This is a genomic window from Vibrio sp. 10N.222.54.A3, from assembly GCF_041474095.1.
Classification (GTDB): Bacteria; Pseudomonadota; Gammaproteobacteria; order Enterobacterales; family Vibrionaceae; genus Vibrio; species Vibrio crassostreae_C.
In genome coordinates, this window is the sequence record NZ_JBFRTN010000123.1 from 1 (window position 1) to 41,446 (window position 41,446).

At 44.8% G+C, this 41,446-nt stretch carries 35 protein-coding genes and 2 tRNA genes; 28 read left to right on the forward strand and 9 right to left on the reverse strand.

All coding sequences use genetic code 11. From position 1 onward, the window contains the following. Nucleotides 1–300: 300 nt before the first annotated feature. Together AB4507_RS20760 and AB4507_RS20765 are read left to right on the forward strand one after the other, a co-directional pair. The gene (locus AB4507_RS20760; protein WP_017059405.1) at nt 301–1,425 is read left to right on the forward strand and encodes an efflux RND transporter periplasmic adaptor subunit; all 1,125 of its coding nucleotides are present in this window, start codon (nt 301–303) and stop codon (nt 1,423–1,425) included. Nucleotides 1,426–1,435: 10 nt separating this feature from the next. Continuing rightward, nucleotides 1,436–4,528, forward strand: a complete 3,093-nt coding sequence (locus tag AB4507_RS20765) for an efflux RND transporter permease subunit (RefSeq protein WP_017063268.1) — start codon at nt 1,436–1,438, stop codon at nt 4,526–4,528. Between the two features lie 84 nt (nt 4,529–4,612). Here the strand turns inward: AB4507_RS20765 and AB4507_RS20770 are convergent, their stop codons facing one another. Then, entirely contained in the window at nt 4,613–5,902 is a 1,290-nt protein-coding gene (locus tag AB4507_RS20770) for a peptidoglycan DD-metalloendopeptidase family protein (RefSeq protein ID WP_065584911.1), read from the reverse strand. A gap of 129 nt (nt 5,903–6,031) precedes the next feature. Between AB4507_RS20770 and tyrS the strand changes: the two genes are divergently transcribed. Together tyrS and AB4507_RS20780 are read left to right on the forward strand one after the other, a co-directional pair. After that, nucleotides 6,032–7,219 carry a tyrosine--tRNA ligase gene (tyrS, locus tag AB4507_RS20775; protein ID WP_017059402.1) on the forward strand — a complete coding sequence of 396 codons (1,188 nt, stop codon included), beginning with the start codon at nt 6,032–6,034 and terminating at the stop codon, nt 7,217–7,219. Between the two features lie 399 nt (nt 7,220–7,618). Further along, a complete protein-coding gene (locus AB4507_RS20780) occupies nt 7,619–8,464 on the forward strand; it encodes a magnesium transporter (protein ID WP_017068902.1) in 846 nt (281 codons plus the stop codon). 125 nt (nt 8,465–8,589) lie between these two features. Here AB4507_RS20780 and dacB read toward each other — a convergent pair whose 3' ends face one another. Further along, a complete protein-coding gene (gene dacB / locus AB4507_RS20785; protein WP_372072884.1) occupies nt 8,590–10,023 on the reverse strand; it encodes a serine-type D-Ala-D-Ala carboxypeptidase in 1,434 nt (477 codons plus the stop codon). 111 nt (nt 10,024–10,134) lie between these two features. Beyond that, nucleotides 10,135–11,160: a porin gene (locus AB4507_RS20790; RefSeq protein WP_372074589.1), complete on the reverse strand. Its 1,026-nt coding sequence runs from the start codon at nt 11,158–11,160 to the stop codon at nt 10,135–10,137. A 511-nt stretch (nt 11,161–11,671) separates the two neighbouring features. On the opposite strand from AB4507_RS20790, the gene greA reads away from it, so the two are divergent. Then, on the forward strand, nt 11,672–12,145 hold the full coding sequence (greA, locus tag AB4507_RS20795) for a transcription elongation factor GreA (RefSeq protein ID WP_017059397.1): 474 nt from the start codon (nt 11,672–11,674) through the stop codon (nt 12,143–12,145). 125 nt (nt 12,146–12,270) lie between these two features. Here greA and yhbY read toward each other — a convergent pair whose 3' ends face one another. After that, the gene (gene yhbY / locus AB4507_RS20800; protein ID WP_004738252.1) at nt 12,271–12,567 is read right to left on the reverse strand and encodes a ribosome assembly RNA-binding protein YhbY; all 297 of its coding nucleotides are present in this window, start codon (nt 12,565–12,567) and stop codon (nt 12,271–12,273) included. 114 nt (nt 12,568–12,681) lie between these two features. Here yhbY and rlmE point away from each other — a divergent pair, with 114 nt between their 5' ends. From rlmE to AB4507_RS20885, 17 genes are all read left to right on the forward strand, one after another. After that, nucleotides 12,682–13,311: a 23S rRNA (uridine(2552)-2'-O)-methyltransferase RlmE gene (gene rlmE / locus AB4507_RS20805; protein WP_017059396.1), complete on the forward strand. Its 630-nt coding sequence runs from the start codon at nt 12,682–12,684 to the stop codon at nt 13,309–13,311. A gap of 107 nt (nt 13,312–13,418) precedes the next feature. After that, nucleotides 13,419–15,386: an ATP-dependent zinc metalloprotease FtsH gene (gene ftsH, locus AB4507_RS20810; RefSeq protein ID WP_017068905.1), complete on the forward strand. Its 1,968-nt coding sequence runs from the start codon at nt 13,419–13,421 to the stop codon at nt 15,384–15,386. A gap of 88 nt (nt 15,387–15,474) precedes the next feature. Beyond that, nucleotides 15,475–16,305 (forward strand): dihydropteroate synthase, encoded by an 831-nt coding sequence (folP, locus tag AB4507_RS20815; RefSeq protein WP_017063276.1) that lies wholly within the window; start codon nt 15,475–15,477, stop codon nt 16,303–16,305. Between the two features lie 21 nt (nt 16,306–16,326). Next, complete coding sequence (gene glmM, locus AB4507_RS20820) at nt 16,327–17,667, forward strand: phosphoglucosamine mutase (RefSeq protein WP_017059393.1); 1,341 nt, start codon at nt 16,327–16,329, stop codon at nt 17,665–17,667. Between the two features lie 294 nt (nt 17,668–17,961). Next, nucleotides 17,962–18,294: a preprotein translocase subunit SecG gene (secG, locus tag AB4507_RS20825; protein ID WP_017059392.1), complete on the forward strand. Its 333-nt coding sequence runs from the start codon at nt 17,962–17,964 to the stop codon at nt 18,292–18,294. Between the two features lie 16 nt (nt 18,295–18,310). Further along, nucleotides 18,311–18,395: transfer RNA gene (locus AB4507_RS20830), tRNA-Leu, on the forward strand. Between the two features lie 53 nt (nt 18,396–18,448). Further along, nucleotides 18,449–18,525: transfer RNA gene (locus AB4507_RS20835), tRNA-Met, on the forward strand. Nucleotides 18,526–18,759: 234 nt separating this feature from the next. Beyond that, complete coding sequence (rimP, locus tag AB4507_RS20840; protein ID WP_004738265.1) at nt 18,760–19,215, forward strand: ribosome maturation factor RimP; 456 nt, start codon at nt 18,760–18,762, stop codon at nt 19,213–19,215. A 35-nt stretch (nt 19,216–19,250) separates the two neighbouring features. After that, nucleotides 19,251–20,738, forward strand: coding sequence for a transcription termination factor NusA (gene nusA / locus AB4507_RS20845; RefSeq protein WP_017059230.1), 1,488 nt, complete (start codon nt 19,251–19,253; stop codon nt 20,736–20,738). Nucleotides 20,739–20,760: 22 nt separating this feature from the next. Next, nucleotides 20,761–23,451 carry a translation initiation factor IF-2 gene (infB, locus tag AB4507_RS20850; RefSeq protein WP_372183249.1) on the forward strand — a complete coding sequence of 897 codons (2,691 nt, stop codon included), beginning with the start codon at nt 20,761–20,763 and terminating at the stop codon, nt 23,449–23,451. A 134-nt stretch (nt 23,452–23,585) separates the two neighbouring features. Continuing rightward, nucleotides 23,586–23,999 (forward strand): 30S ribosome-binding factor RbfA, encoded by a 414-nt coding sequence (gene rbfA, locus AB4507_RS20855; RefSeq protein WP_017059232.1) that lies wholly within the window; start codon nt 23,586–23,588, stop codon nt 23,997–23,999. Then, nucleotides 23,999–24,952: a tRNA pseudouridine(55) synthase TruB gene (gene truB, locus AB4507_RS20860; protein WP_017059233.1), complete on the forward strand. Its 954-nt coding sequence runs from the start codon at nt 23,999–24,001 to the stop codon at nt 24,950–24,952. Before rbfA ends, truB begins: the two co-directional genes overlap by 1 nt. A 213-nt stretch (nt 24,953–25,165) precedes the next feature. Next, complete coding sequence (rpsO, locus tag AB4507_RS20865; RefSeq protein ID WP_010436144.1) at nt 25,166–25,435, forward strand: 30S ribosomal protein S15; 270 nt, start codon at nt 25,166–25,168, stop codon at nt 25,433–25,435. A 378-nt stretch (nt 25,436–25,813) separates the two neighbouring features. Then, nucleotides 25,814–27,934 carry a polyribonucleotide nucleotidyltransferase gene (gene pnp, locus AB4507_RS20870; RefSeq protein ID WP_372183251.1) on the forward strand — a complete coding sequence of 707 codons (2,121 nt, stop codon included), beginning with the start codon at nt 25,814–25,816 and terminating at the stop codon, nt 27,932–27,934. A 124-nt stretch (nt 27,935–28,058) separates the two neighbouring features. Then, nucleotides 28,059–28,982, forward strand: coding sequence for a lipoprotein NlpI (gene nlpI / locus AB4507_RS20875; protein WP_372183253.1), 924 nt, complete (start codon nt 28,059–28,061; stop codon nt 28,980–28,982). Between the two features lie 153 nt (nt 28,983–29,135). After that, nucleotides 29,136–29,543, forward strand: a complete 408-nt coding sequence (locus tag AB4507_RS20880; RefSeq protein ID WP_017056675.1) for a MarR family winged helix-turn-helix transcriptional regulator — start codon at nt 29,136–29,138, stop codon at nt 29,541–29,543. A gap of 89 nt (nt 29,544–29,632) precedes the next feature. After that, on the forward strand, nt 29,633–30,970 hold the full coding sequence (locus tag AB4507_RS20885) for an MATE family efflux transporter (RefSeq protein WP_050633591.1): 1,338 nt from the start codon (nt 29,633–29,635) through the stop codon (nt 30,968–30,970). Nucleotides 30,971–31,054: 84 nt separating this feature from the next. Here the strand turns inward: AB4507_RS20885 and AB4507_RS20890 are convergent, their stop codons facing one another. The 3 genes from AB4507_RS20890 to AB4507_RS20905 all read right to left on the reverse strand — a co-directional run bounded on the left by AB4507_RS20890 (nt 31,055) and on the right by AB4507_RS20905 (nt 35,173). Continuing rightward, nucleotides 31,055–31,933 (reverse strand): U32 family peptidase, encoded by an 879-nt coding sequence (locus AB4507_RS20890; protein ID WP_017059237.1) that lies wholly within the window; start codon nt 31,931–31,933, stop codon nt 31,055–31,057. 18 nt (nt 31,934–31,951) lie between these two features. Further along, nucleotides 31,952–32,965 (reverse strand): peptidase U32 family protein, encoded by a 1,014-nt coding sequence (locus tag AB4507_RS20895; protein WP_017059238.1) that lies wholly within the window; start codon nt 32,963–32,965, stop codon nt 31,952–31,954. A gap of 168 nt (nt 32,966–33,133) precedes the next feature. Then, nucleotides 33,134–35,173 carry a bifunctional diguanylate cyclase/phosphodiesterase gene (locus AB4507_RS20905; protein ID WP_017059239.1) on the reverse strand — a complete coding sequence of 680 codons (2,040 nt, stop codon included), beginning with the start codon at nt 35,171–35,173 and terminating at the stop codon, nt 33,134–33,136. Nucleotides 35,174–35,431: 258 nt separating this feature from the next. Between AB4507_RS20905 and AB4507_RS20910 the strand changes: the two genes are divergently transcribed. From AB4507_RS20910 to AB4507_RS20935, 6 genes are all read left to right on the forward strand, one after another. After that, complete coding sequence (locus AB4507_RS20910) at nt 35,432–35,959, forward strand: SCP2 domain-containing protein (RefSeq protein WP_029235120.1); 528 nt, start codon at nt 35,432–35,434, stop codon at nt 35,957–35,959. Then, nucleotides 35,943–36,446, forward strand: a complete 504-nt coding sequence (locus AB4507_RS20915) for a GNAT family N-acetyltransferase (protein ID WP_017063279.1) — start codon at nt 35,943–35,945, stop codon at nt 36,444–36,446. The genes AB4507_RS20910 and AB4507_RS20915 overlap by 17 nt, the downstream gene beginning before the upstream one ends. 181 nt (nt 36,447–36,627) lie before the next feature. Then, the gene (locus AB4507_RS20920; RefSeq protein WP_017063280.1) at nt 36,628–37,026 is read left to right on the forward strand and encodes a DNA polymerase III subunit psi; all 399 of its coding nucleotides are present in this window, start codon (nt 36,628–36,630) and stop codon (nt 37,024–37,026) included. Beyond that, the gene (rimI, locus tag AB4507_RS20925) at nt 37,019–37,474 is read left to right on the forward strand and encodes a ribosomal protein S18-alanine N-acetyltransferase (protein ID WP_017063281.1); all 456 of its coding nucleotides are present in this window, start codon (nt 37,019–37,021) and stop codon (nt 37,472–37,474) included. Before AB4507_RS20920 ends, rimI begins: the two co-directional genes overlap by 8 nt. A 172-nt stretch (nt 37,475–37,646) precedes the next feature. Beyond that, nucleotides 37,647–39,227, forward strand: coding sequence for a peptide chain release factor 3 (prfC, locus tag AB4507_RS20930; RefSeq protein WP_017063282.1), 1,581 nt, complete (start codon nt 37,647–37,649; stop codon nt 39,225–39,227). A gap of 106 nt (nt 39,228–39,333) precedes the next feature. Then, a complete protein-coding gene (locus AB4507_RS20935) occupies nt 39,334–40,164 on the forward strand; it encodes a LysR family transcriptional regulator (RefSeq protein WP_372183255.1) in 831 nt (276 codons plus the stop codon). On the opposite strand, the gene AB4507_RS20940 is transcribed toward AB4507_RS20935, so the two are convergent. Next, entirely contained in the window at nt 40,161–40,874 is a 714-nt protein-coding gene (locus tag AB4507_RS20940; RefSeq protein WP_372111984.1) for a hypothetical protein, read from the reverse strand. The two genes, AB4507_RS20935 and AB4507_RS20940, sit on opposite strands and share 4 nt — an antisense overlap. Before the next feature lie 97 nt (nt 40,875–40,971). Continuing rightward, nucleotides 40,972–41,446, reverse strand: a 475-nt coding sequence (locus AB4507_RS20945) for a hypothetical protein (protein ID WP_372174756.1), incomplete at its 5' end; no start/stop codon positions are given.

Genomic DNA, 41,446 nt, shown 5'->3' on the forward strand with positions numbered 1-41,446 from the left:
CCTCCTCCTACTCGATTTATATCCCCAAATTTCTCTTCATAACAAAGCTCCTTTCTTAGCAAGGCTCTTGTTTGTCACGCAGCCTCAAAATTGCTAAGACATATTAAGTTATTGCTTTTAAAATCATTCCAACCTTCTATTTTGTCATTTTTAGTACACGGCATATTTTTTAAACTGTCGATAGCGTCCAACTTCGTTGAGGATTGGTCTGTTAAGGTTACCTTTGTGCATAAGGAAGTTGCACATCACGCTATTAAGCCAACTAGCGCGCCTGAATGACATCGGACAAAAGGATTTGTTATGCCCACTCTATTTTCTAACTCACCACTTTTTCAGAAATTGAAGCAGCCGTGGCTGGTTTCTCTGACTCTAGTCGTGTTGTTGTCGATCTGGCTTGGTTTAGGCGTAGGGCAAGCAGAAGAGTCACCTGAAAAAAAGGCAACAGAAATTCCGCTGGCTAAGGTTTCCTTTCAAACCTTCACCTCATCACCGACCTTTAAAACGATTGATCTCTATGGAAGAACGGCGCCCGATAGGCATGCTCGTCTAGGTGCAGAAGTCGCGGGTAAGATTGTCAGATTGAATGTTGTTAAGGGGGGGATGGTTAAAGCAGGACAAGCCATTGCCCAGATAGATAAGGGTGATTTAGAGATTCAACTAGAGCGAGCATCTGCGTTATATCGCTTGAAGCAGAAAGAGTTCAAAGCGGCGCAGTCACTGAAGAAAAGAGGACTGCAAGGTGAAATCGCCTACACCACAGCTGAGGCTTCATTAACAGAAGCAAAAGCCATGATGCGCAATGCGGAGTTGGCTTTAAAGAATACTGTGATTACTTCGCCTTTTTCGGGTGTGGTTCAAGATTTGATGGTGGAGCTCGGTGATTTCGTTAGTGTTGGCGATCCTGTTGCTGGCGTGATTGACCTCGATCCTTTGGTTATTGAGGCGGATGTCAGTGAGCGTCATATCCAACATTTGCTAGTCAATCAATCTGCTTTGGTTCGTTTGTTAGGGCGAGAAGAAGCGGAAGGCCGTTTACGCTATGTTTCTCGTATCTCTTCTGTTGCTACTAATACCTTCCCAATCGAGATAGAAATCGATAACTCTAAAGGCCTATTACCAGCAGGTGTCAGTGCCGAAGTTAAACTCAACCTAGAAACAAGAGATGCAATAAAGATAACACCGGCGATGCTAGCATTGGATGAGGCGGGTAACCTAGGGGTCAAAACCTTGGTTTCAGTCGATGACTCACCAACGGTGAAGTTTGTAGGCATTCAGCTAGTAAAGGCCGAACAAGATGGAGTGTGGCTCACGGGGCTAGGTCAACGCGTCGATATCATCACAGTAGGCCAAGGGTTTGTGCGTGATGGTGATTCGGTGATTGCTGTTGAGCAAGTCGCTGAACTCTCTAACGTAACCGCAGAGTAGGAGATAACCGATGTATTCAATTATTGATGCAGCCTTGTCTCGTGCTCGAACAATGCTCTCCCTTTTAGCGTTAATCCTTGTAGCCGGTGTCGTCACCTATATCACGATACCTAAGGAATCGAGCCCAGACATTACCATCCCAATTATCTATGTTTCGGTCGGGCACCAAGGGATCTCGCCAACGGATGCAGAACGTTTATTGGTTCGACCTATTGAGCAAGAGCTGAGGTCGATTGAAGGCGTAAAAGAGATGACAGCAACCGCAGCAGAAGGGCATGCCTCTGTTGTGTTGGAGTTTAATGTTGGCGTCGATCTCACCAAAGCAATGGCCGATGTGCGTGACGCGGTTGATCTGGCTAAACCAAAACTACCAGAAGACAGTGACGAACCGACCGTAAATGAGGTGACGCTGGCTTCTGAGCAACCTGTTTTGTCTGTTGTGCTATTCGGTACCGTTCCTGAGCGCACCATAGTGCAAATTGCCCGAGAGCTTGGAGACAAATTAGAAAGCTATCGCCAAATCCTTGAAGTCGATATTGCGGGCGATCGCGCTGACATCGTCGAGATCATTGTCGATCCGTTATTGATGGAGAGCTACAGCTTAGATCAAGCGGATATCTATAATCTGATCGCTCTGAACAATCGAGTGGTGGCCGCAGGTTTTGTTGATACTGGCTACGGACGTTTTTCTGTCAAAGTCCCTTCGGTATTTAACTCCTTAAAAGACGTGCTTGAGTTGCCTATTAAAGTGGATGGCAAGCAGGTGGTCACTTTTGGCGATGTCGCTACGGTTCGTCGAGCGTTTCGAGATCCTGAAAGTTTTGCTCGTTTAGATGGCAAATCTGCGGTGGTGTTGGATATCAAGAAGCGTGCAGGTGAGAACATCATCGAAACCGTTGAGCTAGTCAAAGCGGTAATGGCTGGTGCTCAGCAGCAAGCGGAATGGCCAAATAACCTGTTGGTCAAATACACCTGGGATGAATCTAAAGATGTGAAGATCATGCTTAATGATCTGCAAAACAATATCTTATCCGCCATTATTCTGGTGGTGATCGTTATCATCGCGATTCTTGGTGTGCGTACCGCTTTGTTAGTGGGTATTTCCATTCCAGGCTCATTCCTAACCGGGTTATTGGTTCTTTCGGTGTTTGGCTTAACCGTCAACATCGTAGTGCTGTTCTCTCTGATTATGGCGGTGGGGATGCTAGTAGACGGTGCGATTGTGGTGACCGAATTTGCAGACAGGCGAATGCAAGAGGGTGAAGGGCGCAAAGCCGCTTACCGAGATGCAGCGAAACGGATGGCGTGGCCGATAACCGCATCGACTGCCACAACCTTAGCCGCATTTGCTCCGTTACTGTTTTGGCCTGATGTGACGGGCGAATTTATGAAGTTCTTACCACTAACTCTGATCGCGACTTTAACTGCATCATTGATCATGGCGTTGTTGTTTGTGCCCGTGCTGGGCGGTTTGATTGGCAAACCTCAATACGTATCGTCTAAAAGCCAAGCTCGAATGGTCGCACTGCATAATGGTGACTTTTCACAGGCTACTGGTTTAACCAAGGCTTACTACCACACGCTTTCTTTAGCGATTAAACACCCCTTTAAGATTTTGTTCAGTGCGGCACTGCTCGCGGTTGCAGTTGGTTTTACTTATTCAAAAGCGGGTCTAGGTGCAGAGTTCTTCCCAGAAGTTGATCCGCCATTCTTTAATGTCAAAGTTCGCTCGCATGGGGATCTGTCTATCCAAGAAAAGGATGACATCATGCGTGATATTGAACTGATGATGCTCAATCATGATGAGTTCGATACCGTTTACACGCGTACTGGTGGTGACGACCAGATTGGTTTGATCTCAATTACGCCTGTTGACTGGCAATATCGACGCAGCGTTAAGGCGATTATTGATGAGTTGAAGGTACAAACCGATCAATACGCTGGTGTTGAGATTGAATATAAGTTCCCTGATGCTGGGCCTCCGGTTGAAAATGACTTAGTGATTGAGCTGTCGGCAAGAACTCCAGAGCAGCTCAATCAGGCTGCAAAAATTGTGAGAGGTTGGGCTGATGGAAATAAAGCACTGACCAATATCAGCGATACTGCGAGTAAAGATGGCATCGATTGGAAGGTGGATATTCGCCGCGACGATGCTGCGCGCTTTGCAGCTGATGCGACCTTAGTGGGTAATACCGTTCAATTCGTGACTAATGGTCTCAAGATTGGTGATTATCTGCCCGATGACTCTTCAGAAGAGGTCGATATCTTGGTGCGCTACCCTAATGATAAGCGTGATATCGGGCGCTTCGACCAGCTTAGGGTGAAAACGCCAGCAGGTTTAGTACCTATTACTAATTTCGCTCAGATCGTTCCCGACCATAAGCAAGACACCATTAAACGCCTTGATGGCAAGCGTGTGGTGAACATCATGGCGGATATGGAAGAAGGGTATAACCTTGCTCTCGAACTACCAAAGATCGAACAAGCATTGAGTGAGCTAGGGCTGCCGAGTAGCGTGGAATTTCGCATCCGTGGTCAAAACGAAGAACAAGAAAACTCGTCAGCCTTTTTACAAAGTGCTTTCTTGGTTGCTTTGGCGGTAATGGCTTTGATTCTGATTACTCAGTTCAATAGCTTCTATCAAGCGTTTTTGATTCTGAGTGCTGTATTGTTTTCGACCGTTGGCGTGTTCGTTGGCTTACTGATCTTCCAACGTCCGTTTGGCATTGTGATGTCGGGAATTGGGGTAATAGCGCTCGCCGGCATAGTCGTGAACAACAACATCGTGTTGATTGATACTTATAATCAGCTCATCAAAAGAGGCTTGGACAAGCGAGATGCGATTCTAAGAACCGGTGTTCAGCGTTTAAGGCCAGTAATGCTCACGACGGTTACGACTATCTTAGGTTTAATGCCGATGGTGTTAGAGATGAACATCGACCTGATTAATCAAAAGATAGAGTTTGGCGCGCCAAGTACACAATGGTGGTCACAGCTTGCGACCGCTATTGCTGGTGGTTTGGCGTTTGCCACGGTGCTGACTTTAGTATTAACCCCTTGTTTGTTAATGCTTGGACGGAACAACAAACCTGAAAAACAGTAGCTAGTTGTGGTATGTGAGCATAAAAAAGAGCGCCTTGATGGGCGCTCTTTGCATTTTTCTATTTTGCAGTGAAGCTACAAACGCCTAGTTAGTCGCTAGTAACTGACCGTATCGCTCAAGGTTTCTTAATCGAATCTCTGAGTTGGCAATAAAGGTTGCTTTTGCTTTACCAGTTAACGACTTGGATTGAGGCAATTTCACGGTACGCGCATTTTTATGTACGCCATTAACCAAGAATTCATAATGTAAGTGCGGGCCAGTCACACGGCCTGTACCGCCCAAAGTACCAATGGTTTGGCCTTGTTTTACGCGCTGACCGGTTTTCACCATACGTCGCTTCATGTGCAGGTACTTGGTGATGTAGGTGTTGCTGTGGCGGATGAACACGTAGTTACCATTGAATTGGTTGTAACCTGACTTCTGAACAATACCGTCACCGGCTGCCCAGATAGGCGTGCCAACAGGGGCTGCGTAGTCAGTACCGCGGTGAGCTCGAATCTTACCGGTTACTGGGTGTCTCCTGGTAGGGTTAAAGTTCGATGTTACGCGACGAAAATCAATTGGTGAGCGCAAGAACGCCTTCTTCATCGCACGACCATTTTCATCGAAGTAGTTGCCGCTTTTATCATCCAATACCGCGGTAAATGAATCGCCTTGGTTTTTGAATACGGCTGCCATGATCTTACCGCGACCAACTACTTCACCTTCAACCACTTTCTCTTGGTATAAGATTTTGAAGCTGTCGTTCTTACGAATATCTAACGCAAAGTCGATATCCCAACCGAAGATGCCGGCCAGTTCCATAATTTGGTTTGCGGTTAAACCTGCGCTGACGCCAGCGTTCCAGAAGTTAGAGGTGATGTTGGCTTCGGCATAATTGTATTGGTATACCACTTCTTTTTTGTCGAAACTTGATGAGAAAGAATCGCCAGATTTAGTGATCTTGAAGCTTTCAAACGCACTAAGTTGTCGTTTTAACTGAATAAGGTCGTTGTTTTCATCAAAGCCGAACTGCAAGACATCACCAGGTCTTAGGTTAGACAGCTGCTTCTTAATATCATTATTGGTATTGAGTAGCGTGATCAGCAGACGGTATGAGAGGCCAATACGTTCAAATAAAACAGAGGTGCTTTCGCCAGAGCGAACGGTGTATTTCTCCCAATTGAGCACTGCCGTCGGTGGAGCGTCACTTGAGCTAATAAGTGCAGAGGCATTGATAGTCAGTGGGTAATGTTTTCCCACAACTAAAGCGCCCGAATCGTCACGCAAACTGTTGACGTCGGGGAGTAAGAAAATCGCGACGAAAATTATGGCACTAAAAAATGCGATAAAAGCCCGGTGCAAAATAGGAAGGCGTGCAAAAATAGACAACATGTTCCGGTTCGTTCTGTAAATATTATGAAAATCGACGACGGAATAGTGTAACTGGTTTCAAAATACATCGCTATTCAAGTAAGATGTCTAATTAATGTATTTTTGCCAAATCTGTGGGAGTGAACAAGAATGGCGAGTATTGAAGCTGCACTAGCCGAGATCAAACGTGGCGTAGAAGAACTGATTCCAGAAGACGAACTGATTGCAAAACTAAAAGAAGGTCGTCCTTTACGCATTAAGCTGGGTGCCGATCCAACAGCTCCAGATATCCACCTAGGCCATACGGTTATCTTTAACAAGCTTCGTGCTTTCCAAGAGCTTGGTCATGAAGTGACATTCCTTATCGGTGATTTCACTGCAATGGTTGGTGACCCATCAGGTAAAAACTCAACACGTCCACCGCTAAGCCGCGAAGACGTATTGAAGAATGCTGAAACTTACAAAGAGCAAGTATTCAAGATTCTAGATCCTGCGAAGACGCAAATTCGTTTCAACTCTGAATGGCTATCTGAGCTTGGCGCTGAAGGCATGATTCGTCTTGCTTCTAACCAAACTGTTGCTCGTATGCTTGAGCGTGATGACTTCAAAAAGCGTTACGCTGGTGGTCAACCGATCGCAATCCACGAATTCATGTACCCACTTCTACAAGGTCACGACTCTGTTGCACTAGAGAGCGACGTTGAGCTTGGCGGTACTGACCAGAAGTTTAACCTTCTAATGGGTCGTGAACTGCAAAAAGCAGCAGGTCAAAAACCACAAGCGGTACTAATGATGCCACTACTTGTTGGTCTAGACGGTGTTAAGAAGATGTCTAAGTCTGCGCATAACTACATCGGTATTAGCGAAGCACCAAGCGAGATGTTTGGTAAGATCATGTCTATCTCTGACGATCTAATGTGGAGCTACTACGAGCTGCTGTCTTTCCGTCCTCTTGAAGAAGTTGCGGAACTGAAAGCTGGCGTTGATGCAGGTAAGAACCCGCGTGACGTTAAAGTGCTTCTTGCTAAAGAGATCATCGCTCGTTTCCACAGTGAAGCAGATGCTGAAGCCGCTGAGCAAGAGTTCGTTAACCGTTTTGCTAAGAACCAAGTTCCTGATGAAATGCCGGAGTTTGAATTCGAAGCAGGCCTGCCAATTGCGAACGTTCTAAAAGAAGCGGGTCTTGTAAACTCGACTTCTGATGCGATGCGTATGATCAAGCAAGGCGCGGCTAAGCTTGAAGGCGAGAAGATTGAAGACAGCAAATTCGTACCTGAAGCAGGTACTGCAGTTTACCAAGTAGGTAAGCGTAAATTTGCTCGTATTACTATCAAGTAATATTAAATCTCAATGATTTAACGAAAAGGCATCTACGGATGCCTTTTTTATTGACCCCTATTTATTGACAGGAATTTGACGAAGTTTTTGAACGGCTATTGCTACACTATGCGCGCTGTCATATTGACAGTAATTCTGGAGATTTTTATGAACAATACCGACCATCCTCCTAGTTTGAATGGAGAAGAATAACCCGTCTCGGTATTGATCTATTGTCCTGCCGTTCGGGTAGGGTATCTTTGTTTTTCCCCCTCATTCTTTTCCACACACTAGATTCTAACAAGTAGACACACCAGTAGCTTTCAGCTCTTGGTGCGCATAAATCTATAAATCTATAAATCTATAAACTTATGCTATTTGTTTTGATGGTCGTTACCTTTGCCAATCGGGAGATTCGCCATGACGGTAATGAACAACACTTTTTTATCTATTGAAGCTCTGTACTCAGAGCAAGACATCCAAGCTGTATCGAATGCATTTCAACAGTACGGACGTGAACAACAAATTAATCTTTTGAACCGAATGCCACTCGAAGATGCGGTGTTAGTGCTGGGACAATGCTCTTTGAGTACGATTCAGACTTTACTTAGTGAGTTAGAAGAGCAGGGCTTTGAGAAGCGCTCTCGACATCTAGCTCACCAACTAGGGCTGATTTACTCAGAGGTGGAGCCTCAACAGGGCTACCTTTCTACTGGCGTCATGAGCCACGTAAGGCAGCGTATCGGTTGGATTATTGCGCTAGCACTATTGGGAATTGTCTCAGGGCTTATAATTGCTCAGTATGAAGACATTCTCAGTCAGTTGGTTCTTTTGGCTATCTACATGCCGGTAATTGCTGCTGCTGGTGGTAATACCGGAACACAAGCCGCGACTTTGGTTATCAGAGCCTTAGCCACAGGTGAGTTAAAAAAACGCCAATGGGCTAATGTTCTGTGGAAAGAGTTTAGAGTTGCTATTTGTCTAGCTCTAGCGATTGCTGTAGTGATGATTGGACGTATTCTGCTATTTAGCGAAAACCAATCGACAGGTGGCTATGACATCAACATGATTGCGTTAGCGATTGCGGTAGCGCTGTTTATTCAGGTGACCATATCAACCGTGCTGGGTGGCGGATTGCCGATAGTTGCTAGGCTATTTAAGCTTGATCCAGCGGTGTTAGTGAGCCCAGTGCTTGCTTCCATAGTTGATATCTCAGGAATGTGGATCTACTTCACTGTGGTTAACTCATTCCTCGGTATCGCTTAGCTCCTATAAAAATAGGCACCTATAAAAATAGCTAAATACATCTGAGAAACAAAAATGGCGCTGCAGATTGAAGGTCTTCAGCGCCATTTTTATTGTTTGAGTAGAAGTTTACACAGAGCCAAACATTACTTCGATTTGCTTTGTGTTTGACTGAACTCAACTACATCTTTGTAGAAAGCACGCTCAAACTGGGTGATTGGAGCCTCTACCGGTCTGTCTGGATCTTGTTCTTCAGGGAAGTAATCACGGACAAATTGTACAAACAGAGAGTTTGGTTTTCCCGCTTTATCTAATCCGTATCCCGCCATGTTGTAACTGCCGTATAGAGAACCACTCTTGGCGATAATGTTGCCTTGAATCGGTGCTTTTCTCATGCTCTGACGGTATTTGAGCGTTCCATCAGTGCCAGATGTAGGCATAGCCTCAATCAGGCTGAGCTGTTGATCGTTTTCCCAGATATAACGAAGCACTTGAGCCATGGTCTGTGACCTCATTCGGTTATTTCTGGATAACCCTGAACCATCGACGAGCTGCGCTTTACTGAGGTCAATATTAGCCTTGGTCAGCAGTATCTGTTTTATTGCTTCAGTGCCGTTATTGAAGCTGCCCGGTTGAACATAAAATGTTGCTCCTAGCGTTTTAGTTAGATTATCTGCGATAAGGTTATCTGACTTCTTGAGCATGATATCGAGCAGTTCAGGAAGCTTTTCTGAGTTGTGACTAGCGACTAACGTGGTTTTGTCTGCTTGCGCTTTTTTACCAATAATCACATCACCTTTTACTTCTATTTTCAGTTCTTTGAGAAGCGATGTAACGACTTGATATGTGTAAAGTTCTGGATTTTGAATCGCGAACTTGAGTGGCAGTGGCTTTTTACGCTCAACCAAGCAACCAGAGAGCTTGTAAGCGTTATCTGGTGTGGTGATGAGCTCCAAGTCGCATTGTGTTGCCTTCTGCCCAGAGCGAGTTACCGTGGCAGCGGTGGTCGTCACGTCTATCGGATAGTGAGCGGGAATATAAACCCGAGTGCTGCCATTATCTTTTGTATAAATAGAGGCTTGTGCACAGTTGCTGTCTAAGGTCATTGCACTCGAAGGCGCACTGTAACAAACGCCTAGAATGTCCCAAGGCCACCCCACCGCTCGCTGATAGCCCGTAAAAGTCGAGTTATCGAGGTATAAGTTGCCTTTGATGGTTCTTGATTGAGACTTAGCGTATTGAGCCAAAAGGCTTTTAAGCTGTTCTCGTTGCAGCGTTGGGTCGCCACTAAATGAAATGATAGAGTCATTACCAGAACGAACAATGCTGGTCGTGTAGTGAAAGTCATCCCCTAACTCCAACTTAGCCGCCAAAGCTGTCACCAGCTTCAAAGTACTGGCGGGTGGGTAGAAGCCATCACTATTGGAATTCAGTTTGTTTGAATCGCCTTTCAGGGATTCCAAAATTACACTGGTGCTACTGCCATCAGGCAGTTTATCTAGAGGGGGGTAAGCGAAAGCGTTAACTGAGAAAGCGCTAATGGAAAAACTACATACCAGTAGTGTGGATAGAAGGCGCATAGAAGATTTCTTGGATGGCTGATGTTTTCAGTATACAGATATAAAAAACGCCCGCTAGATAGCGGGCGTTTTGATTCTCAATTAACTAATTAATCAATTAGATAATCAGAATTAGAAGTCGTAACGTAGACCTAGAGCTAGCTCGTCTTCAGCGTCTGCTTTAGATGCAGTACCGTTACCCAAACCTACAGTACCAATTGTGTCATTTTCACTGATTAGGTTGAAGTTGTACGAGATGTACGTACGGAAGTTCGGCTTGAAGTAGTAAGTCGCATCGATTGCAACGTTGTCAGCTGAAGTTTCACCGTCAGTTTCTGCGTTGTTGTACGTTAGTGTGAATGCAGTTTTTTCTAGTGTGTATGCTGCTGCGAATTCGTAACCAGTGTAATCACCGTTATCTTTCGCTAGCTCACCGTCTGTGAACGTACCAGCAAAGTATAGAGCTTCAGTGCGGTAAGAAGCCGCTAGCATGTATTCGTTTTGCTCGTCTTGATCAGCGTAACCAGCACCTAGCTTAAAGCCAGAGTCGCCGATTGAGTAGATACCAGATAGAGAGTAGCCATCTTCGTTGTTGTCAGTGAAGTCGCCTGCTGCAGTTTCAGAACGGTCAGCGAAACGGTAGCTTGCTTTAACTGCTAGGTCTTGGAATTCACCTTTGTAAGAAAGCATGTTGTCTGTACGGTCAGCCGCTGCAATTTTGTATGCCGCTGAGTTACCGTGGTAAGACATGATATCGGTAAAGTCTGTGATAACGCCTAGCGCACCGTCGTTTTTACCGTAAGTTACTTCACCGAATGTACCGCCGATACCAGCGTATGTGTAACGGTGATCGATAGAATCAGCATCGCCTTCGTAGTCGTTTGCGTTGTATTCTGCTTCGTAGAAACCAACGCCGTATAGGCCGTCTTGGATTTCAACTTTACCTAGGAAGTTAAGACGTACACGAGTGTTGTCTTGTGCTTTGCCATCTTTTAGAGATAGACGAGCTTCAGCACGACCACCGATTTCTAGAGAAGTGCCGTTTGAGCTGTATACAGAAGTACCGGCAATATCACCAGCTTGTTTACCGTCGGCTGCCACTGCGTTAGTAGCAAGAGCTGCAGCAGATACAGCAAGCGCGATCATAGTCTTGTTCATGTTATTATTTCCTAATTACTGTCCATAGAAGTTTTATTAAGGATTTGAACCCTTTTGTGTATTGCCTGTATTAATCAGGCTTCATAATCATGATTAGAACAGAAGTCTGAAAATGCCAGTGCAATCCATGGGTTACTTTTTACCTCTAAAGTTCCATGGTCAGTTAGTAAAATGATATAAAACTAAAAAATGAACACTGTTTTATTATATCTTTTTTGTTTAAGTGGTTGTTTTTGAGTGTATTTTATAAAAGTGTGATCTGTGTTTATTTTGTTTGTTTTTTGTTTTTTTAGGTATTTAGCTCTCCACTTATTGATGGGGAGGTTATTATTCATTTTTGTGATGTCTGTAATTTAGACCTAGATAAAGCTTTTATAACGCAAAGTGGAATAAAGGTGATTTAGCCATAAAGTTTGTTTACACTAAGCCAAATCGTTTTGTTTCTATCACCCAATAAATACGTTGGGTGTATTTATGTTGGCCAAAGAAAGCTTTGGCATAGAGGTAAAAAATGGAAAAGGTTCCAATGACAGTACGTGGCGCTCAGCAGCTACGTGACGAATTAGATCGCCTACTTAAGCTACGCCCTGTTATCTCAGCAGCTATTGGTGAAGCACGTGAACTAGGTGACCTGAAAGAGAATGCTGAATACCACGCCGCTCGTGAAGAGCAGGGTATTTGTGAAGCTCAGATCCGTGATATTGAATATAAGCTATCACTGGCTCAGATCATCGATGTAACGCAAATGGATAATACGGGCAAGATTATCTTTGGTACGACAGTGACACTGATTGATGTGGATACCGATGATGAGTTCCGCTACCAAATCGTTTCAGAAGACGAAGCAGACATCAAAACGGGTCGCATTTCTGTGAAATCGCCAATTGCTCGCGGTCTTATCGGTAAAATGGAAGGCGACGAAGTCATGATCTCTACCCCTGGTGGTGACAAAGACTTCGAAATCGACAAAGTAGAATATATCTAATTGAATTTTCTTTGTTTCTGATAAGTAAAAAGGTCGCTAAATGCGACCTTTTTCGTTTCTCACGCTACACTAAAAGATAAGCGCTGTGGCTTCCTATTAGTGAAGTTAGCTTATATCAAACTCGCTTATTTACGTGGAATCTCGATTTTACGTGCTTCTGACTGGCGGAACAGTACTAGAACTTTACCGATAGTCTGTACTTTCTCAGCTTTAGTTTCACGTACAATTGCATCGATAATCAGTTGCTTAGTCTCACGGTCTTCTGATGCAACTTTAATCTTGATCAGTTCGTGGTGGTCTAGAGCTAATTCGATTTCCGCTAGAACAGCTTCAGTAAGTCCATTTGCGCCCATTAGCACAACAGGTTTTAAACTGTGAGCTAGGCCCTTTAGATGCTGCTTTTGTTTGGTACTTAGGTTCATTACGCGGCCAATTTTCTTTACTATTAGGGTTGAAAAAACCTATTTTAACGCCATCTAAAGCTGAAGACTATAATTTATTCAGCAATTAGTACTTTCCTCCAATTTAGGTATCCAATGAGCAAACAGAAACACTCGGCCAGTTCAGGCCGTTGGTTGAAGGAACACTTCGACGACAAGTACGCAAATGAAGCAAGAAAGAAAGGCTATCGTTCACGTGCTTATTTCAAAATGGAAGAGATTCAAACGAAAGATAAATTGCTGTCTCCTGGGATGACCATTGTGGATTTGGGTGCAGCACCTGGCGGTTGGTCTCAATATGCTGCTAAGATTGTTGGAGACAACGGACAAATCATTGCGTGTGACTTGTTACCAATGGATCCGATTGCTGGTGTTAGCTTTTTACAAGGCGATTTCCGCGAAGAAGCTGTGCTAGATGCCTTGTTGGAACGTATACAACCAAACATGGTTGATGTCGTGATGTCAGATATGGCACCTAATATAGCAGGCAACAATTCTGTGGATCAGCCAAGAGCTATGTATTTAGTTGAATTAGCTTTGGATATGTGTCGACAAGTTCTAGCTACCAATGGTAGTTTTGTTGTAAAAGTATTCCAAGGCGAAGGGTTTGACCAATACGTTAAGGACGTCCGCGAGATGTTTAAAACAGTAAAAGTTAGAAAACCCGACTCTTCTCGAGCTCGATCTCGTGAAGTGTTTATCGTAGCCACTGGTTACAAAGGTTAACGATTCTCTTCCAAGAGTGAGAGTTAACAACATGGCTACAGGTTACAAACTGTAGTACCCTACCTTTAATTACAATTAGTTATCGAGAGGCTTACACCTTGAGTGACATGGCAAAAAATTTAATTCTGTGGCTTGTTATCGCGGTAGTGTTGATGTCGGTATTCCAGAGCTTCGGCCCTGGGGAAAGTAACGGCAGAGCAGTAGATTACACCACGTTTGTACAGGAAGTTGGCCAAGGCCAGATTCAAGACGCACAGTTCAATAACAGCGAAATCACTTTCACACGTCGTGGTGGTGGTTCTAAGTATGTAACTTACATGCCTGTTTATGATCAAAAGCTACTTGATGACTTAATTAATCAAAACGTAAAAGTTCAGGGTACACCACCTGAAGAGCAGAGCCTGCTTGGCACTATCTTCATCTCATGGTTCCCAATGATCTTACTGATTGGTGTATGGATTTTCTTCATGCGTCAAATGCAAGGCGGCGGCGGCGGTAAAGGCGCGATGTCTTTCGGTAAGAGTAAAGCTCGAATGATGAGCGAAGAACAAATCAAAACCATGTTTGCTGATGTTGCTGGTTGTGACGAAGCAAAAGAAGACGTGAAAGAGCTTGTGGACTACCTTCGTGACCCAAGCCGCTTCCAAAAGCTAGGTGGTAAGATCCCGACAGGTATCCTGTTGGTTGGTCCTCCTGGTACGGGTAAAACATTGCTTGCAAAAGCGATTGCCGGTGAAGCGAAAGTACCGTTCTTTACTATCTCTGGTTCTGACTTCGTTGAAATGTTTGTTGGTGTTGGTGCATCTCGTGTGCGTGACATGTTCGAACAAGCGAAGAAAGCGGCACCTTGTATCATCTTTATCGATGAAATTGATGCTGTAGGTCGTCAACGTGGCGCTGGTGTTGGTGGTGGTCACGATGAACGTGAACAAACACTGAACCAAATGTTGGTTGAGATGGATGGTTTCGAAGGTAACGAAGGTATTATCGTTATCGCTGCGACTAACCGTCCAGACGTACTAGACCCTGCATTACTTCGTCCTGGTCGTTTTGACCGTCAAGTTGTGGTTGGTCTACCGGATGTACGTGGTCGTGAACAGATTCTTAAAGTACACATGCGTAAAGTGCCACTATCAGGTGATGTTGAACCGTCGCTGATCGCTCGTGGTACTCCAGGCTTCTCTGGTGCAGATCTTGCGAACCTTGTGAACGAAGCGGCGCTATTTGCTGCTCGTGGTAACAAGCGCAATGTATCTATGGTTGAGTTTGAACTTGCGAAAGACAAAATTATGATGGGTGCAGAGCGCCGTTCAATGGTTATGTCTGAAGAAGTGAAAGAGTCAACGGCTTACCACGAAGCGGGTCACGCAATTGTTGGTCGTTTGGTACCTGAACACGATCCAGTGTACAAGGTGTCAATCATTCCACGTGGTCGTGCGCTTGGTGTAACCATGTACTTGCCAGAGCAAGATCGTGTGAGCATGTCTCGCCAACATCTAGAGTCTATGATTTCTAGCCTGTACGGTGGTCGTCTTGCTGAAGAACTTATTTACGGTAAAGACAAAGTGTCAACTGGTGCGTCTAACGATATCGAACGTGCAACTGATATTGCTCGTAAGATGGTTACGCAGTGGGGCTTCTCTGAGAAATTGGGTCCTCTTCTTTACGCAGAAGAAGAAGGTGAAGTTTTCCTAGGTCGCGGCATGAGCCAAGCTAAGCACGTTTCTGATGACACGACTAAGCTTATCGATGAAGAGATTCGTATCCTTATCGACCGTAACTACGATAGAGCTAAGAAGATTCTTGAAGATAACATGGATATCATGCATTCGATGAAAGACGCTCTAATGAAGTTCGAAACGATCGATGCAGGTCAAATTGATGACTTGATGGAGCGTAAGCAAGAGATTCGTGATCCAGCTGGTTGGGGTGATCAGGTAAAAGCTGAACCTACAAAGGAAGAAGCAAAACCTGAAGCTAAGGCAGAAGAAGCTAAAGCGGAACCAAAAGCTGAAGAGTCGAAAGTTGAAGAAGTTAAATCTGAAACAGATGATGCTCAAAACAAAGATTCTTAATCACTAAGTTATAAATTAAAACCCTGAGTACGCTCAGGGTTTTTCTGTTTATAGCCTATGGTGTTTTTCCCTTTAAGATCGGCCTTCCATGATATTAAAAGCAAAGAATAAAACTCTCGTGTTAGATCGCCCACATGTTATGGGCATCCTCAATGTCACCCCTGACTCTTTCTCTGACGGTGGGAAATTTAACTCACTTGATAATGCCTTACAGCAAGCTGAACGCATGGTTCAAGCGGGCGTTAGCATTATCGATATTGGTGGTGAGTCAACTCGACCTGGCGCTCCTGATGTTTCGTTAGAAGAGGAGCTTGCCCGTGTCATTCCTGCTATTAAAGCCATTCGTGCCAAGTTTGATGTGTGGATCTCGATAGATACCAGTAAAGCGGAAGTGATGCGCCAAGCTGTTGAAGCGGGCGCTGATTTGATCAATGATGTGCGCGCTTTGCAAGAGCCTGGAGCATTACAAGTCGCCGCTGATGCTAATGTTCCGATTTGTCTGATGCACATGAAAGGTCAGCCGAGAACCATGCAAGCTAACCCAAGTTATGATGATGTTCTTCAGGATGTAGAAGCATTCTTGCAAGAAAGGGTAGAAGCGTGTGAGGCGGTGGGTATTTCAAAAGATCAGCTGATCCTTGACCCTGGCTTTGGCTTTGGGAAAACCATCGAACACAATTATCACCTACTAGCGCATCTTGAAAAGTTTCATTCGTTAGGCTTACCTGTTTTAGCGGGGATGTCGAGAAAATCGATGATCTTTAAATTGCTAGACAAGGTTCCGGCCGACTGCATGGTCGCAAGCGTCACTTGCGCGACGATTGCCGCGATGAAAGGCGCACAAATTATTCGCGTTCATGATGTCGAGGAGACACTGGAAGCGATGAAAATAATCGAAGTGATGAACAACAATCACTAAATATAATTAAGGAAAATCACTATGTCTGATAAAAGACGTTATTTCGGCACAGATGGTGTGCGTGGCAAAGTAGGCCAGTACCCGATTACACCTGATTTTGTTCTGAAGCTTGGCTGGGCTGCGGGTCGTGTTCTTGCGAAGCAAGGCACAAAGAAAGTCATCATTGGTAAAGATACTCGTATCTCTGGTTACATGCTTGAGTCAGCGCTAGAAGCTGGCCTTGCTGCTGCTGGTCTTCAGGCTACGTTTACTGGCCCAATGCCAACACCTGCTGTGGCTTACCTAACTCAAACCTTCCGCGCTGAAGCCGGTATTGTTATCTCTGCATCACACAACCCATACTACGATAACGGTATCAAGTTCTTCTCTTCTGAGGGAACAAAACTGCCGGACGATATCGAGTTGGCAATTGAAGCAGAGTTGGATAAAGACATCGAATGTGTTGATTCTTCAGAGCTAGGTAAAGCAGTACGTTTGAACGATGCGGCTGGCCGTTACATCGAGTTCTGTAAAAGTACGTTCCCACATAAAATGACATTAGCTGGCATGAAGATCGTTATCGATTGTGCACATGGTGCGACTTACCACATTGCGCCTGCTGTATTTAAAGAACTGGGTGCTGAGGTCGTTGCGATTGGTGTTGAGCCAAACGGTACTAACATCAACCACGAAGTCGGTGCGACGGATGTACGTGCTCTGCAAGCAAAAGTGCTTGAAGAAAAAGCGGCATTAGGTCTTGGCTTTGATGGTGATGGTGACCGTATCATCATGGTTGACGAGCTAGGCAACAAAGTTGATGGCGACCAAATCGCTTACATTATTGCTCGTGATGCACTGCGTCGCGGTGAGTTGAAAGGCGGCGTTGTTGGTACACTAATGACCAACCTGGGTATGGAAAACGGCCTTAAGCAGTTAGGTATTCCGTTTGTACGTGCTGCTGTTGGTGACCGTTACGTAATGGAACAGCTTCTTGCTAAAGGCTGGAAGATCGGCGCTGAAAACTCGGGGCACGTTATCCTACTAGATAAAGTGACGACGGGTGATGCTATCGTTGCTGCTCTGCAAGTTTTGGCTTCAGTTGTTGATAGCGAAATGACACTGAATGAGTTGTCTCAGGGCATGACGTTGTACCCTCAAGTTCTAGAAAACGTTCGTTTCAGCGGAGATTCAAACCCACTAGAAGCCGAAGCGGTAAAAGCAGCGGTTGTTGAAGTAGAAGCTGAGCTTGGCGAGAAAGGTCGTGTGCTATTACGCAAGTCTGGTACCGAGCCACTACTGCGTGTCATGGTTGAAGGCGAAGATGCAGAGCTTGTTCAAGCATCAGCGCTTAAGATTGCAGATGCAGTAAAAGCAAACTGCTAATTTAACCTTTTACTTAGCCGGCGTAACGAATAGCGCCTGTGATTAGAAGTGATTGAGTTATCTCACGGTCAAAAGATATAACGGTCAAGAGAGACGTAAATGAGTTTTGTGTCGCTTTTGACCTTTTTTTGACCACTCACTTGGTAAAGGCTTATTTTTTAGCAAATTCTCCTTGTCAGCCATCGTCGCATTCGCTAGTATTGCTCGGCCTTCAGTTAGGAGGTCGCTAGCCTTGTTCTTAAAAATAGTTTTTTGAACGGCGCTGGCTCAACAATTAGGAACATAGGTGGAAAAATGTTTACAGTTCTACTTGTGATTTACCTGTTGGCAGCGCTTGGTGTAATTGGCCTAGTGTTGATTCAACAAGGTAAAGGCGCAGATATGGGAGCCTCTTTCGGTGCTGGCGCTTCAAACACTGTGTTTGGTGCTGGTGGCTCAGGAAATTTCCTTACCCGAATGACTGCAATTTTTGCAACTACATTTTTTATCCTTAGCTTAGTGCTTGGTAATATGTCTACACATAAAACTGAGTCACAATGGATTGACCCGACCCAAGGTCAGGTGATTCAACAAGCTGATGATGCAGTGAGTGAAGTTCCGGCGCAAGGCGACGAAATTCCACAATAATCTGTAAAGATTTGATGCCGAGATGGTGAAATTGGTAGACACGCTAGCATGAGGTGCTAGTGCCTTAGGGTGTGAGGGTTCGAGTCCCTCTCTCGGCACCATGTTTACAAACTTGTAAAACATCTTGTTGGGCGTATAATGCTCGCAAGTCGGACGCGGGATGGAGCAGTTTGGTAGCTCGTCGGGCTCATAACCCGAAGGTCGTCGGTTCAAATCCGGCTCCCGCAACCAATTTCAATGCTATTATATAGCTTGTATTGGTTGCAAGTTTGCACAGTGTGAACCTCACTGTGAGTTAAGTGCGATATCGAATGTGATGGCACTTAACATATAAGGGTCCAGCAACAAAAACCCCGGCTTATACGGGGTTTTTTGTTATCTAAGCATTTGTAAATGTATTTAGATAATGTTTGCTTGGAATTTAAATTGGGCTTTGAGCCCTTTTTTTGTTTCTGGAGTGGTTAAATGACTGGTTTAGAAAGACAACTTACTGAAATGCTTGACGCTCCAGTAGCAGCATCAGGTTATGAGTTAGTTGGATTAGAATTTATTCGTGCTGGTGAGCACTCAACGCTACGTATTTACATCGATTCACCAAACGGTATCAATGTAGATGATTGCGCTGAAGTTAGTCACCAAGTAAGTGCCGTAATGGACGTTGAAGATCCAATTTCAGTGGCTTATAACCTTGAAGTGTCTTCACCAGGTTTAGAGAGACCACTGTTCAAAGCAGAGCATTACCAACAATTTATTGGTCACGAGGTAAGCATCGTTTTGAAAATGGCTGTCGGCAACCGTCGTAAATGGAAAGGTGATATCCAATCTATCGAAGGCGAGACAGTGAAAGTATTGGTTGAAGGACAAGAAGAAGAATTCGTCCTGAGCAATATTGCGAAAGCTAACCTGATCCCTAAATTTTAGTTCTCCTAGAGAGAAGAGCTTAAGAGGCTAGATTAATGAACAAAGAAATTTTGGCGGTAGTAGAAGCTGTTTCAAATGAGAAAGCAGTTCCTCGTGAGCGTATTTTTGAAGCGCTTGAAATCGCGCTTGCAACGGCAACAAAAAAGAAAAGCGAACTAGAAATTGAAGTTCGTGTTGAAATTGACCGTAAAACGGGTGATTTCGAAACTTTCCGTCGTTGGGAAGCTGTTGAGGAAGTTGAATTCCCAACAAAAGAAATCTCTATTGAAGCTGCAAAGTACGATGACCCAGAGATCGAACTTGGCGGTTTCATTGAAGATGATATCGAATCAGTAACGTTTGACCGTATTACGACTCAAACGGCTAAGCAAGTTATCGTACAGAAAGTACGTGAAGCTGAACGCGCTCAAATCGTTGAGCAGTTCATCGATAACGAAGGCGAGCTAGTAACTGGCGCAGTTAAGAAAGTTAACCGTGACACTATTATCCTAGACCTAGGTAACAACGCTGAAGCGGTAATCCTTCGTGATGACCAACTTCCTCGTGAAAACTTCCGTCCAGGTGACCGTGTTCGTGGTCTTCTTTACGCAGTTAAACCAGAAGCTCGTGGTTTCCAGCTTTTCGTTACTCGTTCGAAGCCAGAAATGCTAGCTGAACTATTCCGTGTTGAAGTGCCTGAGATTGGTGAAGAGCTAATTGAACTTAAAGGTGCTGCACGTGATGCCGGTTCTCGTGCTAAAATCGCTGTGAAAACAAACGACAAACGTATTGACCCAGTTGGTGCGTGTGTTGGTATGCGTGGCGCACGTGTACAAGCTGTTTCTAACGATCTTGGTGGTGAGCGTATTGATATCGTTCTTTGGGATGATAACCCGGCTCAATTCGTAATCAACGCAATGGCTCCTGCTGATGTTGCTTCAATCATCGTTGATGAAGACGCACACTCTATGGATATCGCTGTTGAAGCGGATAACCTAGCACAAGCGATTGGCCGTAGCGGTCAAAACGTACGTCTAGCGTCTCAACTTACTGGTTGGGAACTGAACGTAATGACTGTTGCTGATCTTGAGAAGAAGCACCAAGAAGAAGCAGTTGCTTCTATTGAAAACTTCATGAAGCACCTAGACATTGAAGAAGACTTTGCTCAAATGCTTGTTGAAGAAGGCTTCTCTACGCTTGAAGAAGTAGCATACGTTCCTGTGAACGAGCTTCTTGAAGTAGACGGTCTAGACGAAGGTATCGTTGAAGAACTACGTAACCGCGCAAAAGACGCACTGACTACTCTAGCGCTAGCGAAAGAAGAAACTTTCGACGGTGTTGAGCCTGCTGAAGACTTACTTGCACTTGAAGGTCTTGAGCGTGAAATGGCTTACAAGCTAGCAGCAAAAGGCGTTGCGACACTGGAAGACCTAGCTGACCAAGGCGTTGATGAACTAGAAGGCATCGAAGACCTAACTGCAGAGCGTGCAGGCGAGCTAATTATGGCTGCGCGTAACATCTGTTGGTTCGGCGACGAAGAATAATTCAGCAAGGAGAGAAAGCGGTATGACACAATTAACAGTTAAAGCACTGAGTGAAGAGATTGGTACGCCAGTTGACCGCTTAATTGAACAACTTGCTGATGCAGGCATGAAGAAAGAAGGGTCGGATCAAGTGACTGATTCAGAGAAGCAAACATTGCTAACGCACCTTAAAAAGGAGCACGGCGATACTTCAGGCGAAACAGAACCGACTCGTTTAACTCTTCAACGCAAGACCCGCAGCACGCTAAGTGTTGCCGCTGGAGGCGGTAAGAGTAAGGATGTTCAAGTAGAGGTACGTAAAAAGCGTACTTACGTGAAGCGCAGCACTATTGAAGATGAAGCGAAACGTGAAGCTGAGGAAGTAGCTAATCGTGAAGCGGAAGAGAAAGCACAACGCGATGCTGAAGAGCAAGCGAAACGTGATGCTGCAGAGAAAGCACAGCGCGAAGCTGAAGAAAAAGTAACACGTGAAGCGGATGCAAAACGTGAAGCTGAAGAGAAGGCTCAACGCGCACAAGCTGAAAAGGCTAAAAAAGACATGAATTCAAAAAATGCAGACGCTAACGCACAAGCGAAAAAAGAAGCGGATGAACTTAAGGCTCGTCAAGAGCTAGAAGCAACTCGTAAAGCAGAAGCTGAAGCAGCTAAGCTTGTTGAAGAAGCTCGTAAGTTAGCAGAAGAGAACCAAGAACGTTGGTCTGAAGAAGAGAAGAAGAAGAAAGAGCAAGAGAAATCTGCGGATTACCATGTGACTACTTCTACTTACGCTCGTGAAGCTGAAGATGCGGCAGATAAGAAAGATGAGAAAGCACCTCGTCGTCGCAAGAAGAAAGCAGCTCCTGCTAACCAACCTGCAAACAACCGTGGTGGTCGTAACCAGCGTGGTCGTGGCGGTAAAGGTAAGCTTGCTAAACCAACTTCAATGCAGCAAGGCTTCGATAAATCAGCGACTGTTGCTAAATCTGACGTTGCTATCGGCGAAACTATCGTTGTTTCTGAACTGGCTAGCAAAATGTCAGTTAAAGCAACTGAAGTTATCAAAGTAATGATGAAGATGGGCGCTATGGCGACTATCAACCAAGTGATCGACCAAGAAACAGCACAACTTGTTGCTGAAGAAATGGGTCACAAGGTAATCCTACGTAAAGAAAACGAACTTGAAGAAGCAGTACTAGCTGACCGTGATAGCGATGCTATCGCTGAAGGTCGTGCTCCTGTTGTTACTATCATGGGTCACGTTGACCACGGTAAAACTTCAACACTTGATTACATTCGTAAAGCACACGTTGCTTCTGGCGAAGCTGGCGGTATCACGCAGCACATTGGTGCTTACCACGTAGATACTGACAACGGTATGATCACTTTCCTTGATACTCCTGGACACGCGGCGTTTACAGCTATGCGTGCTCGTGGTGCTCAAGCGACAGATATCGTTGTACTTGTAGTTGCAGCAGACGATGGCGTAATGCCACAAACAATCGAAGCAATCCAGCACGCGAAAGCGGCAGGCGTTCCTCTGATTGTTGCTGTGAACAAGATCGATAAAGAGGGTGCAAACCCAGACAACGTTAAGAATGAGCTAGCTCAATACGACGTTATCCCTGAAGAATGGGGTGGTGAGAACATCTTCGTTCACATCTCTGCTAAACAGGGTACAAACATCGATGGTCTTCTAGAAGCTATCCTTCTTCAGTCTGAAGTTCTTGAACTTACAGCGGTTAAAGAAGGCATGGCGTCTGGTGTTGTTGTTGAATCTCGTCTTGATAAAGGTCGTGGTCCAGTTGCAACAGTACTAGTACAGTCTGGTACTCTAAACAAAGGCGATATCGTTCTTTGTGGTCAAGAGTACGGCCGTGTTCGTGCAATGCGTGATGAAAACGGTAAAGACATCGAAACTGCAGGTCCATCTATTCCTGTAGAAATTCTAGGTCTTTCTGGTGTTCCTTCGTCAGGCGATGAAGCGACTGTTGTACGTGATGAGCGTAAAGCACGTGAAGTTGCGAACTACCGTCAAGGTAAATTCCGTGATGTTAAACTAGCTCGCCAACAAAAAGCGAAACTAGAGAACATGTTCGCGAACATGACGGCTGGCGAAGTTGCTGAGCTTAACGTGGTACTTAAAGCTGACGTTCAAGGTTCTGTAGAAGCGATTGCTGACTCTCTACTGAAACTGTCAACTGACGAAGTGAAAGTGAACATCGTAGGTTCTGGTGTTGGTGGTATTACTGAAACTGATGCAACGCTTGCTGCAGCTTCTAACGCTATCATCCTTGGTTTCAACGTTCGTGCTGACGCAACTGCGCGTAACACGGTTCAGAACGAAAACCTAGATCTACGTTACTACTCAATCATTTACCAACTAATTGACGAAGTTAAACAGGCGATGGGCGGTATGCTTGCTCCTGAATTCCGTCAAGAGATCATTGGTCTTGCACAAGTTCGTGACGTATTTAAGTCGCCTAAACTTGGTGCAATCGCTGGTTGTATCGTGACTGAAGGTACGATTAAGCGTAGCAACCCAATCCGCGTACTTCGTGAAAACGTTGTTATCTACGAAGGTGAACTAGAGTCACTTCGTCGCTTTAAAGATGACGTACAAGAAGTTAAGAACGGTTACGAGTGTGGTGTCGGCGTTAAGAACTACAACGACGTTCGCGTTGGTGACCAGATCGAAGTATTCGAAATCGTTGAGGTTAAACGTACTCTAGACTAATCAGTCTGTACGACTCGACATATTGACTAAGGTTACTAACATTACTAGTAAAGGTAATAAGTAATCGGTTGTTGAATACACCATGGGGGGCTGGTAATTACCAAGCCCCCCATCTTTCTAAGTGAGAAAAGAAAATGTCAAAAGAATTTAGCCGCACACAACGTGTGTCTCAGCAGCTTCAAAAAGAGCTTGCTCTTATCCTACAACGTGAAGTTCGTGACTCACGTATTGGTATGGTAACTATCTCAGACGTAGAAGTGTCTCGTGACCTTGCTTACGCAAAAGTGTTCGTGACTTTCCTGTGTGTTGGTGAGCAAACTCCTGAATCATGCCTTAAAGCTCTTAAAGAGCATGAAGTGCCAGTTCGTATGGCTCTTGGTAAGCGTATTCGCCACCGTCTAACGCCTGAAGTTCGTTTTACTTACGACAACACACTAGTAGAAGGCATGCGTATGTCTAACCTAGTAAGTGAAGTTCTGAACGATGATAAGCGTAAGCAAGAAGAAGCTGGCCGCACTGACGAAGCTCAGTCTAAGGGCGAAGAGTAATGGCTCGCCGTCGTAAAGGTCGCCCTATCAACGGGGTAATTCTATTAGATAAGCCGACTGGCATTTCGTCTAATGATGCACTGCAAAAAGTAAAGCGTATTTACTTTGCAGAGAAGGCAGGGCACACCGGTGCTCTGGATCCTCTTGCGACTGGCATGCTGCCAATTTGTCTTGGTGAAGCAACGAAGTTCTCTCAGTTTCTTCTAGATTCTGATAAGCGCTACGTTGTTATCGCTAAGCTTGGTGAGCGTACCAATACCTCTGACTCTGATGGTGAAGTGGTAGAGACACGTGATGTTAACGTGACTCAAGAACAGCTTGAACGTTGCATTGCGAGCTTCAAGGGTGAAACCGATCAGATACCATCAATGTTTTCGGCATTGAAGTATCAAGGTAAGCCTTTGTACGAATACGCACGTGCAGGTATCGAGGTTCCTCGTGAGTCTCGTAAGATCACTGTGTACTCTATTGAACTGCTTCGCTTTGAAGGTGATGAAGTTGAAATGGAAGTGCATTGTTCGAAAGGCACATACATCCGCACAATTACCGACGACCTTGGTGAAATGCTAGGTTGTGGTGCTCACGTGACCATGCTTCGTCGTACAGGTGTCGCAAAGTACCCATACGAGCGTATGGTGACTTTGGAGCAGTTAAACGAGATCCTAGAGCAAGCACAGGCGCAAGAAATTGCACCGAAAGAGCTGCTTGATCCACTGCTGATGCCAATGGACACTGCCGTTGAAGACTTACCAGAAGTAAACCTGAACGCGGAACTGACTGACCTAGTTCAGCACGGTATGCCAGTTCAGGTTGCTGGTGCGCCAACTGAAGGCACGGTTCGTATGACAAGTGGCGAAGAGAAGCTGTTTGTCGGCGTAGCTCAGATTGCTGAAGATGGCCGAGTTGCACCGAAGCGTTTGGTTGTTTTCAGAGATGAAGAGCCACAAGCGTAGCGCTTACATCGGATCTTAGCGCTGAGTCGTGAAAAGTGAGCAAATAAGATAGAAAGCGAACGCCTAATTTAGGTGGTTCGCTTTTTTCGTTTTTAATGGGTTCGATTGTTATTGCACCAACTGACAAACTTCCCTATAATCCTCGGCTCGCGTAGCGGCTGAATCAGAGATTGGCTGCTACAAATATAAACTTACTCTTATCAGGAGAGAATTATGTCTCTGAATGCAGAAACTAAAGCAGCAATCGTTGCAGAATACGCACAATCTGAAGGCGACACAGGTTCACCAGAAGTACAAGTAGCACTACTTACTGCTTCTATCAACCACCTACAAGGTCACTTCAAAGCGCACAAACACGATCACCACAGCCGTCGTGGTCTACTACGTATGGTTTCTAGCCGTCGTAAGCTTCTTGATTACTTGAAAGGCAAAAACCTTGCTCGTTACCAAGACCTAATCAAGCGTCTAGGCCTACGTCGCTAATAGCGATGTCTGCAAAGACAGTTTGAAGAAAAGGAGCATTTATGCTCCTTTTTTTGTGCCTGTAAGAAAATGCTAGGCTGGATGCTCAGAATATCATCTGGCTTTTTCTGATAGGAAATATATCTCCTAATAAAAATAGTTTATACTACGCCCGCCTATAGCGTTTTCAGCGTTTGGCAATCAACCTCTCAAGAGATTACAGTCACAGATGTCGGCCAATAGGTCGCGACTATTCAAAGGCGGATTTGGTCTTAATTCGGCGTATGAACACATACAAAGAGTCACCATCCTAAGTCCCTTTTCACTAGTCGCGATTGGTAATGTCTTGAGTCATTATTCACTTAATCTAAAGTCTGACTTTAGAGCTAAGGATATACAATGTTTGAAAAACCAGTTGTAAAATCGTTCCAGTACGGTAACCACACCGTTACTCTAGAAACGGGCGTAATTGCACGTCAAGCTACTGCTGCTGTAATGGCGACTATGGACGATACTTCAGTATTCGTTTCTGTTGTTGCTAAGAAAGAAGCAGTTGCAGGTCAAGACTTCTTCCCACTAACAGTAAACTACCAAGAGCGTACATACGCTGCGGGTAAAATCCCTGGTGGTTTCTTCAAGCGTGAAGGTCGTCCATCTGAAGGCGAAACACTAACAGCTCGTCTGATTGACCGTCCAATTCGTCCACTTTTCCCAAGTGCGTTTAAAAACGAAGTTCAAGTTATCGCTACGGTTGTTTCTATCAACCCTGACGTAAACCCAGACATGATCACTATGATCGCAACATCTGCTGCGCTTGCTATCTCTGGTGCTCCATTCAATGGTCCTATCGGTGCTGCACGTGTTGGTCACATCGACGGCGAACTTGTTCTTAACCCATCAAATACTGAGCTTGAAAACTCTAAACTAGACCTAGTTGTGTCTGGTACAGAAGGCGCAGTACTTATGGTTGAATCTGAAGCAGATAACCTATCTGAAGAAGAAATGCTTTCAGCTGTTGTTTACGGTCACGACCAACAACAAGTTGTAATCAAAGCAATCAACGAGTTTGCTGCTGAAGTTGCAACTCCATCTTGGAACTGGGAAGCGCCAGCAGTTAACACTGAGCTTAAAGCTCAAGTTGCTGAACTTGCTGAAACTCGTCTATCTGACGCGTACCAGATCACTGAGAAAATGGCGCGTTACGAGCAAGTTGGCGCAATCAAGAACGACACTGTTGAAGCTCTAATTGCACAAGACGAAAACCTAGATGAGCGCGAAATCCGCGGCATGCTTGGTTCTCTAGAGAAAAACGTAGTACGTAGCCGCATTATTGCTGGCAACCCACGTATCGATGGCCGTGAAAAAGACATGGTTCGTGCGCTAGACGTACGTACTGGTGTTCTTCCACGTACACACGGTTCTTCTCTATTCACTCGTGGTGAAACTCAAGCACTTGTTACTGCAACGCTTGGTACACAACGTGATGCTCAAATCATCGACAGCCTGATGGGTGAGAAGAAAGACAACTTCCTTCTACACTACAACTTCCCTCCATACTGTGTAGGTGAAACTGGTTTCGTTGGTTCTCCTAAGCGTCGTGAAATTGGTCACGGTAAGCTTGCTAAACGTGGTATCCAAGCAGTAATGCCTTCTGTTGAAGAATTCCCATACACAGTTCGTGTTGTATCGGAAATCACAGAATCTAACGGTTCTTCTTCAATGGCTTCTGTATGTGGTACATCTCTAGCTCTTATGGATGCTGGTGTTCCAATCAAAGCTTCTGTTGCGGGTATCGCAATGGGTCTTGTTAAAGAAGGCGACGATTTCGTTGTTCTTTCTGACATCCTTGGCGACGAAGATCACCTAGGTGACATGGACTTTAAAGTAGCAGGTACTAACGCTGGTATCACTGCACTTCAAATGGACATCAAGATCGAAGGTATCACTAAAGAGATCATGCAAATTGCACTTAACCAAGCGCAAGGTGCACGTAAGCACATCCTTTCTGTAATGGATGAAGCTATCTCTGGTGCTCGTGAAGATATCTCTGAATTCGCTCCACGTATCCACACAATGAAAATCAGCTCTGATAAGATCAAAGATGTTATCGGTAAAGGCGGCGCAGTTATCCGTGCTCTTTGTGAAGAAACTGGTACTACAATCGAAATCGAAGACGATGGCACAATCAAGATTGCTGCTACTGAAGGCGCAGCTGCTAAAGAAGCTATCCGTCGTATCGAAGAGATCACAGCTGAAGTTGAAGTTGGCCGCATTTACCAAGGTAAAGTTGCTCGTCTAGCTGACTTCGGTGCATTCGTTACTATCCTTCCAGGTAAAGATGGTCTAGTACACATCTCTCAAATCGCTGACAAGCGCGTTGAGAAAGTGTCTGACTACCTAACTGAAGGTCAAGAAGTTCCTGTTAAGGTTCTTGAAATTGACCGTCAAGGCCGTGTACGTCTAAGCATGAAAGAAGCAGTTGAAACGCCAGCTGAAGGCGAAGCACCTGCTGCTGAGTAATTCTCAGTGTGTCGATGGTGATATCGCTTTTTAGTGATTTCTAACCTATCGTCAACAAAGCATGTTATAAAGGGGAGCATATCGCTCCCCTTTTTTATTGCGGTCATAACAGGAGTAATTATTTGTGAAATGGTTTCAAACCGCGAGTATGTGTTTACTGCTTGTACTAACAGGTTGTGCGACAACATCAGATAACACCTCAAGTTGGGTTTATCCACCGATGGCTGTGCCACTGCAACCAAGCGTTCAGCAAGAAGTTCAAATTGCACGTCTTAGTCAGTTATTACAGCGCCCAGATTTGAACGATGAAGTTCGAGCTAAGATGCTGTTTGAACGTGGTAACTACTACGACAGTGTTGGCCTGCGTGATCTCGCGCGTCTCGACTTCAACCAATCTCTTTCATTGAACCCTGCTCAACCTGGTATCTTCAATCTTTTGGGTGTTTACTTTACGCAGGTAGGGGAGTTTGATGCGGCTTATGAATCTTTTGATTCTACGTTAGAGCTTGATCCTGCAAACTCTTACGCAGAAAGGAACCGCTCTATCGCGCTTTACTATGGCGAGCGTTACGACTTAGCCAATGAAGAGATGATGAAGCACTATGCCGACGATCCTAGCGATCCGTTTCGCGCTCTGTGGTTGTACATCATTCAGCATGAGCTGACGCCAGAGCAGGCTAAGCTTGATTTGCAAAAACGTTACGAGAGCCGTGATGAGCAGTGGGGTTGGGTATTAGTCGCGATTATGCTTGATGACATTACTGAAGAGCAGGCTTTCAAGGCGATCTTAACCGGTACTCGTGACAACACGTTACTTGCGCAGCGTCTAACAGAGACGTACTTCTACCTTGCTAAGCGTTACCATATGAATGGTGATTACGCGAATGCTATCTCTTTGTACAAGTTAGCGGTTTCTTTTAACGTGTATGAATACGTAGAACACCGTTACTCTTTCTTAGAGTTAAGCCGTATCTTCACCACGCTTAAAGCTGAGCACTTAGCACAAGTTAAGTTAGCTGAGGCCGAAGAAGAAGCTAACGCTAAGTAAGCAACACATTTTGATTCCGAAAAGCCGCTGCCTGTCAGCGGTTTTTTTATGCTCCTTTTTTATGATCTTCATCTCGTTTTGATTGCTTTTTATTTAAACAACACTAAAATAGTTAGTCTTGCTAACTAAATGCCATTCTTTGATTAGGTGAGTATGCTGAACCAGAATTTAGAAAAGATTGAGCGCTTCGCCTCTAAGATATGGCGCACTCAGGTAAATGAAGATCCTATTTGCCAATTGAGCTTCAATGAATATGACTATTTGAAGGTCATTCAAGCCTCTCCTGAACCGATCCGATTGACAGATCTGGCGATTGAAATGCAAGTAACCAAGCCTTCAGCAACTACTATGGTTCAAAGGTTAGAGAGAAAAGGTCTCGTTGAGCGTAAAGCTTCGCTCGAAGATGCGAGGTCTAAGTTGGTCGTACTGACCAGCAAAGCGGAAGTCGGCTTGGAAGAAGAAAGTAAGATCTATCAGGTCATGGCACAGATACTGGAAAGCCGTTTGTCTGAGCAAGAATCTCAGCAGTTAAACCTATTATTAAATAAAGCTTTAAAGTAAATAATTTAGATATTTAGTTAGCCTTGTTAACTAATTTTTCGAGTCATATCTTGTTGATATGCGACTCACAAATGAAAGTAGAGTAAGAAATGAGTAACTCAATTAGTCGTCAATTTTGGCGATACACAATCCCTACCGTGGCGGCCATGTTGGTTAATGGCCTGTACCAAGTGGTGGATGGCATCTTCATTGGCCGCTATGTGGGGGCTGATGGACTTGCAGGTATCAATGTTGCGTGGCCTGTGATTGGTTCGATTCTTGGTATTGGTATGTTGGTGGGTGTGGGCACAGGTGCGCTTGTCTCGATTCGCCAAGGTGAAAAAGATACTCAAGGCGCTAAGCAGATCTTAGCAACGGGCTTAACCTTGTTGTTAGCGATAACGCCTATTGTCTCTGCATTGCTGTTCTTGTTTGCTGATAACTTCTTGCTTTGGCAGGGCGCTGAAGGGCGAGTGTATGAACTTGGTCTGCAGTACTTACACATTCTGATTGGTGCTAGTGTCTTCACGCTAGGTTCGATCGCGATGCCGTTTCTACTGCGTAACGATGACAGTCCGAACTTAGCGACGATACTGATGATCGTTGGTGCGGTGATTAATATCGTGCTCGATTACCTGTTTATCGCTCTCTATGGCTGGGAGTTGATGGGTGCAGCATTAGCAACAGCGATTGCCCAGTTTGTAGTAACGGCTCTCGGCTTGGCTTACTTCTTCTCGCGTCGAGCAAACCTACGTTTACGTTGGAATGAGTTGAGATTGAAGCTGGATGTGATTCCACAAATCTTCGCCATTGGTACATCAAGCTTCTTTATGTACGCTTATGGTTCGATGATGGTGGCGTTGCACAATGCGTTGTTCTCTCAATATGGCGACCAGTTGATGATCGGTGCTTACGCGATTTTGGGCTACATCGTGACGGTTTATTATCTCACGGCTGAAGGTATCGCCAACGGCATGCAACCATTGGTGAGCTACAACCATGGTGCGCGTAACCAAGCAAACATCCGCAAGCTACTTAAGATTGCGATGATGAGTTCGGTATTGATTGGTGTGGCGTTCGTGCTGCTTCTCAATGCGTTCCCACGTGAGTTTGTATCAGTATTTAACTCAGACGAACCTCAGTTAGTTGAGTACACGGTGTTGGGTATTCGACTACACATGTTTGCATTGGCGCTGGACGGTTTCTTAGTGGTAGCGGGTGCTTATTACCAAGCGGTAAACAAGGGCAGCAAGGCGATGTTTGTAACGATAGGCAATATGCTAATCCAACTGCCGTTCCTGTATATCATGCCTAAGTTGTACGGTGTGCCGGGGATCTGGATTGCGTACCCACTGTCTAACATCGCGTTAAGTGTGGTGGTGATGGTAATGCTCTACAAAGACTTAAAGAAGCTCGATGCCTCACCGATGGAAACAGCGACGGCATAGGTCTGTTTCTTAAGTCGAATTAAAAAGGTCTAGCGAACGCTAGACCTTTTTTGTATCTGTTGCTGGTTAGTCCAATGCGAGGAACTAGATGTTCTTAACGTCTAAACCTGCAAGCTGATGCCAGTAACCATTACATTGGCGGCTTTCAATCTTCATCGGTTTTTGACCTTGCTCGTTCGCTCTGAAGTTATTGATTTCAGAGAAGGTATCGATGCCGAGTGGGCTTAAACGAACCACATCAACCAAGTCGTGCATATTTGGCAAATCGTTGACTAGGTTGTAGCAGTAGCCTGATTGCGTCTGAATACCGTTAAGGTTGAAGACTGATTGGCCTTCTTGGCTTTCTACTTGTAGCCCTGTTGGGTACTTGATACAGCAGGTTTCGCAATCGTCTTTAGCTTTGTTTTCAGCGCGAGCGGTAAAGCAGCGTGCTGAGTAAGCAAGCGGTAGGTAGCCGTGGCTAAACACTTCAACTTCGAACTTGTTACGAATATTTAGCTCTTCGCACTGGGTCATTACGTTGCTTAGCCATTCGCGAGAAAGCTCAACCGGCATACACCAACGCGTCATACCTTGTTTCAAGAACAGGTTCAGGGTGCGTGCGTTGTAGGTGTTTACTGCCGGGCCAACCACGAAAGGTACTTTGCTTTCGCTGGCCAGTTGAATAGCAGACACATCATTGGCTTCGATAGCAAAGTCACCGTTATCGATGTACTTCTTCATGATGTTGACTTCGCTTGGTGCTTCGAGCAATGCCATGGTCGAGAGGACAACTTGCTTACCTGAAGCAGACAGCTCTTTAGCAATGTCCATCCAGTGTTTCGCTTTCATCTCACGACGTTTTGAACACACAGCTTCACCTAGATAGATGATGTCGGCAGAGCTTGATTTCGCTTGCTCATAGAAGCTTTCAACGTCTTGTTTTGGCCAAAAATAAAGTAGAGGGCCTAATGCGTATTTCATTGAGTTCTCCATTTGGCTCTATTGCCATTTACGGTGATAAGCGCCAAGCGTGGTTTGTGTACCTTCAGATACATTCGCCAGTGTCGCATTCCAAGCTTGTTCCACTTGGTATTGTTCTGGGTTCGCTAAGTAGCGATCGATAGCTGCGCGCCAAGTGCGAGTGACTTGTTCAACATAAGCCGGGCTGCGTTGGCGACCTTCAATCTTCACTGAGGCAACGTTTGCCGCGAAAAGCTCAGGCAACATGGATAGCGTGTTGAGGCTGGTGGGCTCTTCAAGTGCGTGATAGCGCTTACGCTCACCATCGATATCTGCTTCAAAGCGGCCTTTACACAGCGTTGGGTAACCTGCGTTTTCACCTGCTTCATATTTATCGATAAGGATTTCGTTCAAGCGAGATTCGAGGCCAGTTTCTGTTTCTTGCCAGCGAACGTATTTCGCCGGAGAACAAGCACCAACAGTATTTGGTGATTCGCCTGTCATGTATGAAGAGAGGTAGCAACGGCCTTCTGCCATGATGCACAAGCTACCAAAAGCGAATACTTCAAGGTCAACGTCAGAAGTGATGTTACGAGAAAGCTGTTTGACCTGATGAATCGACAACACACGCGGTAGTACGACACGCTTAACGTTGAAGTTTTTATGGTAGAAGTCGATAGCCGCCGCATTGGTCGCAGATGCTTGCACTGATAGGTGCAGTTCTAGATCTGGATACTTATTTGCTGCGTACTCAAGCACCGCGATGTCTGCGATGATCAGCGCATCAACACCCAGAGCAGCGGCGTTGTCTACGGCATTAGTCCAACGGTCGAAGCCATTTGGGTGAGCAAACGTATTTAGGGCAACATGAATTTTCTTGTTGTGGTCATGCACATACTGCACAGCACGATCGAGCTTTTTACCCGCAAAGTTTAGGCCTGCAAAGTGTCGGGCATTGGTATCGTCTTTGAATCCGATATAGACAGCATCCGCACCACAATCAATAGCGGTTTTCAAAGCAGGTAAGTTACCCGCTGGGCATAAGAGTTCCATTTGCTCACTACCAGTAGAATTAAGTTGAAGCGAGCATTTTATGAAGAATTGTGAATGACGGAATTGATGTAAGGCAGGTTTAGATGGATAAATCTGCTTTTACTCCGTTTGAGGTACTGACGAGTGACCGTTTTACATGTTGGCTTGGTTTAAATATGAGGTACTTGATTAGTTCTTATGACGGCGGTTTTGGGCAAACAACTCTTCGACATCTTGTTTTGGTTGCGGACGGTAGAAGTGGAAGCCTTGAATCGAACTACAGTTGAGGTTCGATAATAGAGTCGCTTGCTCACTGGTTTCGACACCTTCAGCAACCACGGTCAAATCGAGAGATTTACCTAGGTTGATGATGTTTTCAATTACGGTGATTTGCTTTGGTAGGGTATCGATATCAGAGATGAAAGCACGGTCTATCTTAAGCTCATCAATTGGGAAGCGAGCAAGGTAAGACAGTGAAGAGTAACCTGTACCAAAATCATCAATGGAGAGAGCAAAGCCAAGTTTCTTGATGGCGTTAAGCATTTGGAGTGTGTGTTCACTATCACTCATCACCGCACTTTCCGTTAGCTCGAACGTAATCGCACTTGGATCAAGCTCGGTCGAACGCAGTAGCTTTTCCATGTAATCAATCAGTTTCGGGTTACCAAACTGTTCTGGTGAAAGGTTGATAGCCACTCGACCTGGAAGGATACCTTGCATCTTCCAGCGTTTAACCGTAGCAAACACTTCGCGCATTACCACTCGGCCAAGTTGTTCGATAAGACCAGCTCGCTCCGCTACAGGAATGAACGCAGCAGGACTGATATAACCTTCGACAGGATGCTTCCAACGTACCAGAGCTTCAGCGCCGTTGATGGTGAAATCACGGGCATTCACTTTTGGTTGATACCAAACCTCAAGTCCATTCTGTTGCAGCGCTTTTTGTAGCTCTATCTCAAGCCACAGTCGCATACGCGCTTCTTTATTCATCTGTTCGTTGAACTTGATCAGACGATTACGACCACGATCTTTCGCTTCATACATTGCTGTGTCTGCATTTTGCAGCAAGATACGAGCATCAGTCCCATCTTGAGGAAAGCTCACACTACCAATAGAGCAGGCTAAGCGCTTGCTAAAGTGGTGAAGATCGAAGGGTTGATTGATCAGGGAAATGATCTTTTCAGCGAGCATTTCAGGTGTTCGCTGATGTTCAGGTTCTGGAAGGATAATACCAAACTCATCCCCGCCTAAATGTCCAATCACGGCCTTACGAGGCAGTAAGCGTTTAAGACGCGAAGCGACCTCTTTAATCACCTTGTCACCGATGTGATGACCAAGTGAGTCATTGATATTTTTAAAGTTATCAATGTCTAAGTAGAGCATCACCACCGGCGTATCGTTGTGAATGAACTGCTCAAGACGCTTAGTAAACCCAACTCGATTGTAGAGTTTGGTCAGTGCATCTATGTAGGCATCTTCACTGTTTGCTGGTGTGTATTGTTTTGCGGTTTCTTGTGCGTCTTGAATAAGCACCAGCTGAGTGTTGCTTCCAAGAACGGTGGTGGAGTCGATGTTGAGCTGGACCTTACGTTCAAAGCCGCATCGCGCACCCGTTAAGCAAACCAAACCAGACTCAGAAATAATAGAGCTGAGGTTATTATTGAAGACTGTTTTGGTTTGTTCATCGATAAATAGGCGTCCCAGCTGTTCGCCAATTAACTCTGTGGTTGAGTTAAAGCCAAGCAGGCGCGCTGCCGCTGGGTTGGATGACAAGATATAGTCACTTTCAACGAGCAGTAATCCGTCAGGGAGTAGTTGAGATAGTTTGTGGAATTTGGCTTCGGATTCTTCTAAAGAACGGACAAGTACTTGGTTTTCTGATGTGTCGAAGGCGTGAAAGACGATGTAGTCGGTTTTGTTGCCATTGGTAAGCGGAGATAGGCTGAAATGAAGGCTGGTATCGAGGTCTGTTTCGTTGAGGGTGACTTCGGCCTCAATCGTTTCGCCACTGAATGCACGCTCATAGTAAGGCTTGAGATGTTGGTAGAACTGTTCGCCCAATGTTTGGCGATCATTCATGCCTGCAAGCTCTGTTTGACTCAAACCAGCAATATCGCAGTAACGCTCATTCACCATAAAATAGTTATGTTGAGCATCAAGTACTGCAAAAAAGAACGGACTATTTGCAGTTAGCTGGGTAAACCAATGTTGTAGTTGTTGGGGAGGCATCAAAGTACTACCAATTCTCCAAGAGCTTGAATATTCACTATCGATAAATATTTATTACTTTTTGTGTGGCTATCGATATTTACCTGTGAGTGCAGCGATCCGCTGTAATTCTCATTACCTGAGTTACTATAACTGTGATTTTCAGGATATTAAAGGTCGAGTATCAAACAGAAGTTAATTTGATACATAACAGTAACTGAGATCTCAACATCATCTATGATGCATTCCATATTATTGACAAAGTTACGGATAAGTCACGTGATAAACAAGATTCGCACTCAACTAGTTCAAAATGCCGCATCAATTTTGCGATCTCCAGTCCAGTTATTGCCTAAAACAGTACAAAAAAGAGCCTTATTGGAGGCGCTTAAGAATGTATTCAAGGAAGCTTTAGAGGACGGTGACTTTGAGTTTTTAGAAGACAAATGGCTGAAAGTCTCAATAAAAGACATGGGGTTAAGTTGGTGTATTAGCTACAAAAATGAGCAACTGGTTGTAGCTGATAAAGAGGTGGTTGAAGATGTAAGCTTTAGCGGCAATCTTAACGATCTTGTGTTGATTGCGGGGCGTAAAGAAGACCCAGATACGCTTTTCTTCCAACGTAGACTGTCTATTGAAGGCGATACCGAGCTCGGTTTAGAAGTTAAAAACTTGATGGATAGCGTAGATTTGGACTTATTGCCGACTCCTATGAAAACTTTGTTAAATCAATTAGCTGATTTTGTGCAGAAGGGAGTACAATCCCCAGATACACAAAGTGAGGTAATGAATGCTTATTCGAACTGAAGCACCGGCAGATATACTTGTCATTGATCGTTTATTGAAATCTGTTTTTGAAACAGATGCAGAAGCTAACTTGGTTATGAGCTTGCGTGAGAATAGCCATTTAACGCTATCGCTGGTGGCTTGTTCTGATGAAGGCGAGGTGGTTGGTCACCTGATGTTTAGCCCTATCACTCTTGATGGCGACGATCATAACTGGCAAGGGCTTGCGCCTCTCGCTGTGAAAGAAGAGTTCCGCAACCAAGGCATTGCCAAATCTCTAGTTGAAGATGCGTTTTCCACTTTGGTTGATTTTGGTTACCCAGCTTGCGTTGTGTTGGGTGACCCTGCTTATTACAGCCGCTTTGGTTTCAAGGCTGCGAGCGAGTTTGGCCTGAGTTGTGTTTGGGATGTGCCTGAAGGTGCTTTCCAAGCGATTGAATTGGTAAACGGTGCGTTTGCTGGACATGCTGGTGAGATTGCTTACAGCCCCGAGTTCAACGACTTATAAGCTGATTTATCACGCAACAAGATACAAACTGATTTAGTCTAAATAAAGGAGCTTGATGCTCCTTTATTTTTTGTTAGTATCAGCCCTGCTCTAATAAGCGCTCTTTCAATAGAGGCAGCTTTCACAAAACTAGTTCTAATAAACTTTGGCTCCAATAAACTTAAGGTTACTACCGCTAGATATGTCACAAACACACGCGCAATACCTACATGAGATGGGCATTAGCCAATGGGAACTAAGTCACCCAGAGCGTTTAGCAGGTTATGAATCTGAATTGACTCCGCTCTCGAGCGATTGCAAGTTACTGTTGGTTTCGCCTGAAAAACCTCAGGAAGATCTCGCCGTGATGTTTGAGCGAGTACTCAAAAGTATCAAGCTCGACTTATCTCAGGCTTTACACCTTCAACCGCAACACTTGTCTACTGTGGATTTAGGTTCGGTTGAGTGGATATGGTTTGCTGGTTGTGAGTCGGCTCAAGAGCTGAAGGCTAAAACACTTCAATCGCCATTACTGTCTGACATTAACGGTAACAACCAACACCGCCGCGACTTATGGCAACAAATTTGTGCTTATGACTAATCAATTTTTACCGACTTCACAACAACACCTAGACGCCATTTGGAAGATAGAGCAGGCCGCGCATTCTCACCCTTGGTCTGAAAATATGATCCGAGATCTTGATAGCCGAGGCGCTTGTCATCATGTCCTTGAAGTTGATGGACAAGTGGTGGGCTATTTCTTCGCGCAAAACATCGTTGGCGAAGTCACATTGCTTAATATCGCGGTAGACCCAAGCCAGCAAGGCAAAGGGTATGGAAAAGCGTTAACGGAACATTTCCTTGATATGTGTGAGCAAGCTGACGCGGAAAGTGCTTGGCTAGAAGTTCGCGAAAGTAATGTGAACGCGTTTAATCTTTACGAAAAGGCAGGCTTCAACGAAGTTGATCGCCGTCGTAACTATTATCCAACTAAACAAGGCAACGAAGATGCCATCATTATGAGCTATCTTTTTATGTCTTTTAGCTAGTCATGTTACGTCTTTTCGCTAACTAGATAGCTAATCACAAAATTAGCCAAAAAATAGGGTGTAAACTGACCCTTTAGAAAGTGATACGCTTTCTGTATAATCCGCACACAGAATTCAAGGGCAAGTATTATCTACTTGCCCTTTTTACGCTTTAGATCAGCAAAGGGCGACTATGTCTTTCCAACAAGAAGTGAGCAAACGTAGAACGTTTGCGATTATCTCTCACCCGGATGCGGGTAAAACCACGATTACTGAAAAAGTTCTTTTATTCGGAAACGCGATTCAAAAAGCGGGTACCGTAAAAGGCCGTGGCTCTAACCAGCACGCTAAATCTGACTGGATGGAGATGGAAAAAGAACGTGGTATCTCGGTAACTACGTCGGTAATGCAATTCCCATACAATGATTGCCTAGTAAACCTACTAGATACTCCAGGACACGAAGATTTCTCGGAAGATACGTACCGTACGCTAACAGCGGTTGATTCTTGTTTGATGGTTATCGATGCTGCTAAAGGTGTCGAAGACCGTACTCGTAAGCTGATGGAAGTAACACGTCTTCGTGATACTCCAATCGTAACGTTTATGAACAAACTTGACCGTGATGTTCGTGACCCGATGGAAGTGCTTGATGAAGTGGAAAGCGAGCTAGGTATGGCCTGTGCTCCAATCTCATGGCCAATCGGTTGTGGTAAAGAGTTTAAAGGTGTTTACCATATTCACCGTGACGAAACGATCTTGTACGAATCTGGCCACGGTCATGAGATTCAAGAAGTTCGCATCATTAAAGGTTTGGACAACCCTGAGCTAGATGAAGCGGTAGGTGCTGATCTTGCGGAAAGCGTACGTGAAGAACTAGAGCTTGTTATTGGTGCTTGTCCGGAGTTTGATCACGAACTGTTCCTTGCTGGTGAGCTAACGCCGGTTTACTTCGGTACTGCATTGGGTAACTTTGGTGTGGACCACATGCTTGATGGTCTAACGAAGTGGGCTCCTGCACCTCAAACGCGCCAAGCGAATGAGCGTGATGTAGAAGCGACAGAAGAGAAATTCTCTGGTTTCGTGTTTAAGATCCAAGCAAACATGGATCCAAAACACCGTGACCGTATCGCATTCATGCGTATCGTATCAGGTACTTACGACCAAGGCATGAAGATGAACCATGTTCGTACTGGTAAGAACGTAAGTATTTCGGATGCGGTAACCTTCATGGCGGGCGACCGTGCGCGTGCTGAAAAAGCATACGCTGGTGATATTATCGGTCTACATAACCACGGTACTATCCAGATTGGTGATACCTTTACTCAAGGTGAGAGCCTTAAGTTCGCTGGTATTCCTAACTTCGCACCTGAGCTATTCCGTCGTATTCGCCTACGCGATCCACTTAAGCAGAAGCAACTTCTAAAAGGCTTAGTTCAGCTTTCAGAAGAGGGCGCAGTACAAGTATTCCGTCCTATGCAGAACAACGATCTGATCGTTGGTGCGGTTGGTGTACTTCAGTTCGACGTGGTTGTAGCGCGCTTGAAAGCGGAATACAACGTAGAAGCTATCTACGAAGGTGTTAACGTTGCAACAGCTCGTTGGGTTGAATGTGATGACGCTAAGAAACTAGAAGAATTCAAACGTAAGAACCAATCTAACCTAGCGCTAGATGGCGGTGACAACCTGTCTTACATCGCACCAACTATGGTGAACTTGAACCTAGCTTCTGAACGTTTCCCTGAAGTTCAATTCCGAGCGACGCGCGAGCACTAATAACGACAGTTCTACATAACACTGTTGGATAATATTAAAGCCGAATTGCTTCTAGCATTCGGCTTTTTTGTTACACTAAGAGTACACCGTTTTGATGGAGTAAAGCGTGTTTGATCTCAATTTAGTAAAGCCATTCCTCTCTGTATATCAACAAAGATCGATAACCAAAGCGGCTGAATCGTTAGAGCTAACTCAACCTGCGGTCAGTGCTGCAATCAAGAGGTTTGAAGCGGTGGTAGGCTATGCGTTGTTCGTAAGAGTAGGGCGTTCAATAGAACCAACGTCAATGGCTCACAAATTGGCAGGTCAATTATCTGATGCTTTAGAGCTGATGGAAGGTGCAGTATCAAGAAAGCGTGATTTTACTGTTTATATGCCAGCGAATCTGCTCCACAAAATGCCCATGCTCAATGGTGTTCAGCTGGTTGAATCACCAATCTCTGTTGATAACGTTGTCGAGGATATCCGACTCAACCGAGTAGATTTAGTAGTCGATACTGGTTTACCAAAACAAACGAGCTTAGCTTCTGAATTTGCGACAACCGATAGACTGTTATTGATGAGCGATCCCGAGGTCAGTAAATTTAGTGAGCAGATTTCAATGGATGAATTTCTTGCAGCTCGTCATGTAACCTTGAAGTTACTTCGCCAAGATACTCAAATAGTCGACTTTCTTTCCGAAAAGAGCTTCACTCGTGATGTTGCTATTGAAGTAAGAAACATCACTAACTTGATATTGGCGGTAAAAGGGACTGACTACATTGCTGCGGTTCCGGTTAGCATGATCCAATTAGCAAAAACCATTGGCTTACGGATTCATGAGCCTCCATTCTCAATGCGTCCTGTGGAGTTTGAATTTTTCTATCACAAGAAGTATCAAACTAATGGGCAACATCAAGAGTTACGAGATGAGCTTAAACAGTTATTAAATAGCTAGAAATCGAAGGCTAAACCGAATTCCACATAGTTTTTGGTTTCAGGGTATATGGTATAGGTAACGGACGGTTTTACGTACTTCAAGTTAAAGAATACAGCTACTTCGTGATAATGAATGTTGGTCCTAGTTTCATTTCTGATATGTCTAGATCTCGTAGTAGTCTCATCTTTAATATAAAAGTCTTGGGTATCTTTTTTGAATCCGATTTCTTGGTTGAATTTGTAAAGAAAGTCAGCATATTGAATCGGGCTCCACAGAGCGCCTGCACTATAATCGAATGTGTCAGAGGTTTTATATTCCATGCATAAGTTTGGAAGACAAGCATCGAAATCTCTGTCCATATAGTTGTAGTTGATATCGCCAAGCAGTGTCCAATTTTCATGAATCAACTTAGCAACAAAAATGCCTGTTGTGATCTCATGTTCGCTGACTTTTACGGTGTTTTCAGTGTAGTACGTGTCCCCTTGCCAGAATGAATATCCCAACCCTGCTTGCCAATAGTCTTGAGTATCAACCTCTCCAAAAACACGCAATTTATCATTGATTTGATAGTTTATATCAAGTGTGGCGACTGTCTTATCATTGTCTGGGCTTTGAGATAAGCTGACGGAAAAGATATCTGTAAAACGCTCAATAGATTCAATAAGGGTGTCATTTGCAGACGAGTAAAAAGGGAAAGTCAAAGCAAGTATTAATAGAAGGCGTTTCATATTCAAATTCCGAATCGCTTTCCTTAGCTAGTGAGTAAAAACACCCGATAATAGCGTTCACTATTATCGGGTGAGCGGGTTCAACTCAGGTTGAATTTTAGCCGCGTAAACGTTGTTGAATAGCGGATTTAGCTTTCTGTAGTTTAGTTGGGTCGATAGATTGAAGCTTGCTACGGTCGATGTTTGAACCATCAAACACATGATCGTGATTCTTTGTTTGAATACGTACACCGTCATCTATTTTTGAAACAGTCGCAACCCATTGACCGTTGCCTTTGACTAAAGAGAATTGGTCAGAAGTAACATCGCCTTCCACACGAAGTAGTGTTTTTTCAAAGTCACCGTTGCCAATAAATACGAGCTCGCCATCTTTGCGTTGGACAGTACCTACCCACTCGCTGGTGTTTTCGTCGATAATGTGGATTTCGCCGTTAATGATCTTAACTGTCAGGTCACGCTCTTCCATCTCGGGGCGGTCTTCACCGAAATCTGGAGACCAACGAGGTGTATCATCAAAGTCCATATCTGGGTGCTCTGGAGAGGCTGGGAGAGCAGGTCGTGGGCTATCAATT

Bases quoted from the DNA above. Each gene is read 5' to 3' on its own strand.
- AB4507_RS20760 (WP_017059405.1), top strand. From the start codon at position 301: ATGCCCACTCTATTTTCTAACTCACCACTTTTTCAGAAATTGAAGCAG.
- AB4507_RS20765 (WP_017063268.1), top strand. From the start codon at position 1,436: ATGTATTCAATTATTGATGCAGCCTTGTCTCGTGCTCGAACAATGCTC.
- AB4507_RS20770 (WP_065584911.1), bottom strand. From the start codon at position 5,902: ATGTTGTCTATTTTTGCACGCCTTCCTATTTTGCACCGGGCTTTTATC.
- tyrS (WP_017059402.1), top strand. From the start codon at position 6,032: ATGGCGAGTATTGAAGCTGCACTAGCCGAGATCAAACGTGGCGTAGAA.
- AB4507_RS20780 (WP_017068902.1), top strand. From the start codon at position 7,619: ATGACGGTAATGAACAACACTTTTTTATCTATTGAAGCTCTGTACTCA.
- dacB (WP_372072884.1), bottom strand. From the start codon at position 10,023: ATGCGCCTTCTATCCACACTACTGGTATGTAGTTTTTCCATTAGCGCT.
- AB4507_RS20790 (WP_372074589.1), bottom strand. From the start codon at position 11,160: ATGAACAAGACTATGATCGCGCTTGCTGTATCTGCTGCAGCTCTTGCT.
- greA (WP_017059397.1), top strand. From the start codon at position 11,672: ATGGAAAAGGTTCCAATGACAGTACGTGGCGCTCAGCAGCTACGTGAC.
- yhbY (WP_004738252.1), bottom strand. From the start codon at position 12,567: ATGAACCTAAGTACCAAACAAAAGCAGCATCTAAAGGGCCTAGCTCAC.
- rlmE (WP_017059396.1), top strand. From the start codon at position 12,682: ATGAGCAAACAGAAACACTCGGCCAGTTCAGGCCGTTGGTTGAAGGAA.
- ftsH (WP_017068905.1), top strand. From the start codon at position 13,419: ATGGCAAAAAATTTAATTCTGTGGCTTGTTATCGCGGTAGTGTTGATG.
- folP (WP_017063276.1), top strand. From the start codon at position 15,475: ATGATATTAAAAGCAAAGAATAAAACTCTCGTGTTAGATCGCCCACAT.
- glmM (WP_017059393.1), top strand. From the start codon at position 16,327: ATGTCTGATAAAAGACGTTATTTCGGCACAGATGGTGTGCGTGGCAAA.
- secG (WP_017059392.1), top strand. From the start codon at position 17,962: ATGTTTACAGTTCTACTTGTGATTTACCTGTTGGCAGCGCTTGGTGTA.
- rimP (WP_004738265.1), top strand. From the start codon at position 18,760: ATGACTGGTTTAGAAAGACAACTTACTGAAATGCTTGACGCTCCAGTA.
- nusA (WP_017059230.1), top strand. From the start codon at position 19,251: ATGAACAAAGAAATTTTGGCGGTAGTAGAAGCTGTTTCAAATGAGAAA.
- infB (WP_372183249.1), top strand. From the start codon at position 20,761: ATGACACAATTAACAGTTAAAGCACTGAGTGAAGAGATTGGTACGCCA.
- rbfA (WP_017059232.1), top strand. From the start codon at position 23,586: ATGTCAAAAGAATTTAGCCGCACACAACGTGTGTCTCAGCAGCTTCAA.
- truB (WP_017059233.1), top strand. From the start codon at position 23,999: ATGGCTCGCCGTCGTAAAGGTCGCCCTATCAACGGGGTAATTCTATTA.
- rpsO (WP_010436144.1), top strand. From the start codon at position 25,166: ATGTCTCTGAATGCAGAAACTAAAGCAGCAATCGTTGCAGAATACGCA.
- pnp (WP_372183251.1), top strand. From the start codon at position 25,814: ATGTTTGAAAAACCAGTTGTAAAATCGTTCCAGTACGGTAACCACACC.
- AB4507_RS20880 (WP_017056675.1), top strand. From the start codon at position 29,136: ATGCTGAACCAGAATTTAGAAAAGATTGAGCGCTTCGCCTCTAAGATA.
- AB4507_RS20885 (WP_050633591.1), top strand. From the start codon at position 29,633: ATGAGTAACTCAATTAGTCGTCAATTTTGGCGATACACAATCCCTACC.
- AB4507_RS20890 (WP_017059237.1), bottom strand. From the start codon at position 31,933: ATGAAATACGCATTAGGCCCTCTACTTTATTTTTGGCCAAAACAAGAC.
- AB4507_RS20895 (WP_017059238.1), bottom strand. From the start codon at position 32,965: ATGGAACTCTTATGCCCAGCGGGTAACTTACCTGCTTTGAAAACCGCT.
- AB4507_RS20905 (WP_017059239.1), bottom strand. From the start codon at position 35,173: ATGCCTCCCCAACAACTACAACATTGGTTTACCCAGCTAACTGCAAAT.
- AB4507_RS20915 (WP_017063279.1), top strand. From the start codon at position 35,943: ATGCTTATTCGAACTGAAGCACCGGCAGATATACTTGTCATTGATCGT.
- AB4507_RS20920 (WP_017063280.1), top strand. From the start codon at position 36,628: ATGTCACAAACACACGCGCAATACCTACATGAGATGGGCATTAGCCAA.
- rimI (WP_017063281.1), top strand. From the start codon at position 37,019: ATGACTAATCAATTTTTACCGACTTCACAACAACACCTAGACGCCATT.
- prfC (WP_017063282.1), top strand. From the start codon at position 37,647: ATGTCTTTCCAACAAGAAGTGAGCAAACGTAGAACGTTTGCGATTATC.
- AB4507_RS20940 (WP_372111984.1), bottom strand. From the start codon at position 40,874: ATGAAACGCCTTCTATTAATACTTGCTTTGACTTTCCCTTTTTACTCG.